At 53.3% G+C, this 57,671-nt stretch carries 46 protein-coding genes and 8 pseudogenes (2 of these 54 only partly in view); 34 read left to right on the top strand and 20 right to left on the bottom strand.

Going from position 1 to position 57,671, the window contains the following annotated elements; genetic code table 11:
- Window positions 1–497 carry the 5' portion of a flavin reductase family protein gene (locus AC3Y5R_RS02560; RefSeq protein WP_489920161.1) on the bottom strand. The gene continues 31 nt to the left of window position 1, outside the view, so only the first 497 of its 528 coding nucleotides appear in the window; its start codon is at window positions 495–497; the stop codon falls past the left edge of the window.
- Between the two features lie 215 nt (window positions 498–712).
- Here AC3Y5R_RS02560 and AC3Y5R_RS02565 point away from each other — a divergent pair, with 215 nt between their 5' ends.
- From AC3Y5R_RS02565 to AC3Y5R_RS02580, 4 genes are all read left to right on the top strand, one after another.
- Window positions 713–1,585 carry an NAD(P)-dependent oxidoreductase gene (locus tag AC3Y5R_RS02565; RefSeq protein ID WP_489920009.1) on the top strand — a complete coding sequence of 291 codons (873 nt, stop codon included), beginning with the start codon at window positions 713–715 and terminating at the stop codon, window positions 1,583–1,585.
- A 212-nt stretch (window positions 1,586–1,797) separates the two neighbouring features.
- Window positions 1,798–2,280: an RrF2 family transcriptional regulator gene (locus tag AC3Y5R_RS02570; protein WP_489920010.1), complete on the top strand. Its 483-nt coding sequence runs from the start codon at window positions 1,798–1,800 to the stop codon at window positions 2,278–2,280.
- A gap of 190 nt (window positions 2,281–2,470) precedes the next feature.
- A complete protein-coding gene (locus tag AC3Y5R_RS02575; RefSeq protein ID WP_489920011.1) occupies window positions 2,471–2,983 on the top strand; it encodes a hypothetical protein in 513 nt (170 codons plus the stop codon).
- A gap of 306 nt (window positions 2,984–3,289) precedes the next feature.
- On the top strand, window positions 3,290–4,294 hold the full coding sequence (locus AC3Y5R_RS02580) for a S8 family peptidase (RefSeq protein WP_489920012.1): 1,005 nt from the start codon (window positions 3,290–3,292) through the stop codon (window positions 4,292–4,294).
- A 48-nt stretch (window positions 4,295–4,342) separates the two neighbouring features.
- On the opposite strand, the gene AC3Y5R_RS02585 is transcribed toward AC3Y5R_RS02580, so the two are convergent.
- Both AC3Y5R_RS02585 and AC3Y5R_RS02590 read right to left on the bottom strand, forming a co-directional pair.
- Complete coding sequence (locus AC3Y5R_RS02585; protein ID WP_489920013.1) at window positions 4,343–7,513, bottom strand: efflux RND transporter permease subunit; 3,171 nt, start codon at window positions 7,511–7,513, stop codon at window positions 4,343–4,345.
- A 20-nt stretch (window positions 7,514–7,533) separates the two neighbouring features.
- The gene (locus AC3Y5R_RS02590; protein ID WP_489920014.1) at window positions 7,534–8,697 is read right to left on the bottom strand and encodes an efflux RND transporter periplasmic adaptor subunit; all 1,164 of its coding nucleotides are present in this window, start codon (window positions 8,695–8,697) and stop codon (window positions 7,534–7,536) included.
- A 376-nt stretch (window positions 8,698–9,073) separates the two neighbouring features.
- Between AC3Y5R_RS02590 and AC3Y5R_RS02595 the strand changes: the two genes are divergently transcribed.
- The 6 genes and pseudogenes from AC3Y5R_RS02595 (at window position 9,074) to AC3Y5R_RS02620 (ending at window position 14,276) form a co-directional block, all read left to right on the top strand.
- On the top strand, window positions 9,074–9,415 hold the full coding sequence (locus tag AC3Y5R_RS02595) for a helix-turn-helix domain-containing protein (protein WP_489920015.1): 342 nt from the start codon (window positions 9,074–9,076) through the stop codon (window positions 9,413–9,415).
- Between the two features lie 139 nt (window positions 9,416–9,554).
- A complete protein-coding gene (locus tag AC3Y5R_RS02600) occupies window positions 9,555–10,574 on the top strand; it encodes an AI-2E family transporter (RefSeq protein ID WP_158781490.1) in 1,020 nt (339 codons plus the stop codon).
- A 145-nt stretch (window positions 10,575–10,719) separates the two neighbouring features.
- Window positions 10,720–12,300: pseudogene (locus AC3Y5R_RS02605) on the top strand (methyl-accepting chemotaxis protein).
- 213 nt (window positions 12,301–12,513) lie between these two features.
- Window positions 12,514–13,467 (top strand): AEC family transporter, encoded by a 954-nt coding sequence (locus AC3Y5R_RS02610; RefSeq protein WP_489920016.1) that lies wholly within the window; start codon window positions 12,514–12,516, stop codon window positions 13,465–13,467.
- Window positions 13,468–13,489: 22 nt separating this feature from the next.
- Entirely contained in the window at window positions 13,490–14,005 is a 516-nt protein-coding gene (locus AC3Y5R_RS02615) for a ribonuclease domain-containing protein (protein ID WP_489920017.1), read from the top strand.
- Window position 14,006: 1 nt separating this feature from the next.
- Window positions 14,007–14,276, top strand: coding sequence for a barstar family protein (locus AC3Y5R_RS02620; protein ID WP_489920018.1), 270 nt, complete (start codon window positions 14,007–14,009; stop codon window positions 14,274–14,276).
- Between the two features lie 289 nt (window positions 14,277–14,565).
- Here AC3Y5R_RS02620 and AC3Y5R_RS02625 read toward each other — a convergent pair whose 3' ends face one another.
- From AC3Y5R_RS02625 to AC3Y5R_RS02640, 4 genes and pseudogenes are all read right to left on the bottom strand, one after another.
- Window positions 14,566–16,956, bottom strand: coding sequence for a virulence factor SrfC family protein (locus AC3Y5R_RS02625; RefSeq protein ID WP_489920019.1), 2,391 nt, complete (start codon window positions 16,954–16,956; stop codon window positions 14,566–14,568).
- A complete protein-coding gene (locus AC3Y5R_RS02630) occupies window positions 16,953–19,937 on the bottom strand; it encodes a virulence factor SrfB (protein ID WP_489920162.1) in 2,985 nt (994 codons plus the stop codon). Before AC3Y5R_RS02630 ends, AC3Y5R_RS02625 begins: the two co-directional genes overlap by 4 nt.
- A gap of 2 nt (window positions 19,938–19,939) precedes the next feature.
- The gene (locus AC3Y5R_RS02635) at window positions 19,940–21,337 is read right to left on the bottom strand and encodes an SrfA family protein (protein WP_489920020.1); all 1,398 of its coding nucleotides are present in this window, start codon (window positions 21,335–21,337) and stop codon (window positions 19,940–19,942) included.
- A gap of 261 nt (window positions 21,338–21,598) precedes the next feature.
- Window positions 21,599–22,947 (bottom strand): annotated as a pseudogene (locus tag AC3Y5R_RS02640) (ATP-binding cassette domain-containing protein).
- A 366-nt stretch (window positions 22,948–23,313) separates the two neighbouring features.
- On the opposite strand from AC3Y5R_RS02640, the gene AC3Y5R_RS02645 reads away from it, so the two are divergent.
- Complete coding sequence (locus tag AC3Y5R_RS02645) at window positions 23,314–23,526, top strand: hypothetical protein (RefSeq protein WP_489920021.1); 213 nt, start codon at window positions 23,314–23,316, stop codon at window positions 23,524–23,526.
- A gap of 62 nt (window positions 23,527–23,588) precedes the next feature.
- Here the strand turns inward: AC3Y5R_RS02645 and AC3Y5R_RS02650 are convergent.
- Window positions 23,589–24,221 (bottom strand): annotated as a pseudogene (locus AC3Y5R_RS02650) (colicin-like pore-forming protein); the annotation flags it as partial.
- A 376-nt stretch (window positions 24,222–24,597) separates the two neighbouring features.
- Here AC3Y5R_RS02650 and ahr point away from each other — a divergent pair.
- On the top strand, window positions 24,598–25,614 hold the full coding sequence (gene ahr, locus AC3Y5R_RS02655) for an NADPH-dependent aldehyde reductase Ahr (RefSeq protein WP_489920022.1): 1,017 nt from the start codon (window positions 24,598–24,600) through the stop codon (window positions 25,612–25,614).
- Window positions 25,615–25,641: 27 nt separating this feature from the next.
- A complete protein-coding gene (locus tag AC3Y5R_RS02660) occupies window positions 25,642–25,860 on the top strand; it encodes a VF530 family protein (protein WP_489920023.1) in 219 nt (72 codons plus the stop codon).
- A 50-nt stretch (window positions 25,861–25,910) separates the two neighbouring features.
- Here AC3Y5R_RS02660 and AC3Y5R_RS02665 read toward each other — a convergent pair whose 3' ends face one another.
- Complete coding sequence (locus AC3Y5R_RS02665) at window positions 25,911–27,254, bottom strand: MFS transporter (RefSeq protein WP_489920024.1); 1,344 nt, start codon at window positions 27,252–27,254, stop codon at window positions 25,911–25,913.
- Window positions 27,255–27,367: 113 nt separating this feature from the next.
- Window positions 27,368–27,478, bottom strand: a pseudogene (locus tag AC3Y5R_RS02670) (helix-turn-helix domain-containing protein); the annotation flags it as partial.
- 125 nt (window positions 27,479–27,603) lie between these two features.
- On the opposite strand from AC3Y5R_RS02670, the pseudogene AC3Y5R_RS02675 reads away from it, so the two are divergent.
- A pseudogene (locus AC3Y5R_RS02675) lies at window positions 27,604–28,206 on the top strand (LysR substrate-binding domain-containing protein); the annotation flags it as partial.
- An 85-nt stretch (window positions 28,207–28,291) separates the two neighbouring features.
- On the opposite strand, the gene AC3Y5R_RS02680 reads toward AC3Y5R_RS02675, so the two are convergent.
- The 4 genes from AC3Y5R_RS02680 to AC3Y5R_RS02695 form a co-directional block, all read right to left on the bottom strand.
- Window positions 28,292–29,692 carry a M24 family metallopeptidase gene (locus AC3Y5R_RS02680; protein WP_489920025.1) on the bottom strand — a complete coding sequence of 467 codons (1,401 nt, stop codon included), beginning with the start codon at window positions 29,690–29,692 and terminating at the stop codon, window positions 28,292–28,294.
- Between the two features lie 208 nt (window positions 29,693–29,900).
- Window positions 29,901–30,473 (bottom strand): hypothetical protein, encoded by a 573-nt coding sequence (locus tag AC3Y5R_RS02685; RefSeq protein WP_489920026.1) that lies wholly within the window; start codon window positions 30,471–30,473, stop codon window positions 29,901–29,903.
- A 230-nt stretch (window positions 30,474–30,703) separates the two neighbouring features.
- Window positions 30,704–31,579 (bottom strand): class A beta-lactamase, encoded by an 876-nt coding sequence (gene bla, locus AC3Y5R_RS02690; RefSeq protein ID WP_489920027.1) that lies wholly within the window; start codon window positions 31,577–31,579, stop codon window positions 30,704–30,706.
- A gap of 1 nt (window position 31,580) precedes the next feature.
- Complete coding sequence (locus AC3Y5R_RS02695) at window positions 31,581–32,252, bottom strand: TetR/AcrR family transcriptional regulator (RefSeq protein WP_489920028.1); 672 nt, start codon at window positions 32,250–32,252, stop codon at window positions 31,581–31,583.
- 81 nt (window positions 32,253–32,333) lie between these two features.
- On the opposite strand from AC3Y5R_RS02695, the gene AC3Y5R_RS02700 reads away from it, so the two are divergent.
- A complete protein-coding gene (locus tag AC3Y5R_RS02700; protein ID WP_489920029.1) occupies window positions 32,334–33,869 on the top strand; it encodes an MDR family MFS transporter in 1,536 nt (511 codons plus the stop codon).
- Entirely contained in the window at window positions 33,853–34,203 is a 351-nt protein-coding gene (locus tag AC3Y5R_RS02705; protein WP_489920030.1) for a hypothetical protein, read from the top strand. Before AC3Y5R_RS02700 ends, AC3Y5R_RS02705 begins: the two co-directional genes overlap by 17 nt.
- A gap of 73 nt (window positions 34,204–34,276) precedes the next feature.
- Here AC3Y5R_RS02705 and AC3Y5R_RS02710 read toward each other — a convergent pair whose 3' ends face one another.
- Window positions 34,277–35,206: an AraC family transcriptional regulator gene (locus AC3Y5R_RS02710; protein ID WP_489920031.1), complete on the bottom strand. Its 930-nt coding sequence runs from the start codon at window positions 35,204–35,206 to the stop codon at window positions 34,277–34,279.
- A 112-nt stretch (window positions 35,207–35,318) separates the two neighbouring features.
- Here AC3Y5R_RS02710 and AC3Y5R_RS02715 point away from each other — a divergent pair, with 112 nt between their 5' ends.
- Complete coding sequence (locus AC3Y5R_RS02715) at window positions 35,319–36,152, top strand: oxidoreductase (protein WP_489920032.1); 834 nt, start codon at window positions 35,319–35,321, stop codon at window positions 36,150–36,152.
- Window positions 36,153–36,171: 19 nt separating this feature from the next.
- On the opposite strand, the gene AC3Y5R_RS02720 is transcribed toward AC3Y5R_RS02715, so the two are convergent.
- Window positions 36,172–36,771: a pentapeptide repeat-containing protein gene (locus tag AC3Y5R_RS02720; RefSeq protein ID WP_489920033.1), complete on the bottom strand. Its 600-nt coding sequence runs from the start codon at window positions 36,769–36,771 to the stop codon at window positions 36,172–36,174.
- A gap of 292 nt (window positions 36,772–37,063) precedes the next feature.
- Here AC3Y5R_RS02720 and AC3Y5R_RS02725 point away from each other — a divergent pair, with 292 nt between their 5' ends.
- The 7 genes from AC3Y5R_RS02725 to AC3Y5R_RS02755 are packed head-to-tail and all read left to right on the top strand — an operon-like array spanning window position 37,064 to window position 43,470.
- Window positions 37,064–37,735, top strand: coding sequence for an amino acid ABC transporter permease (locus AC3Y5R_RS02725; RefSeq protein ID WP_489920034.1), 672 nt, complete (start codon window positions 37,064–37,066; stop codon window positions 37,733–37,735).
- A complete protein-coding gene (locus tag AC3Y5R_RS02730; RefSeq protein ID WP_489920035.1) occupies window positions 37,732–38,376 on the top strand; it encodes an amino acid ABC transporter permease in 645 nt (214 codons plus the stop codon). The genes AC3Y5R_RS02725 and AC3Y5R_RS02730 overlap by 4 nt, the downstream gene beginning before the upstream one ends.
- Window positions 38,377–38,393: 17 nt before the next feature.
- Window positions 38,394–39,203, top strand: a complete 810-nt coding sequence (locus AC3Y5R_RS02735; RefSeq protein ID WP_489920036.1) for a transporter substrate-binding domain-containing protein — start codon at window positions 38,394–38,396, stop codon at window positions 39,201–39,203.
- A 28-nt stretch (window positions 39,204–39,231) separates the two neighbouring features.
- Window positions 39,232–39,993, top strand: a complete 762-nt coding sequence (locus AC3Y5R_RS02740; protein WP_489920037.1) for an amino acid ABC transporter ATP-binding protein — start codon at window positions 39,232–39,234, stop codon at window positions 39,991–39,993.
- Between the two features lie 32 nt (window positions 39,994–40,025).
- Entirely contained in the window at window positions 40,026–41,315 is a 1,290-nt protein-coding gene (locus tag AC3Y5R_RS02745; RefSeq protein WP_489920038.1) for an LLM class flavin-dependent oxidoreductase, read from the top strand.
- A gap of 35 nt (window positions 41,316–41,350) precedes the next feature.
- Window positions 41,351–42,139 (top strand): HpcH/HpaI aldolase family protein, encoded by a 789-nt coding sequence (locus AC3Y5R_RS02750; RefSeq protein WP_489920039.1) that lies wholly within the window; start codon window positions 41,351–41,353, stop codon window positions 42,137–42,139.
- A 2-nt stretch (window positions 42,140–42,141) separates the two neighbouring features.
- Window positions 42,142–43,470: an LLM class flavin-dependent oxidoreductase gene (locus tag AC3Y5R_RS02755; protein WP_489920040.1), complete on the top strand. Its 1,329-nt coding sequence runs from the start codon at window positions 42,142–42,144 to the stop codon at window positions 43,468–43,470.
- A 21-nt stretch (window positions 43,471–43,491) separates the two neighbouring features.
- Here AC3Y5R_RS02755 and AC3Y5R_RS02760 read toward each other — a convergent pair whose 3' ends face one another.
- Window positions 43,492–43,731 (bottom strand): DUF2534 family protein, encoded by a 240-nt coding sequence (locus tag AC3Y5R_RS02760; protein ID WP_489920041.1) that lies wholly within the window; start codon window positions 43,729–43,731, stop codon window positions 43,492–43,494.
- A 385-nt stretch (window positions 43,732–44,116) separates the two neighbouring features.
- On the opposite strand from AC3Y5R_RS02760, the gene AC3Y5R_RS02765 reads away from it, so the two are divergent.
- From AC3Y5R_RS02765 to AC3Y5R_RS02790, 6 genes and pseudogenes are all read left to right on the top strand, one after another.
- Window positions 44,117–44,422 carry a YdgH/BhsA/McbA family protein gene (locus tag AC3Y5R_RS02765; protein WP_158781453.1) on the top strand — a complete coding sequence of 102 codons (306 nt, stop codon included), beginning with the start codon at window positions 44,117–44,119 and terminating at the stop codon, window positions 44,420–44,422.
- 207 nt (window positions 44,423–44,629) lie between these two features.
- Window positions 44,630–44,752, top strand: a pseudogene (locus AC3Y5R_RS02770) (GFA family protein); the annotation flags it as partial.
- 151 nt (window positions 44,753–44,903) lie between these two features.
- A complete protein-coding gene (gene treZ / locus AC3Y5R_RS02775) occupies window positions 44,904–46,691 on the top strand; it encodes a malto-oligosyltrehalose trehalohydrolase (protein WP_489920042.1) in 1,788 nt (595 codons plus the stop codon).
- The gene (gene treY, locus AC3Y5R_RS02780) at window positions 46,688–49,189 is read left to right on the top strand and encodes a malto-oligosyltrehalose synthase (RefSeq protein ID WP_489920043.1); all 2,502 of its coding nucleotides are present in this window, start codon (window positions 46,688–46,690) and stop codon (window positions 49,187–49,189) included. The genes treZ and treY overlap by 4 nt, the downstream gene beginning before the upstream one ends.
- A 54-nt stretch (window positions 49,190–49,243) precedes the next feature.
- Window positions 49,244–51,316 (top strand): glycogen debranching protein GlgX, encoded by a 2,073-nt coding sequence (glgX, locus tag AC3Y5R_RS02785; RefSeq protein WP_489920044.1) that lies wholly within the window; start codon window positions 49,244–49,246, stop codon window positions 51,314–51,316.
- A gap of 87 nt (window positions 51,317–51,403) precedes the next feature.
- Window positions 51,404–51,559 (top strand): hypothetical protein, encoded by a 156-nt coding sequence (locus tag AC3Y5R_RS02790; protein WP_489920045.1) that lies wholly within the window; start codon window positions 51,404–51,406, stop codon window positions 51,557–51,559.
- A gap of 37 nt (window positions 51,560–51,596) precedes the next feature.
- Here the strand turns inward: AC3Y5R_RS02790 and AC3Y5R_RS02795 are convergent, their stop codons facing one another.
- Entirely contained in the window at window positions 51,597–52,010 is a 414-nt protein-coding gene (locus tag AC3Y5R_RS02795) for a helix-turn-helix transcriptional regulator (protein WP_489920046.1), read from the bottom strand.
- Between the two features lie 63 nt (window positions 52,011–52,073).
- Window positions 52,074–52,359, bottom strand: a pseudogene (locus AC3Y5R_RS02800) (metallophosphoesterase); the annotation flags it as partial.
- A 274-nt stretch (window positions 52,360–52,633) separates the two neighbouring features.
- Here AC3Y5R_RS02800 and AC3Y5R_RS02805 point away from each other — a divergent pair.
- From AC3Y5R_RS02805 to AC3Y5R_RS02820, 4 genes and pseudogenes are all read left to right on the top strand, one after another.
- Window positions 52,634–53,503 carry a metal ABC transporter substrate-binding protein gene (locus AC3Y5R_RS02805; protein WP_489920163.1) on the top strand — a complete coding sequence of 290 codons (870 nt, stop codon included), beginning with the start codon at window positions 52,634–52,636 and terminating at the stop codon, window positions 53,501–53,503.
- Window positions 53,500–54,318 carry a manganese/iron ABC transporter ATP-binding protein gene (locus AC3Y5R_RS02810; RefSeq protein ID WP_489920047.1) on the top strand — a complete coding sequence of 273 codons (819 nt, stop codon included), beginning with the start codon at window positions 53,500–53,502 and terminating at the stop codon, window positions 54,316–54,318. Before AC3Y5R_RS02805 ends, AC3Y5R_RS02810 begins: the two co-directional genes overlap by 4 nt.
- Window positions 54,319–54,320: 2 nt before the next feature.
- A pseudogene (gene sitC, locus AC3Y5R_RS02815) lies at window positions 54,321–54,554 on the top strand (iron/manganese ABC transporter permease subunit SitC); the annotation flags it as partial.
- Between the two features lie 104 nt (window positions 54,555–54,658).
- Entirely contained in the window at window positions 54,659–56,209 is a 1,551-nt protein-coding gene (locus AC3Y5R_RS02820) for a methyl-accepting chemotaxis protein (protein WP_489920048.1), read from the top strand.
- A gap of 977 nt (window positions 56,210–57,186) precedes the next feature.
- On the opposite strand, the gene AC3Y5R_RS02825 is transcribed toward AC3Y5R_RS02820, so the two are convergent.
- Window positions 57,187–57,671 carry the 3' portion of a metal ABC transporter permease gene (locus tag AC3Y5R_RS02825; RefSeq protein ID WP_489920049.1) on the bottom strand. 358 nt of this gene lie beyond the right edge of the window, so only the last 485 of its 843 coding nucleotides appear in the window; its start codon lies off the right edge, out of view; the stop codon is at window positions 57,187–57,189.

A 57,671-nucleotide genomic window follows, 5' to 3' on the forward strand; every position in this document is an offset into this window, starting at 1 on the left:
AGCATAAACTCACCGTCGCCACAGTAATGCACGGTTTCAGGCTGTGCGGGTGAGGGGGCCACATGGGCTTTCACCACTTCAAAAATGAAGAAATTGAAGTTATCCACCAGCGAATCGTCATAAAGTTTGCATTCAAAGCAGGCATGACACTCTTTAATCAGCGGGGCTTTAACCTTACTGGCTTTCCCGGCTGTCAGAGAAAATTCGCTTAACTTATCCACCTGTTTCCCGCTGCAGTTACCAATCGCCACAACCGTATCCAGCAGTGAGGATGTCGGCAAATTAATCACGCACTCCCCACTGTTCCTAATCAGCTGATGGCTGTGATTCCCGGCTGAAATCATGCAACCAACCAGTGAAGGGGAAAACTCAAGAATGGTGTGCCAGCCCAGCGTCATGATGTCCGTCTCTTTTTCTGAAGCGGAGGAGATCAGTACTACCGGGCCAGGCTCGAGAAAATGACGTACGTTGTGCACAGGAAAATCCACTTTCTTCATCATCACAATTCCTCCCGTTCAGTCATAAGAGGCGGCAATGTTTGTCTGCCGCTGCTCCTTAAACTATAGATCCCCTTATCCGTAATACTTTTTAACGTATTCATTGACGCAAAACAGCGCGGTAAATCAAGCATTTCGCGCCAGATTACGCTAACCTGGAGAGCTGACGGTGGCCGCAGCGCCACCCCTGTTAACCCTCAAAAGGATGACACCAGATGAATCAACGTCCCTCTGTAGCGGTATTGGGATTGGGCGCAATGGGCCACGCCTTTGCCGCCAACCTGTTGAAAAATGGCTTCACAACCTATGGCTGGAACCGGACTAAGACGCGGGGCGAAGACCTGCAAAGTGCCGGACTGCAGCTGGCCGACAGCCCGGAAGAAGCGGTGAAACAGGCTGATGTGGTGATTGCCATGCTGGCCGATGCGGCTACCACCGAAAGCGTCCTGAAACAGGCGCAGTCCTCGCTGAAGCAGGGCGCAATCGTGGTGCAGATGGGCACCATCGGTGTGGAGTCAACTGAAAAACTGATCGCCACTTTCGCTGGGCAACGGGCAGATATTGTGTTCCTTGATGCGCCAGTGTCCGGCACCAAGGCGCCGGCTGAAAACGCCCAGATCGTGATTCTGGCGAGCGGCGATCGCGAACAATCCAAAGCCATTGAACCTGTTTTTGCGGCAATTTCTAAAGGAATAAAGTGGCTGGGGGAGGCCGGTGCATCTTCACGTATGAAGTTGGTAGTGAACTCCTGGCTGATTTCAATGGTGCAGGGGCTGTCGGAAAGTACCCAGTTGGCAAAAGAATTCGGCTTCTCGCCGGAAGAGTTCTGGAACGTGCTGGAAGGTGGCCCGCTGGCGGTTCCATACGTCAAGGGTAAGCTGGATATGATTAGCGCTGGTCAGTACGATCCCCAGATGCAGCTGACCTGGGCGCTAAAAGACGTCAATCTTGCGCTGGCGGCGGCACCGGAAAGCGAACTGCCGGGACTTAAGCTGATCTCTGACGTCTGGCAGGATGCGGTGGATAAGGGCTATGGCGAGAAAGATTTATCGGTGGTCTACCGCTATTTAAGTGAAAAAACGAAGTAATCTTCTGGCAGCCGGGCGCGAACCGGCTGCCATAATTGTTGATTTTTCAGCGTGATAAAGGGAATAGCAGTAATCGCTTAAGGGGATTCTTCTAAAGTGCAACAATATTTGTTATATTAATCAGGCGTTGTTTTTTATAGTTTACTGATTTTTAATGCTTTTTAAGACCACCGTAAATGCGGTGATGCACAGCTAAAAGCAAGGATCTGAACATGCTTGATATTCGTTTTCCTACGGCCTTACAAATGGTGCTCAGTGTAGCCCAGGCGGAGCGGGAAGGTAAACGCAGCACCAGCAAAATTCTGGCAATGGGCCTTGAGGCCAACCCCAGTTTCGTCCGTAAGATGATGGTGCCGCTGACCCGCGATGGCATCATTGTCTCGACTCTGGGGCGCACCGGCACCATCAGACTGGGCCGTCCGGCTGAAGAGATCACATTGTGTGATATTTACACTTCTGTGCTGGAAGATAAGCCGCTGCTGGCAGGGCGTCCGGAAGTTCCGGCGCGATGTCTGGTCAGCGCCAATACCTGCTGGTTCTTTAAAGAACTGGCGCGCGAAGCCGAGCAGGCTTCAATGAACGTGCTGGCGAAGCGTACGGTAGCCGACGCGCTGAAAGAAATTTATGAGCGGGACCGCCGTTATCCGGGCGGCAGCTGCCAGGCACAGAATACCCACGATAACGCCGAAACCTGATTGACCTTATTCTCTGAAACTTATCCAGCCGTTATTTTTAACGGCTGGATTGTTTTTTTTGAAATTTACTCTCCCGAATCAATCAATTAGATTATTTTCGAAGTGAACAGAAATATGTTTTTTTCAGCGAGTTAAATGTATTTAACTGCGCTCTTCACTTCATTGCAAAAAAATAATTTGAGGAATGAAAATGAGAGAGTTTCTTGACGTTTACCGACAGCTTAATTACGACGGTCGGACCTATGCTAAAGTCCAGACGGATAAGCCCGTAGAGTTAATCACCTATTCGCTTTATTCAGGCGATAATCTTGTCACGAAAAAGAGCAGTATTCTTGCCGGAGAGGCAGTTTGCTTTGATATTCCCGGTTCTGGCTCCTATCATGTGTCGGCTGAAGTGGCTTATGCAGCTGATGATGAGGTTGCCACTTTCCACAAATATTTCAGTGTTAAACCGACACTGTTGCGATCCCACACCAAACACATTGCCGCTGACACCCGCAAGTTAAAGGGAAAAGCAGAGCCTGTTGCTGGCTGTGACCGCTATTATCTTGAGGTGAAATTTAAGTCAGGAACATACAGCACATTTAATTTTGAACAGGAACAGCGGATTCCGTTATTTAAAAAAATAGTCCGGAAGCATCAGCGAGAAGTTATAAATGCTGATGGGAAAGTATTGCTGCCAGTCTTTAATCAGATGTATTAGAAAAAATACGAGTCTGGCCTGCTAAATGACCTGTATAAATTGCCCTTTTACGCCAGTTTTAACGACCTGAAGCCGGTTGCGGAGGAGCTTGAAAAACTGGACTGTGTTGAATTCTGCTCAATTGCTCCGGTCGCAGCAGATCTTCTTCCACCTGCTGAACTTTTTGAGGTCGAATCTGAAACGCAGGTAGAAAATCTGGCTTCTGCTACGCCAGATTTTACTGCCCTCCAGAGTTACCAGAGTGCATGGCCAGGAATGAACGTACGCAATGGCTGGAACAGAGGCAGCGCTGGATCTCATGCAACTGTGCGCCTGCTTGATTTTGGCGTATACCGTAATCATGAAGATTTAGTCGGAAATATTACGGTGGTTAACAGCCGTGCGGAAACGCAAGATTGCCATCACGGCACAGCCTCTACCGGGGTAATTGCAGCGAAAAAAAACACTTACGGTGTGACAGGGATTGCACACGAATGCGACTTTAATTTTTATGACACCGGCAATCTTGACCTTATTGTGCGTGATGCCCAGCCGGGCGATATCGTTGCGCTGAATATCCAGTTTGTCGTTAACGGACGTTATTTACCGGCTATTTGTAACTCAAGCTGGTGGAACAGAATTAAAGCGCTCACTGATAACAACGTGGTCGTGGTGATGGCGGCAGGTAACGGTAGCGTCGATCTGAGCCCTGAGGCGGGTATCCTGAGCGATTTAGGCGACAGTGGCGCTCTGGTCGTCGGGGCCTGTAGTTCAACAACCTCGCGCCGGTTGTCTTTTTCCAATTACAACCATTATACCTCGCTGATCTGCTCATGGGGCGAGAGAGTGACCACCACGGGATACGGTGCATTACAATCAGGAAATGGTAATGTAAACCTGAGTTATACCAATGGTTATAACGGGACTTCCAGCGCCACGCCTTTAACAGCGGCCGCGCTTGCAGTTATTCAGTCTTATGCCAAAGAGCGTTATGGCGTGTTCCTGAATACCAGTGAAATGAGGGATCTGATTGCAGCCAGCGGTAACAGTCAGGGGGTGAATGACCGCATTGGTTATATGCCTGATGTTATGGCAGCGATGGAGCGTCTTGATGCCATGCTGGATGAGGAAATTCCCGATCCACAACCTGAACCAGAACCATCCCCATATCCGTTATGGGCCAGAAACACCGTCTATGTCGGCGGCGATCGCGTCAGCCATCTTGGCCAGAACTATCTGGCAAAATGGTGGATCAGCCCTAATGTCGAACCAGGACTGCCTGGTACGACCGGTGCAGCGAGTGGCGATGCCCTTCCCTGGACTCGCATTTAATAAAATCCCCCCGCCTGAACGGGCGGGGGAGATAGTTCAATACCTTATTCAGTTCTGATGTGCATCCTGAACACTGTTATTTTCCGCTGGTTTTTCTTTGTGCTTAACCAGCATACGCAGAGCAACATAGAACACCGGTGTGAGGAACAGGCCGAACAGCGTTACGCCCAGCATTCCGGCAAACACCGTGATACCGGTAACGGTGCGGACTTCTGCTCCTGCACCGTGGCCCAGCATCAGCGGAATTGTCCCGGCGATAAAGGCGATTGAGGTCATCACAATCGGGCGCAGACGCAGGCGACAGGCTTCCAGCGCCGCTTCGATAACAGTGCGGCCCTGCATCTCCAGCTCGCGGGCGAACTCGACGATCAGGATAGCGTTCTTACAGGCCAGCCCCATCAGCACCACCAGTCCAACCTGCACAAAGACGTTATTGTCACCCCCCGTCAGCCAGACGCCGAACAGCGCGGAAAGCAGCGTCATGGGTACGATCAGGATCACTGCCAGCGGCAGCGTCCAGCTCTCATACAGCGCGGCCAGCACCAGGAAGGCCAGTAGCACCGCAACCGGGAAGACAATTACCGCCGCATTACCCTGCGTTGCCTGCTGGTAGCTCAGGTCGGTCCATTCGATGTTCATGCCGTTTGGCAGGATCTGGTCGGCGATAGCCTGCACCCGCTGCATGGCCTCAGTGGAGGAGAGCACCCGGGGATCGGCATCACCAATCAGGTCAGCCGCAGGGAAACCGTTATAGCGGATCACCGGGTCTGGCCCGTAAGTCGTGCCGAAATGCACCATGCTGCCGATCGGTACCATTTCACCACTGGTGTTGCGCGTCCGCAGGTTGGCAATATCCTCGATGGTTTCGCGATACTGTCCATCCGCCTGCGCGTAGACTTTCCATGTGCGCCCAAAACGGTTGAAGTCATTGATGTATGACGAGCCAAGATAGGTCTGCAGCGTGCCAAACAGATCGGTCAGCGCCACGCCCTGGGCCTTGGCTTTATCGCGATCAACCTGCGCATCCAGCTGTGGAACGTTTGCCTGATAAGTGGAGATCGGGAAGTGCATCCCCGGCGTTTGCATAATGGTCCCTGCCATCGCGTTGGCAGCGTCCTGCAACGCTCCGTAACCCAGGCCTGCGCGATCCTGAATATAGAGCGAGTAACCGGAACCCTGACCAAGGCCGAGGATCGGCGGCGGCATGATCGAGAAGGCGAAACCTTCCTGAAGCTGCGACAGTTTGGCATTGATCTCGGCGTTAATCTCCGCAGCAGGACGGCTACGTTCGCTCAGCGGTTTTAGCGTGAAGAACACCGTGCCGGTATTCGGCGTATTAGTGAACTGCAACGCATTCAGCCCCGGAAAAGCAATCGCATCTGCCACGCCATCCGTGTGCATCGCGATGTCGCTCATCTTGCGGATCATTTGATCGGTGCGCTCCAGCGAGGAGCCTTCCGGCATCTTCACACCGCCAATCAGATACAGCTTATCCTGAGTCGGTATAAAGCCGCCCGGCACCGTTTTAAACATTACGCCAGCACCAACCAGCAGTAGCACATAAACACCGAATACCGCACCACGACGGCGCAGGATACGAGAAACACCGCCCTGGTAACGCTGAGAGTTGCGATTAAAGAAGCGGTTGAATGGCCGGAACAGCCAGCCAAACAGCGTATCGATAATCCGGCTCGGGCGATCTTTCTGCGCGCTGTGGGATTTCAGCAGAATAGCCGCCAGCGCAGGCGAGAGCGTCAGCGAGTTAATGGCTGAAATCACCGTGGAAATAGCGATGGTCACTGCAAACTGCTTGTAGAACTGGCCGGTTACGCCGGAAAGGAACGCCATCGGCACAAACACCGCACAAAGTACCAGCGCGATGGCGACAATCGGACCGGAAACCTCACGCATCGCCTGATGTGCTGCTGCCCGAGGCTCCAGGCCTTCCTCAATATTACGCTCGACGTTCTCCACCACCACGATGGCGTCATCGACCACGATACCTATCGCAAGCACCAGCCCGAACAGGCTTAACGTATTCAGCGAGAAGCCCAACAGGTAGAGCACCGCAAAAGTCCCGATCACTGAAACAGGGACGGCCAGCAGCGGAATAACCGAAGCGCGCCAGGTTTGCAGGAACAGGATCACCACCAGTACCACCAGCAGAATCGCTTCCAGCAGCGTATGCACCACCGAACTGATCGAATCACGCACAAAGATGGTCGGATCGTACGGGGCTTTCCACTGCACACCTTCCGGGAAGCGGGTGGCCAGTTCGGCCATTTTTGCCCGCACGGCATTCGACAGGTCGATGGCATTCGCGCCAGGAGCCTGGAAAATACCAATCCCGACCGCATCTTTATTGTTCAGCTGCGACCGCAGCGCGTAGCTGCCGGATCCCATTTCAATCCTTGCGACATCGCTCAGGCGAACAATCTGGCCGTCATCACCGTTTTTCAGGATGATATTGCCAAACTCCTGCTCGCTCTGCAGTCTTCCCTGAGCATTAATCGACAGCAGGAAATCACTCTTGTTCGGCATCGGCTCTGCGCCGAGCTGACCGGCAGAAACCTGCACGTTCTGCTCCTGAATTGCCGCCACCACATCCCCGGCGGTCATGCCACGGGCCGCAACCTTGTTCGGATCCAGCCAGATGCGCATGGCGTATTCACCCGCGCCAAAAATCTGCACCTGACCGACGCCCGGCAGGCGGGCCAGCTCATCCTTCACTTTCAGCTCGGCATAGTTGCGGAGATAAAGTGAGTTGTAGCGGCCATCCGGAGAATCCAGATGGACAACCAACGTCATGGTCGGAGATTGCTTCTGAGTGGTGATACCCTGACGGATCACGTCTTCCGGAAGGCGGGCCTGCGCCTGCGCCACACGGTTCTGCACCTGAACCTGTGCCTGATCCGGATCGGTACCAGGGCGGAAGGTGACGGTAGTGACCAGCACGCCGTCGGAACCGGCAATCGACTTCATGTACATCATGTTTTCGACGCCGTTAATCGCTTCTTCCAGCGGCGTGGCCACCGTTTCGGCAATCACCTTCGGGTTGGCGCCTGGGTATTCCGCCCGCACCTGCACGCTGGGCGGGACCACATCCGGGTATTCACTGATCGGCAGCAGTGGAATGGCAATCAGCCCGGAAACAAATATCAGAATCGACAGTACGGCCGCAAAAATCGGCCGGTCGATGAAAAATCTGGAGAAATCCATAACAGTTCCTGCGGGTCTGATTAAAGGGCGGCAGGCGCCATTGGCACCGTTTTGGCATTGACCGGCATGCCCGGCATAAAGACTTTCTGCACGCCATCGACGATCACTTTGTCGCCAGGCTGCAAGCCCTGCTGCACAATCCGCAGGCCGTCAGCCATCTGGCCAGGCTTGATATCGCGGCGCTGTGCTTTATTCTGGGCATCGATAACGTAAACGTATTTGCGATCCTGATCGGTCAGCACGGCTTTGTCGTTGACCAGTAGAGCAGGGAAGTCGGCACGGCCAGGCAGCTGCACGCGGGCAAACAGGCCAGGGGTGAACAGTCTCTGACGATTATCGAGCACTGCCCGCATGCGGATGGTGCCGGTGCTGGCGGTCAGCTGGTTATCGGTAAAATCGACTTTACCTTCGTGCGGATAGCCGTCTTCACCAACCAGGCCAATTTTCACCGGCAGGGCGTGATGAGCGGTCGCCGCGCTTTCTCCATCGCGGCTCATCTGCTGGTAGCGCAGGAACGTTGACTCATCCACATCAAAATAGACATAGACGGTATCCAGTGAAACCAGCGTGGTCAGTACGCTGCTGCTGTCGCCCGCCGTCACCAGATTGCCCGGAGTTATCATCGCCCGGCTGGCGCGGCCATCAATCGGGGCAGTGACTGTCGTGAAATCAAGGTTCAGCTTCGCCATATCCACGGCCGCTCTGGCCGACAGGACGTTTGCATCAGCCTGAGTGGCGGCAGAGCGGCGCTGCTCCCAGACTTCGCGGGAGATGGCCTGGCTGCCAATCAGCTTCTCAGTACGGCCGGATTCACTGCGTGCAAGCTGTGCCTGAGTGCGGGCGCTGGCCAGATCGGCCTCAGCACGCTCCAGTTCGGCCCGGTAGGTACGGTCATCAATCGTAAACAGTACCTGACCTTTTTTCACTTCCTGGCCTTCGGTGTAGTTCACCTTGTCGATATAACCGGTTACGCGGGGGCGGAGCTGCACGCTCTGCACCGCTTCAATGCGGCCGGTAAAGTTATCCCACTGGCTGACGGTCTTTTGCTGAACTTCCGCCACGCTGACCTGCGGTGCCGGTGGCGCGCTCTGTTCAGCGCCCTCCGAATCGCAGCCTGCCAGCCAGACGACCGACAGCAGCGGCAGAGCAAAAAGACGCAGTTGAGTTGAGGTGATTGATTTCATTATGTAATCCCTGTTGCAGGTGCTTAACGACTGTGAAAGAGAGCACGGCAGTACGCATAAAATGTATTTATGACAAATACACTAAACAGGCGGGATTGTAAGAAGGGTGAAAATAATCTGCAAGTATTATTGTTGCTTTTAGCACATTACTGTCAACAGCAGTGACAAAATGTTAAGGCGCTGAAAGGGAGATGGATGAAGTTGATTAACGAACAATGACAGAGAATCGCATTAAATGCAACAATTAAACTTGCATTAAGCTCAGGGAAGCTCTACCGTAGATAAGTGCATTCATTAAAGTTACCTTTTACCCTGACTCAGGGAAGAGGTCAAGAGCAAGAACGGGTTGCAACTATTTAGCGTTAAGGGGAAGACAATGAGCCATGATGATTTTATTAGCGATCTCGTGAAGTGGATCGATACCCATATTGAAGGGAAGATGGATCTGGATACGGTAGCCAACCGCGCAGGTTACTCCAAATGGCATCTGCAGCGAATGTTTAAACAACACACCGGCTATGCGCTGGGTGAATACATTCGTGCCCGCCGCCTGAAAAAATCTGCTGAACGTCTCGCACGGGGTGCTGAGCCGATTCTTGATGTGGCAATCTCCTTCGGGTTTGATTCCCAGCAGTCATTTAACCGCAGCTTCAAGCGCCAGTTTGGTCAGTCCCCTGGCGCATGGCGTCGCCAGGTTCAGGTCAGCGCCTGTTCTTAACTCTCTCAATAGCGGGCGTTCCTGCCCGCTGTGAACTTTCTGCACCTATCCCGTCACGGCAAATCTGCAAAAAATCCTTCCGGGAGTTGTATACTGTCTGAATTAAAATGAGTTTTAATCAATCCAGACAGGAAACGTGATGGAAATACGGAAACTGAACAAGCAGGGGATGTGCGAGGCGGCCAGTTATTTACTGATTTTTCTTGCGCTGTTTTTAATTTTTCCTTTGCGGCTGCTGCCCTGTTTTCTGGCAGGCTTTATTGTTTACGAAACCATCCTGGCACTGACGCCGTGGGTGGAAAGGCTGGTAAAAGGGCCGCTGGCTCGCTGGATTATTATCTTCTTCCTGACGGTAGTGGTGCTGCTAGCGCTGGTACTCGGTATCACCAAGCTGATCGGTTTCCTGCTGCATGATTTTCAAAACCCGGCGGCTTTCCATGCGGCGGCCAGCAAGCTGCTGGAAGATGCACAGCGCACGCTTTCCCCGGTGGTCACTCGTTACCTGCCTGCGGATATTGATGAGCTGCAACACCAGGTCATCACATGGCTGCGGGAGCATCTGGTGGTGGTGCAGACTTTTGGCCGTACCGCCGCGCACACTTTCGCGACTATGCTGATTGGGATGCTGCTGGGCGCTATCATTTCACTGCGGGTCAGCGGAACCGACAAGCAGGATGCGCCACTGAAGCATGCCCTGCTTGAACGCCTCAGCAGGCTGGCAGCCTCATTCCATAACGTGGTTTTCGCCCAAATCAAAGTCTCACTGGTTAATACAGTCCTGACCTGCGGCTTCCTGTTTGGTGTGCTGCCGCTGTTTGGGCTGCATTTCCCGTTTGCCAAAACGGTGGTGGTGCTGACCTTTATCGCCGGGCTGCTGCCAATTATTGGCAATTTGATTTCCAATACGGTGATCGTGCTGATTGGGCTGTCAATTTCGCTGGAAGCGGCGCTGATTGCGCTGATCTTCCTGATACTGGTGCATAAACTTGAGTACTTTATCAACGCCCGGATTTTCGGTACCCGTATCAACGCCAAAACCTGGGAGATCCTGCTGGCAATGTTGGTCTTCGAATCGGCCTTTGGCCTGGCCGGGGTGGTTGCCGCGCCAGTTTATTATGCTTATCTGAAAAGTGAGTTGCGCCATGCCAGTCTGATCTGACCCGCCTGACTGGCCCTGGACAAACCTGGTTACAGAAGGGCCAGCATTCATTGACCTCCCGCCCATAAAGTTCACCTGCCTGTGCGTCGATAACTCCCCTGAAGGACCGGGAAACAGCTTCCGGTTCATCTGTCCAGGGTTAGTTATGAAATTATCCAACTTAAAGATCGGTCTGCGGCTCGGCATTCTGGCCGCCATTCTTTTATTCGCCACGCTGTTTATCGGCCTGCGGGGGCTGATCATCAACGAGCACTCGCTGCAGCAAAGCAGCCAGATAATGCAGCAGGAAATGCAAATCGAGCAGGTTATTGATACTGCGCGTAATGCTCAGGTGCAGTTCAAAATTCAGGTTCAGGAGTGGAAAAACACCTTGCTGCGTGGCGGCCAGAATCAACAGACTTTCGACAAGTTTAAAACCGCATTTGTGGAAAGGAGCCATAAAACGCAGGAACTGCTGGGTACGCTGATCGCCTCGATGCCTGCGCTGGGCATGGATAATACAGAAGCGATCAAAACCCGACAGCTGCACGCGGAACTTGAGCAGCGCTACCTCGCAGCTTTACAGGAATATCACCAGGGCGATGCCACCAGTCCACAACGAGTGGATCATCTGGCGACCGGAATTGACCGCCTGCCGACCAGCATGATTGATCAGGTGGTGAGCAGCGTGCTGGCCCACACCGTGCAGATGCATGAAAAGATTGAAGCCGCTAACCTCGCAGCGTATCAGCATACCCGTCTGCTGCTGGCGATCTCGATGCTGATTGCGCTGATCACCGGCAGCACCATTACCTGGTGGCTGGTTCGCAGCATCACCCGTCCTCTTGCCCAAGCAGTTAAAATCGCCCAGACGGTTGCGGCTGGCGATCTGCAGGCAAATATTGTGGTCAGGGGCCGTGATGAAACCGCGTTGCTGATGGCCGCGTTAAAAGAGATGAATGGCAACCTGACCCGCATCGTCTCTGACGTGCGTGAAGGCACTGAGACCATCGCCACGGCATCGGCGCAGATTGCTCACGGCAGTCAGGATCTCTCCGCACGCAACGAGGCTCAGGCCAGCGCTCTGGAAGAAACTGCTGCCTCAATGGAAGAGCTGACTTCGGTCGTGAAGAAAAATGCTGACAATGCCCGGCATGCCAGCGATATAGCCCTGACCGCAACTTCAGCGGCGCAGCAGGGGGGAACGGTGGTGGAGGAAGTGGTGCAGACGATGGGCGAAATTCACCATTTTTCTCATCAAATCAGCAATATTATCAGCGTGATCGACGGCATTGCCTTCCAGACCAATATTTTGGCGCTGAACGCTGCGGTTGAAGCGGCAAGGGCCGGTTCGGAAGGGCGCGGATTTGCAGTAGTAGCTGCTGAAGTGCGGGCACTTTCCCAGCGCTCTGCGGCTGCAGCCAGAGACATTAAAACGCTGATAGACAGCTCTGTCACCCGCATTAATGCCGGAAACGCGCTGGTGGCACGCGCCGGGGAAGCGATGGAAAATATCGTTGAAAACGTGCAGCGCGTCAGTTCGCTGGTGGCGTAAATATCACTGGCCAGCGGGGAGCAGAGCGTGGGGATTGACCAGGTTAATCTGGCGGTCACGCAGATGGATTCCGCCACGCAGCAGAATGCCTCGCTTTCGCAGGAGTCAACGGTTGCAGCCCGGTCGCTGCAGGCCCAGGCGGAGAACCTTCTGCTTAGCGTCAGCGTGTTCAAAGTGGCTCCAGATATGTGACGCTGTAACTTTTTGGGCGTTTCCTGGCATTTACCGTTACTGGTACGATATACACCAGTACCTTGCACCACGGACGGTGCATCTTTGTCAGCGATTTCTCTCATCCACGCTTCAACAGAAGCCGGTATTTTGTTTTTATTCCCTAACCAGCTCTTTACGCTGTACGGCTTCGACTTTATGGTAAAGAAAAAATTATCGGGAACTCAGTGACTAATGCCTGAACTGCTGTCCACTCTGCTGCACCAAATCCTGCTCTCAATGCCATTATTTATCCTGATTGCCCTGGGCTGGGGACTGGTTCGCTGGCGCAAATGGCCGGACAGCATCAGCGAAGCGTTGAACCGCGTGGTATTCAAAATCGCGCTGCCTGCCATGCTGTTCAGGTTGATGTGTGATTTCAGTAAAGGTCCGCCGGTGGATGCCCGTCTGCTGTTCGCCTTTTTTGGCAGCTGCCTGATTGTCTTTGTGCTGGGCAGGGTGATTGCCAGCCGCGTCTTTCAGCTGGACGGCGTTTCCGGTTCGGTTTTTGCTCTTGGCGGTATTTTCTCCAACAATGTGATGCTCGGCCTGCCGATTGCCACGGTGATGCTGGGCGAAAAGGCCATTCCGTCCGTTGCGCTGGTGCTGGTGTTTAATGGGCTGATTTTATGGACGCTGGCGACAGTCTCTGTTGAGTGGTTCCGTCACGGTGCGCTGAACATTAAAGGCTTTGGCAGAACCGCCGTCAGCGTGTTGAAGAATCCACTGATTATTGCCATTCTCTCCGGCACGTTATTCAGCCTGACAGGTCTGACACTGCCGCTGATGATCGATCAACCGATCAGTATGCTCGGCACTATAGCCGTGCCGCTGGCGCTGGTTGCGCTGGGAATGAGTCTGGCAGCCTACCAGATGAAAGATGGGCTGAAGGAGAGCTATGCCATCTGCCTGTTGAAACTGATCGTGCAGCCGCTGGTGATCTGGGCGCTGGCCTGGCTGATTGGTCTGCCTTCGCTGGAGAGTAAAGTGGTGGTGTTGCTGGGATCAATGTCGGTGGGCATCAACGTTTACCTGATGTCGCAGCAGTTCAATGCGCTGACCGGACCGGCTGCCACCAGTATGCTGCTTTCGACCATTTTCTCGGCGGTCACCACGCCGGTGCTGCTGCTGATGATGGATATGGGCTGAGCAATCAGGTTAAAATCCCGCGATGAATAAAAAACTGATCGTTGCGGTAATTTTAGCCATTGTGGCCACCGCAGCCGGATTACGACATCCGGCAAAACACGCTTCCCCTCCGCAGGAGGCTGGCACTCATCCCGTCAACCACTCTTCCATCCAGCATTCCGGTGTTCCTGCCAACAACACTCTGTCCAGAGCTGACAGCAGCGATATTGCAGAATTGACGCAGCAGCAGCGGGTGGCGGATTATCTTCATCAGCACCAGCGTCTGCCTGACTATTATCTGCAAAAAAGTGAGGCCAGAAAACTCGGCTGGGATCCTTCACGCGGCAATCTCTGTAATGCTTTGCCTGGTCGGGCGATTGGTGGCGATCGCTTCTCTAACCGGGAAAAAGTACTGCCTGAAAGTCAGGGGCGTCGCTGGTTTGAAGCGGATGTAAACTACCAGTGTGGCCGTCGCGGCAGCGACAGGATGCTCTACTCCAGTGACGGACTGATTTACGTCACCCGCGACCACTATCGCCACGTGGAAAAGGTGTACTGAAATGAAAATGGTCAGCTTTGATTTTCATACTATCGCTAATGTTGACGAATTCTACCGGCAGTTTGTGGTTAAATTCGCCATTGAGATGCAATTTGGTGCCAATCTTGATGCGCTGTGGGATGCCCTGACGGGGATGATTGATCTGCCCGTCCGCATCACGTTGCGGCATCTGGCTGAGCATAAAGATGCCGCGCAATTTGACGCTATTATTGCCGTCATGCGGGAAGCCGAAGAGGAAACCGCCGGGGATTTCAGTCTGCGATTACGTTAATTACCCTCCCTTTAATCGTTACCGCAGAATCTACCGCCTCTGTCACTGATTTCTGGCTGAATGCAAACGAGTCAGGCTGGGGCTGCCTGCGAGAAATTAACATGTGTATCTGTGACTTATAAAAGGAAGGTCTGTCGGCAGAATTTTTACTCAGTGAATATGCCGCCAGACGTTAATTCCGCGCCGTATGGATTGTCGTGGGTATTCCTTAACGATTACTGATTACTCACTGCTGATAAAAAAAGCCGCTTGCATCGAAAGCGGCTTTACTGTTTGCGGGAGGTGATAATCAGACAACCTGCTTCAGAATCGCAGCAAGCTGGGTACGGTGCTCGCTGTCAATTTCACGGGCGGCGGAGTAACCGGCATTCTGCATAATCATTTCGTTCAGCCCGACCAGCCAGTCATAGATGTAGTAGGCGGCGTGGTTATTGGGCTTCAGCGCCAGGCGGGTCAGACGCTTGCCCGGCCCCAGGCTGGCGGTCTGCGTTTCCGGCTTGGCGAAAATGCGCTGTCCCCGGTTGATTTTACTTTCCGGACGCTGGGCTTCCGGTACGTGCTGAAAGCCCAACCAGGCAACAAAGTCGCCCAGTACGCTCAGCGCACGGGAAACCTGACGATCGGCAATCATCTCGGCAGGTGCGCCCGGTGCTTCGTTATCGGTGAGCATTTTCACTAACGCCGCTTCCGTATCCAGTCGAATACTGGCGGTCACCAGCTCTTCAGTCAGCATCTCCAGCGTCGGTTTACTGACGCCCAGAAGTTCGAGCAAAGCGCCGTGATCGGGTAGCTGACGCAGCACGTTAATCCAGTGGCGGTACACCCGCTGTGCAAATTCCGCTTCCGGTTCTTCTTCCTTCGCGTCTTCTTCCGGGTTGAGCAGGCCGGAGATCGGTTCATTGCTCAGCAGATCGATGCTCATGCCAATGCCAAACGGATCGTCTTCGGTCAGGGCAAACTTCTCGGTCACTGGCCGTTCGCCCGGATTCCGGCGCTGCAGGAAGAGATGGCGCAACGTCTCACGGGCCGGCAATAACCGCTCCAGCAGCTCGCCATGCACACCAGTTCTGGCCTGCAGGGCTTTCAGCAACGTTTCGGCAATGCGCAGACGCGCCTGCGGTTCCTCTTTTTCGGACGCCAGATACCAGCGGCCCAGCAGGTTTTCCGCCAGCTCGCGACGGACTTCGTCCTGCTGTTCCTGCAAACGTTCCAGCTTGGTTTCGCGGCGAACTTCGGTCGTCAGCCAGCCCGCCATGCGCTTCACGCCTTTATCGTCCATGGCCAGCATTGAACCCCAGGCATCGCCGGGATTTCCCACATAACGCTGCACTGCGGCATCATAATTCTGCCCACGGGTCACACGCTGGTCGAACGGCGTCAGCGCCCAGATCAGGCCAGGCTTGCGGCGACTGCGAACCTGACTGTTTTCACCCTGAGTCTGCTTCACCCAGTTATCCAGCACGCGGCCAACGGTTCGGGTATCAGCCCGCTGACTGGAAGCACTGCACACCATCAGCAGATTAACATCCTGGCGCTCGGCGGCGCGGGTCAGCAGGAAAGGGCGTTTGGCGATCAGGAAGGCCAGCGCCAGTTCGTGATCTTTATCGTCCGGCAGCACGGCAGGCTCTTCGAAGCCCGGGAAATCGAGCAGATCGACCGTTTCAAACAGGGTTTCTTTCGGTGCGCTGTAGAGCGGCATCCGCACTTCACGGCTGAGCAACGTCAGCTCGGCCAGCGCCAGATTGACCGGCTGCAGGCCACGACCATTGTGTTGCGGCACCACCTGGATCACCCGATCGGAGGAAGCATTGAAGTAGCGCAGGCCATTGCTGTTCAGCACGCTTAGTGAAGCATCTTCCACTGCGGCCAGCGGCGCAAACACCTGCCGGGCACCGGACACATGATGCAGCATGTGAGCCAGCTGGCGATAGAGACCGGTCAGTTCGCGGTCTTCACCCCAGAGCAGTGAAAAGAGGCGGGCACGATCGTCAACGCCCAGCATCGGGGCCAGTTCAACGGCCAGCGGCCAGAAATGGGTCTCCAGCGCCTTACTGCAGCAAAGCTGCGCGGCAGACAGCCGATCCCACAGAGCGACCACATCATTACGGGTCAGCCCTGCGATTTCCTGCGGCTGGCGGTACATGGCGACGTTTTTCAGGCGTTCCGCTATCTGCTGTTCATCCAGCACCACCGCCTGTTCGCCGCCGCGTCTCGCCCAGACATCGGCAAGGATTGCGGCCAGCTCTTCTTCACTGAGCAGTGCCAGCTGAACCGGCCACTCGTTATCCACGCGCGCCTGCTGACCACTGTAGCGGGTCACCATAGTGCCGGTTTGTTGCTGCGGGTTCAGCAGGTTATAGTCAAAATTCGCCCCGCCAAGGGCAATCTCCATCCGGCCTTTATCACTGGCAGCCAGCGCTGAGATCAGATAAGACTTTCCCGCCTGAGAAAGACCAAAGAAGCCGATCGCGCACTCTTTGCCGCTGGCGACGGTAAGGTTGCTAGCTTTATTGCGCTGGCGGCGCAACCTGACGCTGAGGCGGTCGGCTTCCATATTCAGGCGCGGTGAGGTTTCGCGGGCGCTCTCCAGCCAGGCAATCGACTGATCGATGCCTTTGGCCAGCGTATCCAGTTTTTTGCCGAACGTGGCCGACAACTGCTTGGGCGTCAACGGTTTCATTTCTTGTATACGCTCCCACTGTCAATCCAGTAATGGGTTAATCCCGATCCGCTGCTGGCTAAGGTATTCAGCTTCAGCCGCAGTTGTTCCAGCGGAACCCGCGTGCCATCATCCAGCGTGGCGTCGGCAATTTCAAACCGCTCCGGGCCAAATTCCCCGCTGGTTTTGGCAACCGCCAGTTTAATTTTCAGCACCTTATCTCCGGCCACGCTGCGCGCCAGCTGAGGATCGGCAATCGACAGCGTATAGAGCGGTGAGGCTGGCCAGCGGTCGTTATCCAGCTGACGGAAACCTAAGGTCAGCGAGCCGCGCACCTGGAAGCGTTCCCGGGCGTCCAGACCGAATTTCTCATCGTCCAGATCGATATCGGCATACCAGACGTTATCGCTGCTCAACGATCCGTTCCCGTCCAGCATCCCGAGATAGCGGATGGTGGAATAGGGCTGGAAGTCACCGGCTTTAAACCAGAAGTTGGCAAGCCGCAGATCCAGCGACAGCAGACACAGCATCGCCCCGACGGCAGCGGTGGATTTCGGATTCTCAATGCGCCCCTGTTTGTTAAAGGGATACCAGTCATTGGTATGATAACCGTCCAGCGAAAGAATGCGGCTGACCGGCAACGGCTGCAGATGGCGGAACAGCGCCTGCACGCCAGGGAAGCGTGACGGACGACCGGTCAGCAGCAGCACGTCACAGTCATACACGGCAACCACTTCAGACATCGAGCGCAGGCTGTGGGTGATATTCATGCGCGACGACAGGAACTCAGCGTGCAGCTTGCTCAGCTTAACGATCAGCGGCACTCGCAGAATATCGAACTCTTCCGCTTCGTTCGGCAGCTCGCGCTGGATCTCACGGTTAATGTAGTCGAGCAGCTTCTGCGTCGGCGTTTGTGACAGCAGCTCCTCGAAGCGGGCATCGATTTCTGCGTTCAACTCCAGCGGGTCGAACTGCTCATAGGCTTCCAGGATCGCCTGACCAACCGGAATAAAAATCTGCAAAGTGACCTGCTGGCGCAGCGTGGAGTGCCCATCGAGCCTTCCTTCATGCCCAAACAGCCGGGTCATTACGCCTTCAGGATTGACCATGCCAGCCTGTTTAAAAGCGGTCTGCAGCGCGGGAAGAACGTACAGCTGGATCACATCCAGCAGAATATCGTCACCAGCCAGCTTGAAGCCTTCGCGGAACAGCAGGCGAGGCATGATTTTCACGTTGTTACCAACGCCGTCATCCAGCCGGTACTGGGTAATCGCCAGGTCGGTGGTGCCGCCGCCAATATCAATTGAGGCGATGCGCAGGGTTTTACCCACTGGCTCATCGGCGGCACGGGCACGGTCCGGGCGGGCCATACTGACAAAGAATGCCTCAGCGCGACCGCCAAAATTCACCTGGGTTTCGTTGTAGAGATAGACCATCTGGCCGCAGGTCGCTTCGTCCCACTCCATCTGAACTTCCGGCACCGGCACGTGGCTTTTCGCTTTGTCCTTCGCGGTGGAAAAGTCGTCATCAGCCGGATGCCAGCCCATCGCTTTCCACACCAGGGCGATAGCTTCGATCATCCGGCGGCGGAAAATTTCACGCTCCGGCTTTGGCATCGCCGAAGGCAGCGTCAAAATAATATTGCGCAGCTGGCGCGGAGCGCTGCTGTGCAGCATTTTCTGGCGCTGGGCCGGGCTGTTCATCTGCATCAGCGCCTGCGCCAGCAGTTCAGAGAGCATAAAGCTCATGACCGAACTGCGGCTGTACTGTGGAGAAAAGACCGGCAGACGATCTTCCAGCGGCTGGTTGTACAGCGGCTGGCCCTCATCGTTGACCAGATTGGTCACCGGAGCCGCCGTTGCCAGCGGTTCCTGAGAAGCGTTGCCCGGCGTGCGGCTAAAACGCCAGCCCGGGGTGTAACTCTCTTCATCCCACAGATAACGACGTGGGCTGGAGATGCCGGTCGCCCCTTCGGTGCCCAGACGCTGTAGCGCAAGATGGCTGGCTTCACGGCCCACTCGGATGATAGAAGGCCAGATAAAAGCGTCTTCACGGCCGCTTTCTACCGAGAAGTTTTGTTTGCCAAAGCTGGCCTGCGCAAACTCAACGCGGCTTTCAAACAGCTCGTTATACAGCTGATGTGGCTCACTCAGGTTACGCAGGTGCAGCTCATAGGTATGTTTGAGGCCATGGTGATCGTCAACGTGATCTTCAACCATAATGCCGCAGGTATGCGAGTTGCCGACATCGAGGATTAAATCCACCGGAACGGCGGGTTCTTGCAGTGTGGCGGCGCTGATTTTCAGTGCCGGCAGGGAAAGCTGATTGCCCAGCATATGCAGGATATTCAGATAGTGCGCCTGATACTCAAATTCACGCAGGGCGGTGCGGATGTTAACCTGCGGCCGCTGCTCAATCTGGGAAGCCTGCTGGCTGAACACTTCACGTAGCCAGCCGTCGATCCAGGTGTGATCCAGAAACTCGCCCAGCTCATCGCTGCGGTGCGCCAGCGCAAAACTGACGCCGTTTTTCACGTCGCTTTCATTCAACGCCAGCGATTCATCTTCGCCTTCCGCCCAGACGCGGGTTTCGAATGCCAGGCAGATGCGGTGGGTATTGCCGTTGGCGTCTGGTTTTTCCAGTTCGACGATCTGTACCCGCGCCCAGTTATCCGGCCCGCCGATAAAAGTCCGCGGCGGATTAAAGCGGAAATAGGGTAGCGGCAGCCAGATGCCGTTCAGCAGATCCAGCGACTGTTCCAGCGGAAAACTGAACTCCGGCTTGACCACTTCAGGCGTACCACCCACGCCAATCGGCAGCAGATATTTACCGCTCTGAGCATTAAAGTTAAGGCGCAGCAGCGGGCCGTTTGCGGTCTGCCGCACAAATTTCCCCGGCAGGTCTGCGTACAGCTCAGGCGTCAGAGCAAAGTCGAGGAACTGAATGCCGCTGTTGTGGATCAGCGTCATATTCGGTTTAAAATCAGCGATCGTCGCCAGCATCATCATTTACTCTCGCGCTTCATCGTCATCGGTAACACCGTATTGGCATCGTACTGGCCGCTGCACTCTGCGGCACCGGTAGCCCCTTGCTTACAGACCAGCTCAGGCATCTGATAACGGGAGCCGTCGCTGCACTTCGCTTTGGTGCGGCTGTTGATCACCAGGTTGCCTGATTTCATCAGCCCGGCATACACATCCACACGGCAGCTGATCCCGTCGCCCTGGGTGATCTTCGCAATGCCCTGGCCGTTCTTCATCTGATAACGCAGGCTGGGTGGTTTGCCGGTCAGTGGATTTTTTCCGCCGACAATCACGCGCCAGTTACCGTTCAGGAATTTGGTTGCCCCCAGTTTCACTGCATCTGCTGGCATCACTAAATCGTCTTTCGCCGCCGGGACGGCCGGTATTTCCTCTACCGCAGCCGGAACTTCAGCTACAGGCGTTGGTGTCGGAGCGACTTCGTGCTGGGGGGCGGCTACGCTGGCCGGTGCCAAAGGCAGAACCGGTTTTTCGATTGGCACAGGAGATTCAGCCCTGGCCTCTGGTTTCACGTCAGGTTTAACGACCGGGGGGGCTTCTGCCTGGGTGTCGGCCGGTTTGCTTTGAAGTTTCACCTCGGCAGGTGCCTGAGCCGGGGAGGAGATATAGCCTTCAATCTGCACGCCGAAAGCGACCAGCAGCGCGGCTGCCGGGAGCATCCAGCCGTAACGGATCAGGTTGCTGCGAGTCTTTACCGGAGCGATTGCTGGCGGAGCAGGTTCCACAACGGGTTCCTGCACAACCGGTTCAGGCTCGCTTTCAACCACTTCTGGCTCTGCCGGAATCACTTCCGGAGCCGGAGCAGGCACAATCACCGGCGCAGCAGGGGCAACGGTGGCGGTCATCTTCGACAGGCTGAGCGGCGGAGTATCGTCTTCCTCCACCGTGCGCAGGCAGTCCAGCGCATCCTGACGGGATTTTTTATCCAGGCTGACAAAGCCCCAGAAGGTCAGAACCGGTTTACCGCCAACCAGATAGACAAAGTTCTGATCGGGAAACTGCAGAGCTTTCGCCAGCAACGCGCCGAACAGCTTCTGGCTGTTTTTTTCGGACTGCAGGGCACGCTGGCAGATGTCGGCTACAGCCTGCTGGCAGGCAACCAGCTGGTTCAGGGCGTGTGCGCGGGCGCTGTCGCTGGCGGCTGCCCAGGAGGTCACCTTACCGGAAATGGGTGAGTACCAGTCAAGCCGGTCACCGGCATCGTTGGGTTGGGGAATGGCCAGGCAGTCAGCGATTTGTTGCTGTTTTCTCAGGCGCAACGTTTCGCGCAACTGCAGGGCGGAAAGATAAACGGGCTGACCGTTCTCGCCGAGGGGCAGAACCGCATCCAAACTTCCGCTGCGTAAGAATGATTTTGCCACGCAAAAAAGACCTTCTAGTCAGATGTCAGGAGTGGAAAGACGTTTTAATTCAAATTTATCCTTACTGTAGTCGAGTGGACTTAAATCAAATGCGGAAATAAGAGGGTAAACCAGTGATTACTTTCGCAATGAGAATGGCAAAAGTCAGAAAAGCCTTCTTATTCAAGAAAAAAACGGCGGATGTTACACCGCCGTTAAAGTTTAGCAGAACGAATAGATTCGCCTCAGCAAACGCGATTTTAACCCCTGCCAGCAGAGGGTTCAGACTGGGGTCATCGAAACCTCCTGCAGCGTGGCGTACAGTTTGTCACGGTCGTGCCACTCTTCGATTTTCTGCTGACCGATCAGCAAAAAACGGTTGCAGCTGGCTGCGATAAGCTCTCTGTCATGGCTGACAATCAGGGCAGCTCCGCTGAACTCGCTCAGCGTCTTTGCCAGCTGCTTCTTGCCGTCCAGATCCAGATGGTTTGTTGGTTCATCAAGCAGCAACAGCGAATAACGAGCCAGCGACAGCCCGACAAACAGCAGTCGGGAATGTTCACCGCCGCTTAAGGAACTGACTGCCTGATGATGGCGGATATAGGGGAATCCGGCGCTGATCAAGGCCATTTTACGCTGTTCACTGGTCAGAGGCGCAAATGCGGTCAGGGCATCGCTGAGTGACTCTTTTTCATTGAGCTGCATCAGCCGCTGATCGTAGTATCCAGGCTCAACGCGAGGGTGAAAAACAATCCCGTCCGTTGGCTGATGAAACGCCTGCCAGACAGCCCGCAACAGCGACGATTTTCCTCCGCCGTTGGCACCGATGATCGCCACCCGGTCGCCGCTTTTGATCTTCAGATCCGCCACGGTGTACAGCACGGGGCACTGATGCGAGGGCCGGACTGGCAACTGGTTCAGCGCCACCAGCCGGTCAGCTGGCAGGGACTCGCCCTGTAACGTCAGACGCCAGTTTCATCCCTCAGGGCAAGCTCTTCCAGCGCCTGGCTGCAGGGCAGATGGAAACTGTGCAGCGTTTTGTCGCGCATGATCCAGCTGTGATTCGTCACCCTGTCGAGCAGATAACGATCGTGCGAAACCAGTATGAAACTGCCGTGCCACTGGTTCAGAAACTGCTCCAGCCACAGCAACGAAGGCAGGTCAAGATGGTTGCCGGGTTCATCAAGCAGCAGCAGGTCAGGCTGCAGGATCAGCGCCCGCGCCAGCAGCAAACGGGAATGTTGACCCCCGCTGAGAGTGCAGGCCTGTTGCTGCCAGAGGCTGTCGGCAAAGCCAAGCTGGTCGAGGAGCATTTCGGCCTGCCAGCGGTCGCTATGACGTTCGCTTACCGGTAGCTGCGCAGCCACCGCGTCGATCAATGTCATGGCCTCGATTTCAGCAGGAAGGTGCTGTTCGATATGCGCCATCAGGCAATTATTCGCCAGAGTAATGCTGCCGGTCAGCGGGTCGAGTGTGCCAGCAAGCAGGTTCAGAAGGGTACTTTTACCACAGCCGTTATGGCCAATAAGGCCAATACGATCTCTGCGTGACAGTGTCACCGACATCTGGTGCAGAAGAGGGCCTGAGGTATGGTCAAAAGTGAGTGATTGGGCAGAAAGTAGTGTGCTCATTGCTTAATCCAGAGTTACAGGCATAGCTATGCCCGTCGTCAATAAACGCTGACGACAACCCGGTAAGCCGGAGAGAAGGTATGTGGAATTTAAACTTCGCTCAGGTCAGGTTATCGCAGCACGATGCCGGAAACGCCTGAGCAGGAACGAATACCAAAAGTACGTGAAAAATGAATTTCACAATACTGCATGGTGGCCTCCTTTTTATCAGTTAAAAGTGAATCAATGCCTGAATTATAAGCAGGTTTTTTCTTTACCGGCAAATAATGCAGTGATGGTTCATATCCGGGCGAAGATGCACTTCAGATGCAGCTTAAATTTTTCTCACTTCTACTGATAACCGATTATGTGACGAATACTATAAATATGAAAAAAGGTTACAGCATGATTGGTATCATTAAATCCGGGGTTTTAGCCAGGCTTTCCCACACCCAAAAACACTCTAAGGCCACGCTGAGTTCACTGAATGAAGCGATAGCCATGATCGAATTCACGCCGGACGGCCACATCCTGACGGCAAACATATTGTTTCTGGAAAAAATGGGTTACAGCCTCAACGAAATAATAGGTAAGGGGTAATGGGAGCGAAGCTGCAATATGACGAAATTTGTGGTATACAGGAGTAAAATCAACTGTATCTTTTAATAGTTACATATATCGGAGTACATATGGATAACTGGCAGGAAAAACTGAATGGAAAGATCTCTGGTTGTTGACTCCTGAGTAAGTTCCCTTTTGTCTGGGGACGTACTGATTGTCACAAAACTGGATCGCCTTGGACGCAAATACGAAGTTGTAGCAACGACAGGAGCAACATAAGCAAGAAGCGCCATAGCAGCAGCTGCCATCCCGCTCAGCATCCAGGACTCCACTTCCAGCATCAGCGGCCCCCAGTCCCCTGTTTCATATCCCTCGATACTTTTCTCCCGGACCTTCTCTATTTTCATCACCACATCGGTAACTTTGAACGCTTTGCCAAGATTTCCGAGCTTATTTGCCATGTCCTGCGCATTAACATTCTTCCACGCATTAATAATCACATCCTTATCCGCCTTGTTGATTTTCATGCCGGGATTAGAGGTGATTTTGTTGAGAGAGTCCATTGCGTCATCATAACTGCGGATCGTTTTACCCTGGAAGTTCTTTATATCATCCGCAATTTCTTTAGCTATTGCCTTATATTTATCACCAAGATGCTCACCAATCTTGTCACCCATATCAGCAATCAGTTCACTGGTTTTGGTAAGCGCTTCTTTTTCATTACTTGCTTTTTCAGCTGCTTCCTTTTCACGCTGGCGCGCCAGTTCTTCCTGCTCTTTTCTTGCCTTTTCTTCTGCCGCACGCCTGGCCGCATTTTCTTTTTCAGTGGCATCTCGTTTTGACCTGGCTTCTGCCAGCTTATTATCAGCCTGAACCTGATTGTTTTGTGCCGCTTCCATTGCTGCATTAGCATTATTTAAATTTGCATTAGCTGCGTTGAGTTGATTATAGGCTGCATCAAGTTCCCCCTTTCTGGCATCCATGGCTTGCTTATCCTGTGCGGCAACTGACCCGCTTCCATGAAAGCGGTTATGCCTCATCCTGCTCCCCAGGCAGGGGAACGACTTTGCTACACTCCTTCCTGACTGTTAACCGGAACTGAGGTAAAGAATGAAAATTAAAAGTTACGCCGCGATGCAAGCCGGTCAGGCTCTTGAACTGTATGAGTACGATGCTGCAGATCTGACGGCAGAAGAAGTCGAAGTTGAGGTCGAGTACTGCGGCGTCTGCCATTCTGACTTATCGATGATCGACAATGAGTGGGGCATCTCCCGCTATCCGACCATTGCCGGGCATGAAGTTATCGGTCGCGTTTCCGCCCTGGGCGAAGCGGCAAAAACGAAAGGGCTCTCTGTGGGACAGCGTGTGGGCATTGGCTGGACCGCCAAAAGCTGCCAGCACTGCGATGCCTGCATCAATGGCGAACAGGTGAACTGTGAAGAAGGCAGCATCCCGACCATTCTTAACAACGGGGGCTTTGCCGAGAAGCTGCGTGCGGACTGGCAGTGGGTGATCCCGCTGCCGGAGAAACTGGGTGCGGCGAGTGCGGGTCCGTTGCTGTGCGGCGGTATCACGGTGTTTAAACCGCTGCTGATGAGCAACATCACCGCAACCAGCCGCGTTGGCGTGATCGGCATTGGCGGACTTGGCCATATCGCCATTAAACTTCTGCGTGCGATGGGTGCCGAAGTGCTAGCGTTCAGTTCCACGCTGGACAAAAAGCAGTCTATCCTCGATATGGGAGCCGATGAAGTGGTGAACAGCCGCGATCCGGAAGCGCTGAAAAAGCTGGCAGGGCGGTTTGACCTGATCCTCAGCACCGTGGCGGTGGATCTGGACTGGAAACCTTACTTCGACGCGCTGGCACCAAAAGGCAAGTTCCACACCGTGGGCGCGGTGATGAAGCCTTTCCAGGTTTCAGCTTTTGACCTGATTATGGGCGATAAGGCCGTCACCGGCTCTTCTACTGGTTCGCCGGGGCAACTGCGTTCGCTGCTGAGACTGGCTTCACGTGCCGATATTGCACCAAAAGTTGAATTCTTCCCGATGTCGAAAATCAACGACGCGCTGGACCACGTTCGCGCCGGTAAAGCAAATTACCGTGTGGTGCTGAAAGCCGATTTCTGATTTTCACATGTTTTTACAGGATCCAACATGGCAGATCATGTTTCGAAAGACCCTTTGCATGGCGTAACGCTGGAAGCCATCGTAAACGCATTAGTGGCCCACTATGGTTGGGCGGAGCTGGCAAAACGCATCAACATTAATTGCTTCAAGAGCGATCCCAGCGTTAAATCCAGCCTCAAGTTTCTGCGCCGGACGCCCTGGGCGCGCAAAGAGGTGGAAGATCTGTATATAGCTACGCAAAAATAATTAAGCAACGCCACGGACAACAGGAGAGTCTGCCCGTGGCGTTTTCAGTTTTAGCGCAGATCCCCGATGTGCTTATGCACTATCCCAGGAGTCCGTTCATCCGGAATACGTTCTACCCTGCCGATGAGGAAAGTAAAGGAGACAATGCTGAGCGCCACTACTGCAGCGATATACACCAGGCAAGGGGCGAAGCCGTAATATTGCGACAGATAACCGACCACGATTGGCACGGAAACGCCGCCCAGTGCGCCAAAGAGATTAAAGCAGCCGCCGCTCATGCCAATTAAATGCACGGGAGCAATGGACGACACCAGGGACCAGGCTTGAGAAGCAAAGCCATTACCAAAGAAGGCCAGTGCCAGTAAGCCAACGATTACATTGATATTCGTGGTGTAGTTCGCGCCAACAATGGTCATTGACAGCATCAACCCAATCAAAATGGGCGTCTTGCGGGATACGCCGATCGACAGGCCGGACTTCGCCATTTTATCGGCCAGAAAGCCGCCGCCGATCACTCCCAGAAATCCGGCAATAAACGGGATGGAGGTCATCAGGCCGGTGGTGGCTAAATCAATATCCCGGCCTTTACTGAGATAGGTTGGGAACCAGGTGAGGAAAAACCACACGGTAGTTGCCAGCGCAAACTGCACGATATAGACCCCCAGCAGCTTCGGATGGAGCACCAGCTTCCACTCCTTACGGGTTAGTTTACGACGTGACGCTGAATTTTTATCCGTTGCTGTTTCACCATCGGTAATAGCTCCGCCTTTAATAATATGCTGCCGCTCGGCCTCATTGACTTTTTTATCCTGATGAACGCTTTTATATTTCACCAGCCAGAACAGCGACCAGAGAATACCCACGCCACCGGTGATAATAAAGACCCAGTGCCAGCTTAATACATGCTGAACCCAGATCAGAACCGGTGTGAAAAAGGCCAGACCAACATATTGTCCGGACGTATAGATAGCAATTGCCCCGGCTCTTTCCTGCTCGGGAAACCAGCTACTGATCACCTTATTATTGGTTGGAAAAGAGGGCGCTTCAAACATGCCTGTAATGGCCCTCAGACCCAGCAGCGCAGCGAAACCATTGGCAAAACCCTGCAATAAAGTGGCAACAGACCAGCCCAGAATGGCGATAAAATAGGTGACTTTAGATCCCATTAAATCAAGGAAGCGTCCGCCAGGCAGCTGAAAAAGAGCATAAGTCCAGCCAAAGGCGGAAAATATATACCCCATTTGCACCGCCGATAATCCGAATTCTTTTTCAATTTCGGACGAAGCAATAGCCAGGTTGGCACGATCGATATAATTTATGATCACTGTAATTAAAAGCATAAAGGCGATCAGATACCTGCGTCGACCAGGACGCGCAGCAGAAGTCGGGGCCATAATAGATTCCCTGATAGTGAGCCAGAATGGCAGGCTGATGCCTGCCCTGATCGCCATTAGAGTACAAAATGACCATCTTGTACTACAATACTGATCACAAAAACTACAACTTGTCATTTTAAGTGTAATGAATCAGACAACCCCTTTTCCCGTGCTGCACGGCGGTAAAGGGTGCTGCGCGCTACGCCCAGCGCATGTGCTGTTTTGCTGATATTGCCGTAAAACGCTGCGGATATTCGCTAAAAACATCAGTAATAAATCAGTTTTAAGTCTGTCTGAGCGGACGAATTAAGGATTGCAATGATCAGATTTGCGGAATAGAGGAATAATATGAATTGCTAATGGAAAAATTACCGCTGCAGCAAAGGTCGCGCCGAATGTCCGTTTGCGCTTTACGCCAAAACATGAGAAATCGTCAAAACATCTGCGTGAAGGGCTGGTGGATCTGGAGATCGGCGTGCCGGGCGAGATGGGGCCGGAAGTGCGTTTACAGGCGCTGTTTCGCGACTATTTTGTGGGCGTTGTCCGCAAAGGACATCCCCTTGAGTCACTGGCTGAGATTACCGCCAGCGATTATGCAGCCTGTAGCCATGTGGTGGCTTCCCGCCGGGGAAATATGTGCGGACCTGTTGACGAGGCGCGGGCTGAACTGGGGCTGAAGCGAAAGATTGCTGCGGTAGTGCAGAGCTTCCCGGCCGCTTTGACGGTGGCACACTCTTCCGATCTGGTCGCGTTGGTTCCTGCATCGCTGCTAATCAACCAGCCGGTGGAGGGGAGAAGCAAGCCAAATCCCACCCTTTTCGCCTTTGCGCTGCCGGTCAAAACCAGCGGAATAACCATTTCGCAGATGTGGCATCCCCGTGCCGAGGTGGAACCAGCCCATCGCTGGTTACGACAGCTGGTACTGACCGTCTGTCGCCAGCAGGTACCTGAAACACTCAGTACACGGTAATCAGCTTGCATGCTGCTGCAGTATCTGGCGCTGAAGAGGGAAATATGAAGAGAATAAGGCCTTTCTCAGAAAAGGCCTCCTGATTTCAGGGCTGACGAACCAGCGCGCGGGTTTTATCCAGCAGGAATGGTCGCAGGTAGCCGACAGTGTTCGACAGCAGCAGAACATCTTCAGAAACGTGGATATTCAGCACATCGCGCAGATACGCCTTTCGCGTCTCCATCCGCTGCCAGACTTCCGGATAATCATCCTGCAACTGCTGACGCAGGCTGGCATCTGCCAGCGCAACAGTATCTTCGATGCTGCAACCCGCATAGCCTGGCAGAGAAGGGATGATATCGATCTGGAAGATCATTCCACTCACCAGTTCGATCGCGGACTGAGGGTAAACCGGTGAACAGAGCCACTCTTCATCCGCCACCAGATGGCCCGGGTTCAGATGCCAGTGATACTTCGCTTTCGGCAGCACAGTTTCGATGGCCTGATACAGTTCGCCGCCGGTCAGTCCGGTACGCAGCGTTTCCAGCCAGGTAGTGACGGCCTGATAATAGGGGATCGCCAGCGCCGGAAGGTAATCCGCCACCGCAGCAGGCAACTCACTTTCGCTGGCGACGACATAAGCTGCACGGCTGCTCAGGCCACCTTTATAGCCCACTGTCAGCGAGAATTTATCGCCTTTGCTGATTAGTTTATCTGAAGGATACAGACAGGCGTTCGCGAAGCGGTCACCGGTGGCGGCGACCATCACCACGTTGCCAGGCTGGCCTTCAGCAGAAAGAAGCTGACCAATCTCTTTCTCACTTTTTCCCGGTTCAATGCTGTCCAGCGCCTTCAGGATCCGGGTTGAAGCGAGATTCGCACCATATTCGTAAAACGTGATTTCACTGGCGGTATTAATGCGTCTGGCTCCAACCGCCGGAGAGGTAAACAACGGGGTGGCATTGACCACAGCACTGCGATTGCCAGCCGCGGCAATCACAGCATCCAGGATGAAGGCGGGGACATCAAACAATGTGGCGTTGTCCTGCAACTGGCTGGTAAACAGTTTCCAGCCAGCCACTCCCGTTTTACTGCCGGGCTGAAGACCTGCCGCCGCCAGTACCTCCACCAGGGGGCGTTCGTTATCCATTGGCTGGTTGGGCAGGGAAAATGCCGGAGCATGCAGGCATTTTCCCTGATTACGGGCATAAGGCACCAGTTTCAGGTTCTCATTGCCCATGATGTAAGTCAGTTCGCCCTGCGCATTCAGGGTCAGCAGCGCCTCTTCAAACCGGGGAATAAAACCGGCGAGATATTCAAAGTTGCCGCCGTGCTCTTTGTCGGCGTAAATCACCAGGAAGTCCAGGTCGTGCTGTGTCATACCTTCGAGCACTTTCTGCTTGCGCGAGGCCATGACGTCATCGGCGATCGCCGGAATTCTGACGTTGGGGAAAGTCGCTGGTGCGCTGATAACGGTCAGCTTAAATCGTTCGGTGGAGACGCTCATTTTTATTCCTCAAAAATAATCACGTAAAAAGGATCACTCCCGGCCGCTCCCTGCCGGATTGTTATTTTAATTCTTACAGGCGATGGCAACTTTTAGCGAATTCTCTTTTAGCGGTCAATCCTGGGAACTCTGGCCTGAGCTGTGAAACGTGTAAAGTTTCTTCAGTGAAGAGACGTCGCGGGCAGGATGAAGCCCGCGACAGTAGCGATCATTTGACTGACCGCAAATGAGCCAGGGTCTGCTGAATAATGTCAGCAACCTGCGCCTGAACCTCTTCACTGCTGCCATGATAGTGGTGCAGCTCGCTGCGCAGGGCGTGAATAGCTTCGGTCAGCGCCGGGCTGTAAGGCTGGCGTTGCTCGAACATCGCCTGGTTAACCGATTCACTCTGACGGGCAAACAGCGCCAGCTCATCGGCACCGAACTTACGGCCACGCAGGAAAGAAGGGCGATCGCGATGACCAGCATCATCTCCACCCCGACCGCGCCCATGTCCGCGATGTCCGTCACGGCGGTCAGCCCGGCGATCGGCATAACGGGGATGATAGTCCTCCTGGCGTCCTTCATTGCAGTCAGCGCCACGTTTGCCCCGGTGATGATGACGATGGTCCTCACGGTGTCCGTCATGACGGATCCGCTCTTCACGCATGGCGCGACGCCATTGGGCAAACATCATTTCCAGCGCCTCTTCCCGGCTTTCCGCCTCGTTGAAGCACTCACTGCGGCCATCTTCTGAATGGTCGTGTTTGCGATGGCGACCACCGCGACTGTCTCTAAACATAAATGACTCCTGATAAGTTGAATGTATCTTACGATAATAAAAAGCAAGAGGCAGGGCATAAAAAAGAGTGGGATGTACTGAACACCAGTGAATGAGCACTGGTGGGAAAGGGGAGAATTTGAACCGGAGAATGGCTAAGGGTGATGAGAGGGCTTAACACTTCACACGGCCTGTCACTCTGCGATATTCAGAGCAACAGGCCTGATTCCAAAAAGAACATCTTCAGCAGGTTAAAGTCCTGCCGTCACAATTTTTGCCGCGAAAGCTAAAACATCTTTCCGGGCTTTGGCATCCTGAACTGGCTGAGTAAAGTAGGTCACCAGAATCAGCGGGTGATGGTTTGGCGGCCAGATAACAGCGATATCATTGGTCGTGCCGTAATCGCCGCTGCCGGTTTTATCACCGACTACCCACGTGGCAGGCAGACCGGCCCGAATGCTTTGAGCACCAGTAGTATTCCCTTTCAGCCACTCAACCAATTGCGCACGCTGTGCTTCACCCAGTGCCTTACCCAGAGTAAGCTTGTGCAGGCTGTTTGCCATAGCCAGTGGGGTGGTGGTATCGCGTTTGTCACCCGGGATGGCCGTATTCAGCGTGGGTTCAGTACGATCCAGACGAAAAGTCTTGTCGCCTATGGATCGTGCAAAACGGGTGACTTTATCCGTTCCGCCCAGATGGGAAATAAGTTTGTTCATGGCGGTATTGTCACTGTATTGCAGTGCTGCGGCACTCAATTCGCCCAGCGTCATCTCCTTTCCTACATATTTCTCCGTAATGGGATTATAGTTAACCAGATCTGATTTTTTGATATTAACACTATGATTCAACAGGTTTTTTGTTTCACTTTGCTTTAAAATAGCCGAGACTGCCATCACTTTACTGGTGCTGCACAGTGGAAAACGTTCATTACCACGGAAGAGGATTTGCGAATTATCTGCGGTATTGATCAGGGCAACGCCCAGACGCCCCCCGGCATTTTTTTCCAAATCAGCCAGCTTCTGCTGAATATCTGCCGTCGTACCTGCCCACGATGGAACAGTGCCAGAAAGAAATAGCATTATTGCTGTGGCCTTCAGGGCCGTGTGACGCCATGTCCGTTTAATCATCTCAATCCTTATCTACAGAAATCCCCTGGCAAAGCAGCGCCAGAGCGTGTTTAACAATCATTTCCCTTTCGATCTTATCGGCATTTTTCCCAAGGCGGGCAAGGGGAACAAGCACCAGACTCATCAGTGAAACCATCAGCAACTGGGGAGAAAGGCCCGGATTAAGTCGGCCAGCCTGCTGCCAGCCTTTGATAATGCTGAGCACTTTTTTCCGCTCTTCTTTGCCATAACGCTCATGCATCCTCTGCTTTAACAGCGCTTCATCGCTGGCCGCTTCCTGCATCCACAGTGGGGCAAACCAGCTGTTTTTCTGCGCCGCTTCGGCAATTTCTGTCACCAGCAGGCCAATGGCAGTAACAGGATCGTCAGCATTGGCCACAAATGCCTCAAATATCCGGCCACGAAGAGGGGCAAAACGTTCCTCAATAACGCTATCCAGCAGCGCTTCGCGTGAACGGAAATAGTAATTGAGCATAGCAGGGCTGACGGCCGCCTGGCGGGCGATGGCGTTGAGGGACGTTTCTGCAATGCCCTGGCGGGCGAACAGATGTAAAGCGATATCCAGCAGGTGTTCCCGCTGTTCAGCATTGATAGCGCCCCCGCGCGGGCGGCCCGGCTTACGAACAGGTTTTTTTTCTGGTTCAGGGTCGAAATGTTCTTTCAGTGCGGTCATCTTGTGCCTGTCCGTTGTGTTCTGATAATCTCTGCGCTAAATATTAATTGCGCATTTAATTAATTACAAGTGAGTGTCGTTATGGACTCTGAACTTTCCGGCCAGCAGCAAGACACGCTGGCAAAAGAGCCGTCGCTGCGACTGCTTTTCACCGCGTTACTACTGGTGATGCTGCTGGCCGCTCTTGATCAAACGATTGTCTCAACCGCGCTGCCGACCATTGTCGGGGAGCTGGGAGGGCTCGATAAACTCTCGTGGATCGTGATTGCTTATACTCTCGCGTCCACCGTGGTTGTCCCGCTGTATGGAAAATTTGGCGACCTGTATGGCCGCAAGCTGGTGCTGCAAATTTCAGTGATCCTTTTTCTGGCTGGCTCGGCGCTGTGCGGCCTGGCTCAGAATATGGATCAGCTGGTGATCACCCGTGCGATCCAGGGGCTGGGTGGCGGGGGACTGATGGTTGTCAGCATGGCGGCGATTGCCGATGTGGTGCCTCCGGCTGAAAGGGGCCGTTATCAGGGGCTGTTTGGCGGTGTTTTCGGTCTGGCGACGGTTATTGGCCCGCTGATGGGCGGATTTATCGTTCAGCATGCTTCCTGGCGCTGGATCTTCTATATCAACCTGCCGCTGGGGCTGTTTGCTCTGTTGGTGATTGGCGCGGTGCTGAAGCCGGGCAGTAAACGCAAACAGCATGAGATTGATTATCTGGGCGCTATCTATCTGACCATGGCGCTGCTGGGCGTCACGCTGTTTACCAGTGAAGGAGGAACCGTACGGGAATGGTCGGATCCTCAGCTGTGGTGCATTCTGGCTTTCGGCGTGGTGGGGTTGATTGGTTTTATCTATGAAGAACGTCTGGCGTGGGAGCCGATCATCCCGCTGACGCTGTTTCGTGACCGCAGCTTTTTGCTGTGCAGCATGATTGGCTTCATTATCGGCATGTCCCTGTTTGGCAGTGTGACCTTCCTGCCGCTGTATTTGCAGATTGTCAAAGAGGCTACACCTACTCAGGCAGGTATGCAGTTGCTGCCACTGATGGGCGGACTGCTGCTGACCTCGATTATCAGCGGCAGGATTATCAGCCACACCGGAAAGTACCGGTTATTTCCGATTACCGGCACCCTGCTGGCGGTTGTCGGGATGGCGCTGTTGACCACTATCAGCACGACTTCGCCAACCTGGCATCTGTACCTGTTCACCTGCGTGATGGGGATGGGACTCGGCATGGTTATGCAGGTGCTGGTTCTTGCCGTGCAGAATACCGTGTCGCCAGATTTAATGGGTGTGGCCACCTCCGCCGTAACGTTGTTCCGTTCGGTGGGCGGTTCTATCGGAGTAGCATTGTTTGGTGCGGTATTCAGCCAGGTATTAAAAACGGGGCTGGAAAAATTGCTGCCTGAAGGTGCAGAGCTGCCGCGTTCCCTGAATCCTGAGGCTATCCGTCACCTACCTGAAGCCATCCACAACGACTATCTGCAGGCTTTTGGCAACGCCATTCACGCGGCGTTTTTGATGGCGGCAAGTCTTATGGTGGTGGCGTTTGCGTTGTCGTGGTTAATTCCCGAGGCCCCGCTGAAAACAACAGCAAAGGAGAGTAAAAATGGTGTTTCTGCATAGCGTTTCATATTTCTTTGGTGGTGTATTTTTGACTAATGCAGTGCCGCATTTTATCAGCGGTGTGATGGGCAAACCTTTTCAGAGTCCGTTTGCCACACCGCCAGGAAAAGGGCTTTCTTCATCGATGGTCAATGTTCTCTGGGGATCCTTTAATATTGTCGTGGGCTATCTTCTTGTTTGTCAGGTTGGCGATTTTCACCTCCGGGCGGCGTCCAGCATCCTGCCTTTTAGTCTGGGAATGCTGGCGATGAGCCTGTTCAGCGCATATCACTTTGGCAGCCAGAATGGCGGCACGGCCAGCTCGCTCAACTCTGCCAGCGGGAGCCACGAATAATGCAGCAGAAATTCAGCGGTTCGGAAGCTGGCTCTTTGTCGCCGATCGCATTCAGGAATTTTGCCCACCAGATTTAATGAGAGGAAATATACGTTGCCCCTGCATGCGCAGGGGGCACGGCAAAATTCTCCTTCATTCGTCTGACTTCTTCCGCCGGAGGCAGGCCAAACAGCCGTTTGAATTCGCGGTTAAACTGCGAGGGGCTCTCATAGCCTACCGCATGGCAGGCTGCGGCGGCCGTCATCTCCTGGCGAATCATCAGTAATCTGGCCTGATGCAGACGGGCAGACTTCACGTACTGAATCGGAGAGGTCTGCGTGACCGCTTTAAAATGGCTGTGGAATGTCGGCACGCTCATGCCCGCTTCATTGGCCAGGTGAGTGATGTTTAACGGCTGCGCATAGCTGGCATGAATACGTTGCAACGATCGGCAGATTTTGCCGAACTGTCCCTGCATATTCATCGAAGATCTCATCGCATTTCCCTGAGGGCCAGTCAGAATGCGGAAGTAAATTTCGCGCATCAGAGCCGGACCCAGCATCGCAGATTCCAGTGGGATGGTCATAGCGGTCAGAAAGCGCAGCACGGAGCCTTTCAGCGCCTCATCCATCGGGCTGGACATCATGCTTTGTGGGCCAGCGGCGGGGGCGCTCAGCCCCAGACGGTCGATCTGAATCATCAACTCGGCCGCCACCTGAAAATTCAGATGCAGATAAATCGCCAGCAAAGGCTCTTCCGGAGAAGCATCCGTTTCCATCACAAAAGGCACTGGCACAGAAACTGCCAGATAATTCTGCGCATCATAAAGATAAACTTTATCGCCGAAATAGCCCCGTTTGCAGCCCTGGCAGACAATAACGATACCGGGATCGTACAAAACCGGCGTGCGCGCCAGCGGGCGATCTGAACGCAGAATTCGCACGTCAGAAAGCGCGGTCAGGTTATAGCCTTCGACCGGGGCCAATTGCTTTAGCAAATCTACCATCTGTTGCTTATCTGTCATGATTTCAGTCATCAGCTCATAGGATCAGGCAAGAAAAGGAGAGTATACGGCCTGATAATCGCGGCCACCGGAGAGCAGTATGTCACCATTCTACCTGACAAGAGGAAATACCATGACAATGTCTAAAATTCTGTTAGTGACCGGCGTCAGCAGCGGCTTTGGCCTCGCCCTTGCTAAAGAAGCCCTTGCCGCGGGTTGCCACGTAGTCGGCACCGTTCGCAGCCAGCAGGCAAAAACAGACTTTGAGGCCTTGCACCCTCAGCGTGCCAGCGCCCGCATTCTCGACGTAACAGATTTCGGCTCGATTAATGGCATCATCGATGAAATTGAGGCCAGCGTCGGCCCGATTGACGTGCTGGTTAACAACGCGGGTTATGGTCATGAAGGGGTGATGGAAGAATCCACACTGGAAGAGATGCGTCAGCAGTTTGACGTGAACGTTTTTGGCGCTGTAGCCATGATAAAAGCTGTGCTGCCAGCCATGAGGAAACGCCGCCGGGGCCATATTCTTAACATCACCTCGATGGGCGGGTTTGTCACGATGCCCGGCATCTCTTTCTACTGTGGCAGTAAGTTCGCGCTGGAGGGGATTTCTGAAACGCTTGGCAAAGAGGTGCAACCCTTTGGTCTCCATGTTACGGCCGTGGCACCCGGCTCGTTCAGAACTGACTGGGCAGGCCGGTCAATGGTCAGAACTCCACGTTCGATCGCGGATTATGACAGCCTGTTTGATCCGGTGCGTAAGGCGCGGGAAGAGAAGAGCGGCAGGCAGTTAGGCGATCCACAGAAAGCCGCGCAGGCTATGCTTGCTGTGATTAATTCGGCCTCGCCTCCGGCGCATCTGCTGTTAGGCAGCGATGCGCTGGGGCTGGTAAGGGATAAGCTGGCGGCGTTATCTGCAGAGATGGATAAGTGGGAAGCACTGACGCGCTCCACTGATGGCTGAGAGCTGACTCAGAGTAGTCTCAATCTGCCAGCTCAATCCCCAGACTTTCCAGCAGGGAAACCGCTTCAGTGCGGGAAAATTTAGCCCCGGTAATGATATTGTTCAGGACATTGAGAGAAAAATCCCAGGAACCAGTAAAGTCTGCGGTCCGCAGGTTGGTGTTGCCGAACAGGCTCCCGGCGAGATCGCAGCCGGTTATTATTGCGCTGGTCAGATCGCACTCTCTGAAATCCACCTCATTCACCCGACACTCCTCCATCTTCACGCGCTGCAACGTCAGCCCAAAAAAGGAAGCGTTGGTCAGGATACATTTGCTGAAGCGCAGTTCAGGATCCAGGTGGAAGGGCGGCCAGTGCGCCCGTGTCCAGTCCACACCGCTGATTTTGCATTCGGTAAATTCAACGGCAAACAGGATCGCCCCTGGAAACCCGGCCACGCTCAGATTGCAGTGGCTGAACGTGCAGTTGGTGAATTTGCAGCGGGCAAATTTTGTCGAAGTGAAGTTGCAGTGGTCAAACTCACAGTCTTCAAAGTGGCTGTTTTCCAGTTCCGATGAGGATAAATCCAGCTTGCTGAATGATTGATCCAGGTACTCTTCATGACTGACCAACTTTTCCATGCAAACCCCGACTAATGCTAAAAACCGACTTCGGATTTCCAAAATTGATGTCCGGGATAGTAACGTAATCAGCCTGCAATGACAAAAGCAAGACCAGAAGAAAATGGCATTAAAATTCAACGATCCAGAGCGCAGGGAAGTCTGGCAGGCTTATTAAATAAATATCATTAATTTTCACTTTAATAAATTGAATAACCTTTTTCCGTTTTGTTATTTGCAATCCCGTCAGCCTCCGATAGATTGAATTTCCTTTTCTACCAAAGTATATAATAATTAATCTAAACGGGAATGAATGATGTACGTGTTCCACTTTGAAGAAATTCTTAACTATAAAGATCAGCTTAAGTCAGCACTGGAAGTCACCCTGAAATTAGCTTCAGGTTCAATTATCTGTACGTTATTGCTGAGTGCGCTACTGGCTTATGGTGTGGTTTATGGCTCTGTCTGGATAAAAAGAGTCATTAGCGCTTACATTGAAATCATCAGAAATACACCTATTCTGATTCAGCTTTTCCTGGTGTTTTATGGTGCGCCGCTAATCGGTATCCGACTGGATTCCTTTACTGCTGCGATGGCCGGTATAGTGATTAATTCCACCGCCTACACCACGGAAATTTTCAGAGGGGGTATTCAGTCCGTTGATAAAGGCCAACGTGAAGCGGCGAGAATTTTAGGATTAAGCCCGCTATATATCTACTTTATGATTGTTTTTCCTCAGTCTTTACGTGCCGTGTATCCGGCAATGACCAATCAGATGATCATCCTGCTTCTCAACACCAGCGTCTGTTCCTTTATTGCTTTGAATGAGCTGACCGCAGAGTCGATGAGTATCGCATCGGATACCTACCGGATGTTTGAAGTTTATATGACGATGGCGGGCATGTATTTGATTCTCACCGTCCTGACTGTCGGCATTTTTAAGTCAGGGGAGTCTCTTTTCCTGAAATGGGATAAAAAATCATGACCGAATTCAGCTCAAACGATCTGTGGCTGATCATTGCCTCGACCCGATGGACGCTGGTTCTGACCGCGCTGGCCTTTGTCGGAGGGCTATCCGGAGGGATTCTGGTGGCGCTGGCCAGAACCAGTTCGTTATTTCCCCTGGCCTGGCTGTCTGCGGCCTGTATCCGTTTTTTTCAGGGAACACCCCTGATGATATTGCTGCTGCTGTGCTTCTTTGGCCCGGCGCTTTTTATGACAGCAGACGTTTCACCCTTGCTAAGTGCGGCCATTGCGTTGTCGCTGTATGCCAGCGCCGGTATTGGAGAAATACTGCGGGGAGCAATACAAGCCGTGCCCATCGGGCTGCTGGATGCAGCAAAAATTCTTGGTCTTAATCGTCGTGACACTTTTGTGTATATCACGTTGCCACAAACCCTGAGAACAGCAACGCCGTCGCTGGTGGGTTTTTTGATCCAACTGATCAAAGCAACCAGTCTGGCATCGGTAATAGGCTTTGCCGAATTATCCCGTACTGCTCAGATCATTAACAATCAGACATTTCGCCCATTTTTGATTTTTTCAGTTGTTGCAGTGATTTATTTTATTTTGTGTTGGCCTCTCTCCAGGTTAGGTAAAAGACTGGAAGTTAAATTCAAACAGTGACCAGTAAGGATTAATAAATGAAACCAGGGTTAATCAGTAAAACAAAAATAATAGTAATGGCATTGGTCTTTTTTAGTTATTTATTCAATATAGCTCAGGCGGCAACAGACGGTAGCCTTGAACGTATTCTCTCCCAGAAAAAACTGGTGGTCGGCGTGATTAATCAGTGGCCTCCTTATGGTTCGGTTGATGATAAAGGACAACCCGTTGGTTATGAAGCTGATGTGGCCCGTCTTGCCGGGAAATATCTGGGGGTCGATGTGGAGCTGGTTCCCGTGACTTTCCCGAATGCCATTCCATTTTTGCTGACCAACAAAATTGATGTCATTTTTGCCATGCTTGGCGTGACGCCAGAGCGGGCGAAGCAAATCGCGTATTCGCAGCCCTATGCTGAAAATGATATCTCCATCCTGGCGGCCCAAAAGACCAGTATTCATAGCCCACAGGATTTAAAAGGGCTACGAATGGGCGTTTCACGAGGGACTTCAGCAGAAAAAGCCACTCTGGCGGTGGCACCGGCCGAAGCGCAAATCAAACGTTTCGATATCGATGCAGACAGCATTCAGGCTTTCGTCTCCGGTCAGACCGATACTGTTTCCACTTCCAGTCTGCTGCTGCCGATCATCAACAAAGCGAACCCTTCATTACAGGCTGAAACCAAGATCTTACTGCGCACACAATATCAGTCCGTGGGTCTGCGCAAGGACGACGCTGAACTTCTGCGCTGGATGAATACATTTATCTTCTACATCAAACAGGATGGAGAGCTGAATGCCATCCATCAAAAATGGTTAGGAAAACCGCTGCCGACTCTTCCAACTCTTTAATAAACTGGCCTGAACGGGAACTTATTCAATGGCAGATAACACCGTGCAGCACACAGCAGAGGATTATCACGTCGAGATATCCGATCTGAAAAAGAGTTACAACCTTGTCCCGGTGCTGAAAGAGATCAACTTACGGATTAAAGCGCGCGAACGTTTAGTGATCTGTGGGCCTTCAGGGTCAGGCAAGTCAACCCTGATAAGGTGTATCGGCGGGCTGGAGTCCTTCGACTCCGGCCAGATGACCGTCTTTGCCAGAGCACAGGCTCCGGGTACCACAAACCATCCTGGCCATAAGGGCCGGATCAGTATGGTTTTTCAGTCCTTTAACCTTTTTCCGCATATGTCGATCCTGACTAACTGCACGCTGGCTCCCCGCCGGGTACTAAAACTGACCCGGCAGGCAGCAGAAGAGCGGGCGATGAGTTACCTCCGCCGTCTGGGCATCGCTGACCAGGCCACGAAGTATCCTTCGCAGCTATCCGGAGGACAACAGCAGCGTGCTGCCATCTGTCGTGCGCTCTGTATGGAACCCGAAGTGGTGCTGTTTGATGAGCCGACTTCCGCGCTGGATCCGGAGAAAGTCAAAGAAGTGCTGGCGGCGATGACCGAACTGGCAGGAATGGGGATCACCATGGTTTGTGTTACCCATGAGCTGAATTTCGCCCGACAGATTGCGGATCGCGTGCTGTTTATGGTTGAGGGCAGGATAGTTGAAGAAGGGTCTCCGGACGCACTCTTCGACTCGCCTCAGACCGTCCGGCTGCAGCAGTTCCTGAGTAACGTGCTCTGAAGGCACTCGACTCTCTTCCACAGGGTAAGTTTATGACCAGACGACATATGAATTTAGGCCTGTTTATTTTTCCTTACGGGCACCATTTGGGGGCCTGGCGTCACCCGGATGCGCCCGCTGACATCGCTTTCGATCTGCGATACCTCACCGGAATCGTGCAGGCGGCCGAGCAGGCAGCCCTGGATATGGTCTTTTTTTCTGACACGGTGGCCGAGCGTGAAAATCAGGCCCTGACGCCCCATGCAACCTCCTTTGAACCCACCTCGCTGCTGGCGTCGCTGGCCACGCAGACCAGCCATATCGGGCTGGTGGCCACCATGACCACCAGTTATAACACCCCTTATAACGTGGCAAGGCGTTTTGCTTCACTCAATCTGCTCAGTAAAGGCAGGATCGGCTGGAACGTGGTGACCACCTCTTTTTTGCCGGAGGCGCTGAATTTTAATCAGGTCCGTCATCTGGAACATGCCGAACGTTACCGGCGGGCAGAGGAGTTTGTTGATGTGGTCAGGGGACTGTGGGGAACCTGGGATCAAGATGCACTGACTTTCGATAAGGCATCCGGGCAGTTTTTTGACAGCCAAAAGGTCAGACCTTTGCATCATTCGGGGCACTATTTTCAGGTTCGTGGTCCGCTGAATATCAGCAATATGCAGCATGAACCCCCGGTGATAGTCCAGGCAGGTTCTTCCGGCCCCGGCAAGGCTCTGGCAGCCAGGCAGGCTGAAATTGTTTTCACCGTCCAGTCAGACTTCCATGAAGCGCAGGCGTTCTACAGCGATCTGAAGAGCCAGACCGCCGCGGCGGGCAGAGACCCTCTGTCGCTGAGGATTTTACCGGGTATATCTCCGTTTATTGGCAGCAGCGAAGCTGAGGCGGAGGATCGCTATCAACAATTGCTGGAATTGATTCCCGTGAATGAAGCAGTGGCCATGCTTTCGGATCAGCTGGGCGGGTTTGATTTCAGCAGTTACGATTTGTCTTCATCTCTGCCTGAGCTTCCTCCCAGTAATGCCGGACAGACCCGCCGGGAAAATATAATCGCCATGGCTGCCCGCGAAAATCTGTCCATCAGGGAGACAGCGGTACGGCACGCCGTCACCGCAGGACATCTGGAGGTAGTGGGTACGCCGCAGCAGATCGCCGACCGCATGGAGGAGTGGTTCACCGACGGAGCCTGTGACGGCTTTAACCTCAAGCCTCCGGTGCTGCCGCATGATGCCAACCGTTTTTACGCTCAGGTGTTACCGGAATTACAGCGACGCGGACTGTTCCGTGAGCGTTATACCTCCTCATCGTTCAGAACCAACCTCGGATTCTGACGGCTAAACCTAAAACTTCTCTTCAGGAGTCAGTTATGACACCCGCTCAATCGCCCTATACCGACCTGTTAAAGCGCAAATTCCATCAAGGCAAGCCGGTTATTGGCACATTTTTGAAAATTCCCGGCGGGCATGTGACGGAAATGCTGGGCGCTGCCGGGTATGATTTTATCATTATCGATCAGGAACATGCTCCCTTTGATCGCCTCAGTGTCGACCATGCTCTGGCTGCCGCGCTGGCCTGGCGTGTTGATGCACTGGTCAGAGTCCCTTCCAGCCAGCCCGAGCATATTCTCTCCGCGCTGGATGGCGGGGCGACGGGGATTCTGATCCCCCATGTACAAACTGCCGCGCAGGCGAAAGCAGCCGTGGATGCAGCTACATACTCGCGGGAACGGGGATTTGCGCTCGCTACCCGCGCCGCCGGATGGGGACAGCTAAGCGCGGCGCAGCATATTGAAGAGTCCGACCGCCGGACGCTGGTTATTGCGCAGATTGAAGATCTCGCCGGTCTGGACAATGTGGAGCAGATCGCGGCAGAGGAGGGCATCGATGGCCTGTTTATTGGGCGCGGCGACCTGTCAGTGGCACTGAAAGCCGCAAGTCCGAACGATCCGTCAGTTTTTGAAGCCTGTCAGCATATTGCGGCAGCCGCAAAGCGCCACGGCAAATCCCTCAGCGCCTTTGTCGCCAGCCAGGAAGAAGCCAGAGCGTTATGGAAAATTGGAGTGACTGTGTTTATGTACAGCACCGACCAGGCCATACTGGTCAACGCGGCAAAACAGGCGGCTCTGGCCGTGCGCCAGCTGTCGGAGGAAAATTGATTATGTCTACAAAAAGGCAGATGCATCTCGGCGCATTTCTGTTTGCCACCGGCCATCATGTTGCCGCATGGCGTCATGACTCTGCCGAGTCGCGAAGCGGCTTTGACTTTGACCACTATTGCCAGCTGGCGCAGCAATGCGAAGCCGCTCACTTTGACTTTATCTTTCTTGAGGATGGCGTCGGGATACGTGAACCTGATTTGGACGTTGCCAGCCTGACAGCGCGGGCCGCGCACTTCGAACCTCTGACGCTGCTATCCGCCCTTGCTGCACACACTTGCCGGATTGGTTTAATTGCCACGGTGTCGACCAGCTATAACGAACCCTACAATCTGGCCCGTATTATTGCTTCGCTGGATCACCTGAGCGGGGGAAGGGCAGGCTGGAATCTGGTGACCTCAACCACCGATCTGGAAGCGCAAAATTTCGGGCTGGATCACCAACTCCTGCACAGCGACCGCTACCGGCGGGCGGAAGAGTTTGTCGATGTGGTCAACGGATTGTGGCAAAGCTACGAGCCGGATGCTCTGGTGCAGTGCCGTGCATCCGGCCGCTATTACGATCCCGAAAAACTGCACCGTCTGAATCATCAGGGGGAGTTTTTCTCCGTGCGCGGCCCTCTCAACGTCATTCGCTCCCCGCAGAACAAGCCCCTGATCGTCCAGGCAGGCTCCTCTGAGTCTGGATTGGCGCTGGCCGCCCGCACGGCAGATATGGTGTTCACTGCCGCGCAAACGCTTGAAGATGCACAAAAATATTACCGTTCTTTAAAAGCGAAAGTTGCCGGTTTCGGCAGAAATGTGGATTCCTTGCTGGTTATGCCGGGAGTTTTTCCGGTGGTGGGCAGAACACGGAGTGAAGCTGAGGATAAGTTTGCTGAGCTGCAACAGTTGATCCCGGAAAAAGTTGCCCTGGCTTTGCTCAGCCAGCATATCGGAGTGGAAGGCCTGCATAATTTGCCGCTGGATAAACCTGTTACGACTGGTCTTCTTGCCACCAACGGCAACACCAGCCGCCAGCGTCTGCTGCTGGAACTGGCTGCCCGTGAGAACCTGACGCTGCGCCAGCTCTCACTGAAAATTGCCGGTGCCCGCGGTCACTGGCAGGTCATTGGTACGGCGGAAGAAATAGCCGATCGGCTGGAAGAACGTTTTGTAAACGAGGGGGCTGATGGATTCACTATTATGCCTCCGACATTACCAGGTGGCTTAACCGATTTTATCCAGCAGGTCCTTCCGGAACTGCAGCGCAGAAATTTGGTAAAAACCAGGTATAACGGGGCCACCCTGCGTGAGAATTTAGGGTTGATTAACGCGGGTTCCCGGAGTTGAGAAGCCCCTGCCGGGTATTCGTTAGTCAGTTTTTTCACCGAGGAACCAGTACCAGAGCGGGATGGAAAGCAGGCCGGTGAATACCATGGAGTAAACCACAATCATAAAGAGCTGGGTGAATAACATCTCGGCTGACCAGTCGTTCAGCGGAATATGGTATTCCTCGATCGCTCCGCCAACCATGGCTTTGGTCATTATCGAGAGCGCGATAATCAGCACCACGACAACTGCTGAGATAAACTGTTTTTTTTCTTTACGCATGGGGGAGTCACTTCCTTTTGCACTGTTCAGACTAACGATTCTGCCAAAAAAAAGATAAATCGTCTTACCTTTTCTTGTTAGCCGGTTCCTGAAATACTATTCAACTGCCCATTGCATGTCTGAAATAACCAAATTGTAATCAGATGAAAATATCTTCGCTCAAAGTTAGCTAAGTTATGGCTGAAGGTTTCTTAACAATTAATTAGCAATTAAAGCTAAAATGCGCAACACGTAAAAGGATTAAGTTGATTCACCGGCATCGATCACTGGCCGTGCGCAATTGTCGTTTTATTGAAGAGTGACTGTCGATTAAATACCAATAAAGAAAGCGTTGTATCCCTTTCAATTAAACGGCTTAGCAATAGAATGATTCAGGAGTAAGACCATGAAAAACTTAGTTAATGATGTTATCTCAATCTTTTCACCGCAGACCGTTAAACCTGTTGTGATCCGCGCAGGATTAACTCATCGCGAGTTAGCTTCCATGCAACCAATGGGGATAACGTCGGTGAGCTGGGTCACCACCATGGAAGAACTCAACGACGCCTTTATGAAGAAAGCGCTGGATGCGGGCGCGGTCGGCTATCACATTACCGATGTGGAATCTCATAAGCCCGGTAATGACGATCAGCATGTTCTGGCTGCCACAGCGACGCTGTATAACATTAATGATAAAGCGGCTTATGGCTGATCTGTCGTAATGCAAAATGTGTGAATAATATAACACCGCATGCCAAAAGGTCTGTGGTGTTTTTTATCTTCAGTGCCCGGAAAAATCTGCCTGAAACAATTTCAGCGTAGCATTCTGTCAGCCCTGTCGACTCAGCCGAAGGAGTTTTGAATGTCAGACAAAATGACTGCCCAGTGCCACTGTGGGGAAGTTGTGTTTACCGTTGCCGTCAATGTGGCCTGCCTCGAAGGAGTGTCGCCTTTTGATTTTTCTCCGGTCAGAGTCAACGACGGCATCAATCACCAGAATGATGGCGGTGTGGCGGGCTGGCTCTCTTATCAGCCTGAGTAATAACCTGAGCTCTTCCGATCCCCATTCCTGCCGTTTTTCCTGATGCCTCTTTCCGCTGAAGCCCGTCCCTGACGGGCATTCTGGTGGGCCTGAACTATGATTATTTGTGTCGTAGTCCCTTGCTCGTTTTCGGATTATTAAGAGGCAATAAATGGAGTCCAATTCATTACTGAGACATTGGGGAGCCGACTATGCTACTGACGGCAAGGTTCGCTTTCGCCTTTGGGCATCCGGCCAGAAAGTGGTCACGCTGCGGATTTCCGGCGAAGATTTTGCCATGAAGGCGCTGGAGGATGGCTGGTTTGAACTGCTGGCCACCGGCGTTTCACCGGGCGCGGAATATCATTTTATCCTCGCCGATGGCACAAAAGTGCCGGATCCTGCCTCTCTGGCGCAGAAAGCAGATGTTCACGGCCCCTCTGTTGTTGTCGACCCTGATGCTTACCGCTGGCAGAACGTTGCATGGCACGGGCGACCATGGGAAGAAACTGTGATCTACGAGATGCATTTCGGCACGTTCACGCCGGAAGGGACATTCCGTGCAGCAATGGAAAAACTCGCCGGGCTTGCCAGGCTGGGTATCACCATGATTGAGGTGCTGCCGCTCTCGCAGTTCGAAGGCACTCGCGGTTGGGGTTATGACGGTGTGCTGCTCTACGCGCCTCATTCTGCTTACGGTACGCCCGATGATTTCAAAGCCTTTGTTGATGCCGCCCATGGTTATGGCCTGTCGGTGGTGCTGGATATCGTGCTTAACCACTTCGGCCCCGAAGGCAATTATCTCCCGCTGCTGTCACCTGGCTTCTTTGATAAAGAACGCAAGACGCCGTGGGGAGCCGGTATCGCTTATAACGTGGATGCCGCGCGTCATTATATCAGCGATGCCCCTCTTTACTGGCTGAGGGAATACCGCCTGGACGGCCTGCGCTTTGACGCGATTGACCAGATCAAAGATGCGTCTGACAAACATATTCTGGTTGAGATTGCAGAGCGGATACGAAGCAAAATTACCGATCGACCCATCCATCTCACCACTGAAGACTGTCGCAATGTAGTTTTCCTGCATCCACGCGATCCGGATAGTTCCGCGCCGCTCTTTACCGGCGAATGGAATGACGACTTCCACAATGCTGTGCATGTCTTTATCACCGGCGAAACGCATGCTTATTACCAGGATTTTGCGGATAAACCCGGGAAACTGATTGCCCGGATCCTGGCTGAAGGATTCGCTTATCAGGGCGAAATTTCGCCTCAGAGTGGGGAGAAGCGGGGCGTTAACAGCAGCGGCCAGCCACCGGTCGCCTTTGTTGATTTTATCCAGAATCACGACCAGGTCGGCAACCGCGCCCGGGGCGAGCGTCTGATTGAGCTGGCCGGAGAGGATCGTACCTGGCTGCTGTTTGCCACCTTGCTTCTTTCGCCCCATATTCCGCTGCTGTTTATGGGCGAAGAATATGGCGAAACCAATCCGTTCCTGTTCTTCACCGATTTCCATGGCGATCTGGCGAAAGCGGTGAGGAAAGGCCGGGCGCAGGAGTTTGAGGGGCACGCCGGTCACGAGGGCGAAAGCGTTCCGGACCCTAACGATCCGCAGACCTTCGCGCAGTCGAAGCTGGACTGGAGGAAGCCACGAAGCGAGCAGGGCAAAAAATGGCTTGAACTTACCAGGGAACTGCTGACCCTGCGCCAGAAATATGTGGTGCCCTTGCTTTTCGACGCTGGCGGGAATACGGGCAAAGTGATCGACACCGCAGAGGGCTTTTTCGCCGTCAGCTGGACATTCCCTCAGGGAACGCTGTCGGTTGCGGTCAATATTGGCGAGACGCCACGCCCGCTTCCTGAACTTCCCGGCGATATTATTTATGCCTGGCCACAGGCGGCCCAGCCGCTGCAAAAAAACGCCATTATCGTGCGCGTTGCTTCAGGAGTCGCAAAATGACAGTCCCAACCGCCACTTACCGTATCCAGTTCCGCAACGGCATGACCTTCGACCGGGCGGCCGGTCTCGTGCCCTATCTGAAAAAACTGGGTATCAGCCACCTTTATGCTTCACCCATATTCACCGCGACCTCTGGCTCAACACATGGCTACGACGTAACTGATGTGAATGAAATCGAACCGGCAATTGGCGGTCGTGCAGGCTTCGACCGCATGGTGAAAGCACTGAAAAATGCAGGATTAGGCCTGATACTTGATATCGTGCCGAACCATATGGCCGCCTCACTGGAGAATGCCTGGTGGCATGACGTGGTCGAATACGGCAGGCAGAGCCGCTATGCCAGACATTTTGATATTGACTGGTCACGCCGCCTGACGCTGCCGTTCCTTGGCGATACTTTTGAGGCGCTGCTGGATAACGGCGAAATCAGCCTCAGGCCCGATCCGGACACCGGCAGGCCAGCCATGGTCTGTTATGACACCTTCTATCCGCTGACTCCCGGGAGCTGGCAGGGCAGAGAAACGGAAGTTCTGCAGATAACGGATAAGGCGGAGATCGCCAGACTGCATGAGAGTCAGCCGTGGCGACTGATGTGCTGGAGGGATGCACCCCATGACCTCTCTTACCGCCGCTTTTTTGAGGTCACTGGTCTGGTTGGTGTTCGGGTGGAGGACGAAGCCGTTTTCCATGATTCACACCGGTTGATCCTCGAACTGGTCCATTCCGGGGCGGTCGACGGGCTGCGTGTCGATCATATTGACGGCCTGGCCGATCCGAAAGCCTATCTGGATCGTCTGCGTCAAAAGAGCGGACCAGAGTGTTATATCACCGTTGAAAAGATCCTCGCTGAGGGCGAGCATCTCCCGGCAGACTGGCCGGTATCCGGCACCACCGGCTATGAATTTATCTCCTCAGTGACGGATGCGCTGGTGGATGGCAGGAATATTTCAGCTTTGCGCAGGGCATGGGAAAAGGTGGTTGGCAAACCGGTCGATATGAGAGCCGAACTGCGTGCGGCCAAGCTGCTGATGGTGGAACATAATTTTGCAGGGGAATTCACCACGCTGCTGAATCTGGCGTTGCAAATTGCCAACGCCGGTAGCGTGCCGCTGGGGGAAGATGTTATTCGCCCGGCGTTACGGGAGCTGCTGGTGGCTTTTCCGGTTTATCGCACTTACGGTACGCCAGAAGGGCTGCCAGCAGCAGATGCCGGGCTGTTGCATAAGGTGGCGACAAAAGTCAGCGTGCCGTCGCCGGAGGCGCTGGCGTTTCTTGTGCAGATCATTGAAGACAATGTGTCAGCAGAGGCTGCCACATTCCGTACCCGGTTCCAGCAGCTGACCGGCCCGCTGATGGCAAAATCGGTGGAAGATACGCTGTTCTACCGGCAGAACATGGCACTGGCGCTGAACGAAGTCGGTGCGGAGCCGGTTCCACTGACTTTCTCAATCGACCGTTTTCATGCGGAGATGAAAACCCGGCTTCAACGTCAGCCAGATGCACTTTCCGGCACTTCAACCCATGACACCAAGCGCGGCGAGGATGCACGAGCCAGGCTCTGTACGCTGACCGAAGCACCGGAGCGTTGGGCTGAGTGTTTTGCCCGCTGGAGTCAGATGAACAAAGACCAGGTCAGCGTGCTCGATGATGGCCCAGCACCCAGACCTGCGGGCGAGTGGATGCTTTATCAGTCGCTGGCCGGGGTATGGCCAGCCACGTTGCAACCTGACGATCGGGCAGGGCTGAAGGCACTGGAGGAGCGGTTTGTCGTCTATGTGGAAAAAGCGCTGCGTGAAGCGAAACTGCGCACCAATTGGGGCGACAGCAACGATCCTTATGAAAGGGCGATTATCGACTATGCCCGCCATTTGTTCTCGCCAGAGAATCAAACCTTTCTGCAGGATTTTCATCACGCGCTACAGCCATTTATCCGCGCCGGGCTGGTAAACAGCCTTACGCAGACCATTGTTAAGCTCGCCGCGCCGGGTTTGCCGGATATCTATCAGGGCAGTGAAGCGCTGGACTTCAGCCTTGTCGACCCTGACAACCGCCGTGAGCCGGACTTTGCCATGCTTGAGCGTCAGCTGAAAGAGAGCAACCCCGATTTCAGCGCGGAAGCCAGCTGGCTCAGCGGCCGTCTGAATCAACACGTCATTGCCAGATTGCTCCGATGCCGCCAGCAGCGGCCAGCGCTGTTTCGCAGAGGCGATTATTTGCCGCTTGCCGCCAGCGGAAAACAGGCTGAGAACGTGCTGGCTTTTGCGCGTGATGAGAACGGCGCGGCACTGATCGTCATTACTCCACGTCTGACCTTCCGGATGGTCAGTGATTCCAGCTCTTTCAGCATCCACTGGCCGGAAACAGAGATCAGATTGCCAGCCAGGCTGGCAAACCGACGCTATCTTAACCTGCTCAGCGGAGAAGAGACGGAATTAGCAGACACTGTCGACCTGGCCAGATTTGCGGGCCACGCGGCCATCATCCTGCTGAGTGAATGAATTAACGGCACTGACAACAACACTAATGTTTTTTCAACTGATGGCGAGGAAAGTATGTCTGACGTCAAACTGATTATTACGGCAGGTGAAAGCCTGCCGCTCGGCGCTAATTACGATGGTGAAGGGGTCAACTTCGCTATTTTTTCCGCGCACGCGGAGCGCATTGAGCTTTGTCTTTATGATGCCAGTGGCAAAGAGGAGATCGCCAGGCTGGAGCTGCCGGAATACACCAATGAAATCTGGCATGGCTATGTACCGGGATTACAGCCCGGTGCGCTGTATGGCTATCGCGTTCACGGCCCCTATGAGCCAGAAAATGGTCACCGTTTTAACCCCAACAAGCTGCTGATCGACCCCTATGCACGGGAGCTGGCCGGTGATATTGAATGGAATGAAGCTCACTATGCCTACGATCTGCAGGATGAGGACAAGGATCTGAGCTTCGACACTCAGGACAGCGCGCCATATATGCCCAAGTGCCGGGTTATCGACCCCAATGAATTTGACTGGCAGGATAACAACCGGCCAGTGATCCCCTGGTCAAAAACCGTGGTTTATGAAACCCACGTAAAAGGGTTCACCCAACTGAATCCGGCCATTCCGCAAGAACGGCGGGGCACCTACGACGGGATGTCGCACCACTCCACCGTTGATTACATCAAAAGCCTGGGTGTCACCTCCGTTGAACTGCTGCCGGTACACTGGTTCCCGGACGATCAGCATCTGCTCGATAAAGGGCTGAAGAATTTTTGGGGATATAACACGCTGGCATTCTTCGCCCCGGCCACGCGCTATTTCGGGCCGAGGGGTATTCAGGGCTTTCGCGATATGGTGCGGGCGTTCCACGATGCCGGTATCGAGGTGATCCTTGACGTGGTATATAACCACACCGCTGAAGGTAACGAACTTGGTCCGACGCTTTCATTTAAAGGCATCGATAACTTCTCCTATTACCGCACGTTGCCCGATCAGCATCGTTATTACATTAATGATACCGGCACCGGCAATACGGTGAACACCTCACACCCGCGAGTATTGCAAATGATCATGGATTCCCTGCGTTACTGGGCTGAATCGATGCATATCGACGGTTTTCGCTTCGATTTGGGGACTATTCTGGGCCGTGAGCCGGAAGGCTTTGATCAGCGGGGCGGCTTCTTCGATGCGATTATGCAGGATCCGATACTGTCAAAGTTGAAGCTGATTGGCGAACCCTGGGATATTGGCCCTGGCGGTTATCAGGTTGGCGGCTTCCCGCCTGGCTGGGCGGAGTGGAACGACAAGTACCGCGATACGGTGCGGGAATACTGGAAGGGCGATAACGTGTCGACCGATTTTGCAGCCCGTCTGCTGGGGTCCGGCGACCTCTACGATCAGCGCGGCCGTCGGCCCTGGTCGAGCGTCAATTTTATCACCGCCCATGACGGCTTTACGCTTAACGATATGGTTTCCTGGAACGAAAAACATAACGAAGCCAACGGTGAAGATAACAACGACGGCCATAATGACAACCGATCATACAATTACGGTGCCGAAGGACCGACTGACGATGAAGGCATCAATGCGGTACGTGAACGGCAGAAGCGTAATTTTCTCGCCACGCTGTTCTTCTCGCATGGAACGCCGATGTTGCTGGCCGGAGACGAATTTGGCCGCAGTCAACTCGGCAATAATAACGGTTACTGCCAGGACAGCGAGATCTCTTGGATCCACTGGGAAAACCTGCCTGAAAGCAGCGAGACGCTGCGCGAGTTTACCCGTCATGTTATCAGGCTGAGGGCAGAGCAGCCGCTGCTGCGCCGCGAGAACTGGCGGGATGGGATGGACATCAAATGGTTTAATGCCGGTGGCGGTTTCCAGCAGTCTGAACAGTGGGATGAAGGTTCGACTCTTGGGGTCTATATCGGCCGTCCCGACCTGCAAACAGAGGAAAGTATCTGGCATGACGTGCTGATCCTGCTTAATCCTTTTGAAGGCAATGTGCCGTTCCGCATCCCGCAGTTTGGTGAAGGGGGCTGGGTGCTGGAACTCACTACAGGTGATACCGGCAGGCACGGTATGGTGATCAATAAAGAAAAGGATTACGGGCTGGAAGGCCGCAGTCTGGCTCTGTTCCGCCGGCCTTAATGAACAGGGCGCTTAACCGCGCCCTGTTAAGCTGACATCAGTCGCGATAAACTGGAACACCCGTTGCCTGTTTACTCCAGGATGAGTATGAACAGCATGATTAAAATGACAATTTTGCCAGCCCTGATGCTGGTTGCGTCCTGCAGCCATCAAGGGGCCTCTGACAGCAACTGGCGTGAAAACCCGGAGTATGCCCATCCTGGCATCGGCCGTGAAGTTCAACGTCTTCATAGCCAACCGTAATTTTGCGTTGCCGACGGATAGCATCGCGCAACAAAGCTCACTGCGGAGGGTCCATCGTCTCAGGCGCGCTGGTTGCGCTCACCAGAGCAGGGGGTTCATGGTTCAACGCAGTACCGCTGTTTATGGCAGCAAAGATTTTTGCCAAAGCACTGTCACTGCTTTTTGCCAGAGCAGGTTCACCTCGCTGACGCACCCAGCCCAGACCAAGGACTAACGCATCCAGTTCGTCCAGTGAAAACGCGAATTCGGGAAGGAAAAAACCCTCTCTCAGGCAAAAGCCGATCCCTGCCTGTCCCTCCAGAGGGGCACCCAGCGAACGCAGGGTATCAATGTCCCTGTATACGCTCCGCTGCGAGATGCCCAGTTCATGCGCCAGTTGAAGAGCCGTAGCCGGGGTTCTGCGCGCGCGCAGGATACTGATGAGTTCAAACAGGCGACTGGTTCTTGACATACCGTGAATTATCCTTGATGAACATGACGACTGAGGGTAAAGAGAACCCTGCTTTGCAGTGGGTTAACGTTTTCTGGTCAGCGTAATGCGCGTCAGTTCTGAAGGGCGGCCAATTCTGATCGCCATCCCCGGCCAGAGCGCGGTACCGTTGTTAACATAGAGCTTCCATGTTATCCACGTCATAAAGGCCCGAGACAAAACCTGCGTTAGGTTTCAAAAACAGCCGATCGAAACCAATAATCAGCCCACCGTGGGTGTGACCAGAAAGCTGTAAATCCACACCGTGGACCGCATTCTGACGGGCATTTTTCGGCTGATGATCGAGCAGGATCACCGGCGCATTTTCCGGAATATTAAACACCTTCCATAACTTGAGGCAGATGACAGCTTTAATGTCATTTTGGGCAAATCCCAAAGGGTTCAGGGAAGTTACAGCAATGACAATAGAGTTTGCAATGACTGTCGCCTCTCACGCTGTCCGTAAAGAGAATCATTACCATTTGAAATTAGCTTGTACTATATAATATAGCAGAAGCTATACTTATCTTAATTTTCGTCACCTCAGGGGATTTCTGATGCACTTAATGAGAAAAAGTCATGTGGTACTGCTTTCCGCTGCTCTGATGCTGTTCGCCAACGTCAACGTCCATGCTGCAGATAAATTCAGAGTCATTACCACTTTCACCGTGATCGCGGATATGGCCAGAAATGTGGCCGGAGATGCGGCGGAAGTGAGTTCAATCACCAAACCAGGGGCAGAGATCCATGAATATCAGCCGACGCCGGGCGATATTAAACGAGCACAGAAAGCGCAACTTATTCTGTCGAACGGCATGAATCTGGAGATGTGGTTCCGTAAATTTTTTCAACATCTTAAGGGCGTCCCGGAAGTTGTGGTCACCACGGGGATCGTCCCGATGGGCAGAACGGAAGGGCCCTATAACGGCAAGCCCAATCCTCATGCCTGGATGTCACCAGATAACGCCTTAATGTATATCGATAATATCCGCGACGCTCTGATGAAGTACGATCCCGCTAATGCAACGACCTATCAACAGAATGCGGAAACCTATAAGAAACAGATCATTGCGACCCTTGAGCCACTGCGTAAGCAAGTGGCGGAACTGCCGGCCAATCAGCGCTGGCTGGTCTCCAGTGAAGGGGCGTTTTCATATCTGGCGCGCGATCTCGGGCTGAAAGAACTCTATTTGTGGCCAATCAATGCCGATCAGCAGGGTTCACCGCAACAGGTACGCAGAGTGATCGCCCTGGTTAAACAACATCATATACCGGCGGTGTTCAGCGAAAGTACCATTTCAGATAAGCCCGCCCGCCAGGTCGCGCGTGAAACTGGTGCGCATTACGGTGGTGTGCTGTATGTCGATTCACTCAGCCCCGCAACCGGACCCGTGCCTACCTATATTGACCTGTTAAATGTCACGACCAGCACGGTTGTACAGGGCATTAAAGACGGTATTAAGGAACAGAAATGATGCAGGGCATTGTTGTGTCCAACGTTACCGTGAGTTACCGCAACGGCCATACCGCTTTGCAAAATGCTTCTTTCAGCGTTCCCACCGGATCCGTCGCGGCTCTGGTAGGGGTCAACGGTTCCGGTAAATCAACACTGTTTAAAGCGGTGATGGGATTTGTCCGTCTGTCATGCGGGAAGATTTCGATTCTGGATATGACTGTCCGGCAAGCGTTACAACGTAACGTCATTGCCTATGTGCCGCAATCCGAAGAGGTCGACTGGTCGTTTCCGGTTCTGGTGGAAGATGTGGTGATGATGGGGCGCTATGGCCGTATGGGATTCATGCGCATTTCATCAGCAGAGGACCGGCGAATTGTCACGCAGGCGCTTGAGCGGGTGGATATGCAGGATTACCGGCACCGGCAGATTGGTGAGCTGTCCGGTGGTCAAAAAAAACGAGTCTTTCTTGCCCGCGCCATTGCTCAACAGGGAGAGGTCATTCTGCTCGATGAGCCGTTTACCGGCGTGGATGTGAAAACAGAGGCAAAAATTATCAGCCTGCTGCGCGAGCTTCGTGATGAAGGAAAAACGATGCTGGTTTCCACTCATAACCTGGGTTCGGTTACCGAATTCTGTGATTACACCGTGATGGTTAAAGGAACGGTACTGGCGAGTGGTCCAACAGAAACAACCTTTACCACCGACAATCTTGAGCTAGCTTTCAGTGGCGTCCTGCGCCACGTGGTGCTAAATGGTTCGGAGGACAGAATCATTACTGACGATGAGCGCCCGTTTATTTCGCGTCGTCTTCAGGCCGACGATAAGGGGGGATGACAATGGGCTGGCTAATGGAACCGTTTGGTTATCAGTACATGCTTAATGCTATGTGGGTTTCAGCGATGGTCGGTGGGCTCTGTGCATTTTTATCCTGCTATCTGATGCTGAAAGGCTGGTCACTGATTGGTGACGCGCTGTCACACTCTATTGTTCCGGGTGTGGCAGGCGCTTATATGCTTGGGCTGCCGTTTGCGGTGGGTGCCTTTGTATCTGGTGGTCTGGCGGCGGGTAGCTCAGACCGATAACCAAGATTAACGCAAGGCAACATTATATTAACAATCAGCCGCATTTTTACAGCGTCTGTCGGTAAGCTAAGTTACTGGATGGAGATACAAAAATGAAAATACGAGATCTTGGAGTCGGAGCGCGACTTGGTAGCGGTTTTTTCCTTGTGCTGGTGCTGGTCACCGGCATGGCGGTCATCGGTATATTTCGCATTGTCGGCATCCTGCATGAAACTGATCGCGTGACGGGTTATTACCTTGTGAGCGAAAGGTTGGCAACTGAATGGCTGTCAATTATTAATACGAATGCCGCTCTTGGGCTGACAGTGGTAGCGACGAAGAACGAAGAAATTAAACAGTATGCCGCTGCCAGAATGAAGCAAAATTCAGAGCGGGCCAGCCAACTACAAAAGCAACTTGATAGTATCGTGGTCTCGGAGAAAGGCCGTCAGTTATTGAAAACCATTGCTGAAAAAAGAATAGTCTATACCACCACGCGGACTGACATAATCCGGAGCAGTCAGCAGGGGGAAGAGGAGGCGGTCAATACCGCAATAAAAAGTACCCTGTTGCCCGCGATGGCCGTCTATTCTGACAGTGTTAAAGCATTTGTAGAATACGAAAAAAGTATGACTGATGTCTGTGGCGACACCATTCAGAATAATGGCACTTCTGCCATTCAGTCTCTGATCATGCTGGGGATTTTTGCTATTGTGGTTGGTGGCTTACTGGCATGGCTGATAACACGTAGTATTACTAAACCGCTTCACGCGGCGGTAACGGTGGCACGAGAAGTCGCAGATGGAAACCTTGGGATCACTGTGGTGGTCGATTCCAGAGATCAGTTGGGTCAACTGATGCTGTCATTACGGGAAATGACAGAAAATCTACGTAGCACCGTACAGAAAGTCCGTAATGGTGCTGACAGTATCACTCTGGCCGCTGCTGAAATCAGTTGTGGAAACACCGATCTTGCCAGCCGCACCGAAGCTCAGGCTACCAGTATTGAGCAGACTGCCGCCACCCTGGAGGAGTTTTCTTCGACTATTGATAACACAGCAGCTAATACCGAAAGGGCAAAAAAGTACGTTAGCGCCACGTCATTGGTAGTAAAACAAAACGGCGCGGTAATGAATGAAGTCTCAACGCGAATGCAGGAGATTTATCACTCGTCGTCCAGAATGTCCGACATCATTCAGGTTATCGACGGCATAGCCTTCCAGACAAATATTCTGGCGCTGAACGCAGCTGTAGAGGCGGCACGCGCGGGTGAGTCTGGCCGGGGATTTGCGGTGGTAGCCAGCGAAGTGCGCAATCTGGCACAACGTAGTGCATCTGCGGCGCGTGAGATCAAAGTACTGATTGATGATTCGGTTGCGCGCATTGCCTCCGGTCGCAGCCTGGTAGAGCAGGCTGACGGTGGCATGGGAGAAATTATCGGCAATGTTCAAAATATGATCCAACTGATCGAGGAAATTGCTCAGGCCAGTCGCGAGCAGAGCGACGGTATCGGCCAGATTAATATTGCGATGGGGCAAATCGATACCACCACGCAGCAGAATGCCTCGCTGGTTGAGGAGTCTGCCGCCGCAGCCACTTCAATGCAGGAACAATCGCTTAATCTGCAGACGATAGTCGGCGTGTTCCGTCTTGATAAAGCCTGATTATGAGAGTTATATCAACGATCCTCTTCTTCTGGCGGAGCTGGTGATTAGCGGATTCGTGGCGGGAGTCTATCGGCTCATCCTGTAGGCTTTCCGATTTTTCACGGTTGTGCCTGGAAATGGCTGGAGAGGAGGGTCCTCCTCAATGCTTTATTTAACATAATATACATTATGCGTACCGATATGGTGATGCGTGAAATCCGGTATTTTGACCATTGCCAGTGCTGACGCGCCTTGCCAACGATCGGCCGACTGACTGACTGCTTTCCATTACCCGCTTAAGATGCCTTTTGATGAAACCTTCTTTCAGATGGCTGTATTGATGAACGTCGTTTTCAAAGGCCTGCATCGTTATGTTTAACCTGTACATACTGTTCTGCTAACACCGGATGCTCAATCAGATAATCTCTCTTTGCTCATCACCTGCGGCAAACGTGTGCAACTGATGACTGCGTTGGTCGCCGCCTTTGATAAAATACTTTCTGCCAGTAATGCCATTTTCGCCACGCGCCTGATAGCCTGTCTTTCCAGAACACTGCGACTTCCAGCGGCATATCGATAACCGACTTTTAGCAACCAGGTAGTGCCATTATGGTGTACTCATACTGAGATACCTCGCTTAATACACCAAATTAAAATGGCGTCGCTACGTGAATTTTTTTTATCTTCGGCACCCTCTGTACGTCAGATTTCACACAGCGCGTTTTCTATTTAACATAAATCATTTCCCTGGTTCTATTATCTGCGAAAAATCTGCGCAGCGTGATCATTCTGCCACTGGGCTACCGTGCAGATGAAGGCGACTGGCTGGTTAATCTGAAAAAAGTTCGTCGTTCACGCGAGAACTTCATCACTGAGATCAAATAAGCTTCAAGCCTCTTTTTGAACTGCACCCCAAAAGTTGAACACCCAACGGAGTAAGGTGCATGGAGCCTTTTGTAAGGCATTGCTCTTCCCTGCCCTCTGATCACATCGTGTTAATGATGTACCAATAGCTTTTCCCGCCGTTGCGCTTTATAGCTTGTCACTGTAAATACAACAATAAACACGCAGGCGAACAGAACAACAATTGTTGGAGCCGGTGCGCTATCGAGAAAGAACGAAATATAAACGCCACTGAGGGAGACGGCAACCGAAATGGCCACGGCAATCAGCAACGCCCGATGGAATCTCGTTGTCAGCAATACTGCAATGGCACCGGGAGCAATTAACAAAGAGACTGATAAAATTATCCCCACGGCTTTCAGTGTGGCCACAATGGTTAACGACACCATACACAGCAAGCCGTAATGTAACCATCGGGTACGCAGACCGCAGACCTTCGCTTGTTGATAATCGAAACAGAAAAGCAGAAAGTCGCGCCATTTGAAACTAATTACCAGTACAATAAATAACGTGATAACACCTGTCTGCAGGATGTCCTGATTATTAATCCCCAGCATATCGCCAAACAAAATATGAT

It is taken from the genome of Erwinia sp. 009765445 (assembly GCF_058137865.1).

Bases quoted from the DNA above. Each gene is read 5' to 3' on its own strand.
- AC3Y5R_RS02565 (WP_489920009.1), top strand. From the start codon at position 713: ATGAATCAACGTCCCTCTGTAGCGGTATTGGGATTGGGCGCAATGGGC.
- AC3Y5R_RS02570 (WP_489920010.1), top strand. From the start codon at position 1,798: ATGCTTGATATTCGTTTTCCTACGGCCTTACAAATGGTGCTCAGTGTA.
- AC3Y5R_RS02575 (WP_489920011.1), top strand. From the start codon at position 2,471: ATGAGAGAGTTTCTTGACGTTTACCGACAGCTTAATTACGACGGTCGG.
- AC3Y5R_RS02585 (WP_489920013.1), bottom strand. From the start codon at position 7,513: ATGGATTTCTCCAGATTTTTCATCGACCGGCCGATTTTTGCGGCCGTA.
- AC3Y5R_RS02590 (WP_489920014.1), bottom strand. From the start codon at position 8,697: ATGAAATCAATCACCTCAACTCAACTGCGTCTTTTTGCTCTGCCGCTG.
- AC3Y5R_RS02595 (WP_489920015.1), top strand. From the start codon at position 9,074: ATGAGCCATGATGATTTTATTAGCGATCTCGTGAAGTGGATCGATACC.
- AC3Y5R_RS02600 (WP_158781490.1), top strand. From the start codon at position 9,555: ATGGAAATACGGAAACTGAACAAGCAGGGGATGTGCGAGGCGGCCAGT.
- AC3Y5R_RS02610 (WP_489920016.1), top strand. From the start codon at position 12,514: ATGCCTGAACTGCTGTCCACTCTGCTGCACCAAATCCTGCTCTCAATG.
- AC3Y5R_RS02615 (WP_489920017.1), top strand. From the start codon at position 13,490: ATGAATAAAAAACTGATCGTTGCGGTAATTTTAGCCATTGTGGCCACC.
- AC3Y5R_RS02620 (WP_489920018.1), top strand. From the start codon at position 14,007: ATGAAAATGGTCAGCTTTGATTTTCATACTATCGCTAATGTTGACGAA.
- AC3Y5R_RS02625 (WP_489920019.1), bottom strand. From the start codon at position 16,956: ATGAAACCGTTGACGCCCAAGCAGTTGTCGGCCACGTTCGGCAAAAAA.
- AC3Y5R_RS02630 (WP_489920162.1), bottom strand. From the start codon at position 19,937: ATGCTGGCGACGATCGCTGATTTTAAACCGAATATGACGCTGATCCAC.
- AC3Y5R_RS02645 (WP_489920021.1), top strand. From the start codon at position 23,314: ATGAAAAAAGGTTACAGCATGATTGGTATCATTAAATCCGGGGTTTTA.
- ahr (WP_489920022.1), top strand. From the start codon at position 24,598: ATGAAAATTAAAAGTTACGCCGCGATGCAAGCCGGTCAGGCTCTTGAA.
- AC3Y5R_RS02660 (WP_489920023.1), top strand. From the start codon at position 25,642: ATGGCAGATCATGTTTCGAAAGACCCTTTGCATGGCGTAACGCTGGAA.
- AC3Y5R_RS02665 (WP_489920024.1), bottom strand. From the start codon at position 27,254: ATGGCCCCGACTTCTGCTGCGCGTCCTGGTCGACGCAGGTATCTGATC.
- AC3Y5R_RS02680 (WP_489920025.1), bottom strand. From the start codon at position 29,692: ATGAGCGTCTCCACCGAACGATTTAAGCTGACCGTTATCAGCGCACCA.
- AC3Y5R_RS02685 (WP_489920026.1), bottom strand. From the start codon at position 30,473: ATGTTTAGAGACAGTCGCGGTGGTCGCCATCGCAAACACGACCATTCA.
- bla (WP_489920027.1), bottom strand. From the start codon at position 31,579: ATGATTAAACGGACATGGCGTCACACGGCCCTGAAGGCCACAGCAATA.
- AC3Y5R_RS02695 (WP_489920028.1), bottom strand. From the start codon at position 32,252: ATGACCGCACTGAAAGAACATTTCGACCCTGAACCAGAAAAAAAACCT.
- AC3Y5R_RS02700 (WP_489920029.1), top strand. From the start codon at position 32,334: ATGGACTCTGAACTTTCCGGCCAGCAGCAAGACACGCTGGCAAAAGAG.
- AC3Y5R_RS02705 (WP_489920030.1), top strand. From the start codon at position 33,853: ATGGTGTTTCTGCATAGCGTTTCATATTTCTTTGGTGGTGTATTTTTG.
- AC3Y5R_RS02710 (WP_489920031.1), bottom strand. From the start codon at position 35,206: ATGACAGATAAGCAACAGATGGTAGATTTGCTAAAGCAATTGGCCCCG.
- AC3Y5R_RS02715 (WP_489920032.1), top strand. From the start codon at position 35,319: ATGACAATGTCTAAAATTCTGTTAGTGACCGGCGTCAGCAGCGGCTTT.
- AC3Y5R_RS02720 (WP_489920033.1), bottom strand. From the start codon at position 36,771: ATGGAAAAGTTGGTCAGTCATGAAGAGTACCTGGATCAATCATTCAGC.
- AC3Y5R_RS02725 (WP_489920034.1), top strand. From the start codon at position 37,064: ATGATGTACGTGTTCCACTTTGAAGAAATTCTTAACTATAAAGATCAG.
- AC3Y5R_RS02730 (WP_489920035.1), top strand. From the start codon at position 37,732: ATGACCGAATTCAGCTCAAACGATCTGTGGCTGATCATTGCCTCGACC.
- AC3Y5R_RS02735 (WP_489920036.1), top strand. From the start codon at position 38,394: ATGAAACCAGGGTTAATCAGTAAAACAAAAATAATAGTAATGGCATTG.
- AC3Y5R_RS02740 (WP_489920037.1), top strand. From the start codon at position 39,232: ATGGCAGATAACACCGTGCAGCACACAGCAGAGGATTATCACGTCGAG.
- AC3Y5R_RS02745 (WP_489920038.1), top strand. From the start codon at position 40,026: ATGACCAGACGACATATGAATTTAGGCCTGTTTATTTTTCCTTACGGG.
- AC3Y5R_RS02750 (WP_489920039.1), top strand. From the start codon at position 41,351: ATGACACCCGCTCAATCGCCCTATACCGACCTGTTAAAGCGCAAATTC.
- AC3Y5R_RS02755 (WP_489920040.1), top strand. From the start codon at position 42,142: ATGTCTACAAAAAGGCAGATGCATCTCGGCGCATTTCTGTTTGCCACC.
- AC3Y5R_RS02760 (WP_489920041.1), bottom strand. From the start codon at position 43,731: ATGCGTAAAGAAAAAAAACAGTTTATCTCAGCAGTTGTCGTGGTGCTG.
- AC3Y5R_RS02765 (WP_158781453.1), top strand. From the start codon at position 44,117: ATGAAAAACTTAGTTAATGATGTTATCTCAATCTTTTCACCGCAGACC.
- treZ (WP_489920042.1), top strand. From the start codon at position 44,904: ATGGAGTCCAATTCATTACTGAGACATTGGGGAGCCGACTATGCTACT.
- treY (WP_489920043.1), top strand. From the start codon at position 46,688: ATGACAGTCCCAACCGCCACTTACCGTATCCAGTTCCGCAACGGCATG.
- glgX (WP_489920044.1), top strand. From the start codon at position 49,244: ATGTCTGACGTCAAACTGATTATTACGGCAGGTGAAAGCCTGCCGCTC.
- AC3Y5R_RS02790 (WP_489920045.1), top strand. From the start codon at position 51,404: ATGAACAGCATGATTAAAATGACAATTTTGCCAGCCCTGATGCTGGTT.
- AC3Y5R_RS02795 (WP_489920046.1), bottom strand. From the start codon at position 52,010: ATGTCAAGAACCAGTCGCCTGTTTGAACTCATCAGTATCCTGCGCGCG.
- AC3Y5R_RS02805 (WP_489920163.1), top strand. From the start codon at position 52,634: ATGCTGTTCGCCAACGTCAACGTCCATGCTGCAGATAAATTCAGAGTC.
- AC3Y5R_RS02810 (WP_489920047.1), top strand. From the start codon at position 53,500: ATGATGCAGGGCATTGTTGTGTCCAACGTTACCGTGAGTTACCGCAAC.
- AC3Y5R_RS02820 (WP_489920048.1), top strand. From the start codon at position 54,659: ATGAAAATACGAGATCTTGGAGTCGGAGCGCGACTTGGTAGCGGTTTT.